Source organism: Rhodococcus shunpengi, assembly GCF_048381395.1.
GTDB lineage: Bacteria > Actinomycetota > Actinomycetes > Mycobacteriales > Mycobacteriaceae > Rhodococcus.
In genome coordinates this window covers 77,657-134,618 of the sequence record NZ_JBLWIU010000031.1, presented here as the reverse complement: position 1 = coordinate 134,618, position 56,962 = coordinate 77,657, and the positions used below count along the sequence as shown (strand labels likewise).

Genomic DNA, 56,962 nt, shown 5'->3' with positions numbered 1-56,962 from the left:
TCATCGAGGACGGCGCGATTCCCGACGATGTCACCATCCAGGTGCTGACGCAGTCCCGCCCCGAGCTGATCAAGCGCACCTTCGAGGCGTGCGCCGGGGCGCAGAACGTGATCGTGCACTTCTACAACTCGACGTCGATCCTGCAGCGTCGCGTGGTGTTCCGCGCCGACAAGGAGACCGTCAAGAAGATCGCGACCGACGCCGCCGAGCTGGTGCTCGAAGAGGCGAAGAACCACCCCGACACCAACTGGCGCTGGGAGTACTCCCCCGAGTCGTACACCGGAACCGAGCTGTCGTACGCCAAGGATGTCTGCGACGCGGTCGTCGAGACCCTGGGCGCGACCCCCGAGAACCCGGTGATCATCAACCTGCCGGCCACGGTCGAGATGGCCACCCCCAACGTCTACGCCGACTCGATCGAGTGGATGCACCGCAATCTGGCGAAGCGCGACTCGATCATCCTGTCGCTGCACCCGCACAACGACCGCGGCACGGGCGTCGCCGCTGCCGAGCTGGGCTACCAGGCCGGTGCCGACCGCATCGAGGGCTGCCTGTTCGGCAACGGTGAGCGCACCGGCAACGTCTGCCTGGTGACCCTGGGCATGAACATGTTCAGCCGTGGTGTCGACCCGCAGATCGACTTCTCGAACATCGACGAGATCCGCCGCACGGTCGAGTACTGCAACCAGCTGCCCGTCCACGAGCGCCATCCTTACGGTGGCGACCTGGTCTACACCGCCTTCTCCGGCAGCCACCAGGACGCGATCAACAAGGGCATCGACGCGATGAAGGTCGACGCGGAGGCCGCCGGTGTCGACGTCGACGACCACACCTGGGCCGTGCCCTACCTGCCGATCGACCCGAAGGACGTCGGCCGCACCTACGAGGCCGTGATCCGCGTGAACTCGCAATCCGGCAAGGGCGGCATCGCGTACATCATGAAGCACGACCACGGCCTGAACCTGCCGCGTCGCCTGCAGATCGAGTTCTCGCAGGCCGTGCAGAAGGTCACCGACGGTGAGGGTGGCGAGGTCAGCCCCAAGGAGATGTGGGACATCTTCCACGAGGAGTACCTGGCCCCGGTCTCGCCGCTCGAGCGTATCCGGCAGAAGGTCACCGCGGCCGAGACCGACGACGGTGAGGACACCATCTCCGCCGTGCTGAAGGTCGACGGCGTGGAGAAGGAGATCTCCGGCAGCGGCAACGGCCCGCTGGCGGCCTTCGTCGACGCCCTCGAGTCGCTGGGTTACCAGGTGGCCGTCCGCGGTTACGCCGAGCACGCCATGTCCGCCGGCGACGACGCCAACGCCGCGGCCTACGTCGAGGCCGACGTCACGCGTCCCGACGGCACGACCGTCCTGGTGTGGGGCGTGGGCATCGCCCCGTCGATCACCACGGCGTCGCTGCGCGCGATGGTCTCCGCGGTGAACCGCTCGCACCGCTGATCCGTCTCCGAACCGGATGCGGTGGGCCCATCAGGGTCCACCGCATTCGTCGTTTTCGGGAATTTTCACCCCGACAATTCATCTCGCAAATACCGTTTCGGGCAATTACCGCACTCTCCGGAAAGATACAGTTCCGAATGTTCGACGAGAACGAACCCGTTCACGGGTGATATCCGTCGAATTCCGCAATTCTCGTCCCGCAGAGTCGTTCTGCTCGAACCCGGAGTGTGCGTATGGAATTCATGGACATCATCTGGTACATCGTCGTCTGCTTCGCATTCATCGCGTACCTGATCATGCTGTGGATGATCATCGGCGATCTGTTCCGCAACCGCGAACAGTCCGGCTGGGTCAAAGCGATCTGGATCGTCTTCCTGTTCGTCTTCCCGTGGCTGACGGGCCTGATCTATCTGATCGTCCACGGCACCGGAATGGCCGAGCGGTCCGCGAAGGAGGCCGCGCAGTACAAGGCCGTGCAGGACGACTACATCCGCTCGGTCGCCGGCAAGTCGCCCGCCGAGCACATCGCCGACGCGAAGAAGCTGCTCGACGAGGGTGTCATCGACCAGACCGAGTTCGACGCACTGAAGGCCAAGGCACTCGCCTGATCCCGCGCGATGACCCGTTCGTTCACATCGACAGCTTCCGTGCCGCCGCGGCCCGGAAGCTGTCGAGCACTGCACCCACGGCGGGCCGGCGCGCCGCCCCCGGGCGGGTGACGAGCTCGTAGATCCGCGCCGCACGCACACCGGCCAGCGGCAGACGCACCAATGCCGGATGCAGAACCGAATACCGCGGCAACAGGGCCACCCCGTGCCCCGCCGCGACAAGTTCCTCGATGACACGGAAGTCGTTGATGCGGTGCACAACCCGCGCTCGGATGCCCGTCACCGCCGCGACGGAGAGCAACACGTCGTCGACGGGGAAGCCACCCCGCACGCTGATCCAGCCCTCCCCCACCAGTTCGTCGACCTGCACGCGGTCCTGCGCCGCGAGCCGGTGCCCGGGAGGGAGGACGACATCGATCGGTTCGCGCATGAGCGTCTCGACGTGGACACGTGGGCCGGACAGCGGCGCCGAACGCTCGTCGCGGTGGGTGAGCACCACGTCGTAGTCGGCGAGCAGGGCGGGTGCGGCCGAGGCCGGGACGTCCTCGTCGCTCACGTCCAACTCGACGCCGATCGCCCCGGCCGCCTCGAGCACGGCCGGCAGCAGGAGCGCCGCTCCGGAGGGGAACGACGCCACGCGCACCCGTCCGCGGGGCGACCGCGCATAGGCGGTCATCTCGTCGGCGGCCCGATCGAGGGCGTCGAGCACCTCGTCGGCGCGCACCACGAGCGCACGACCCGCATCGGTGAACCGCAGACGCCGGCCGTCGGGTTCGAGCAGGGGCACTCCCGCCTCCCGGGCGAGCACCTTGAGCTGCTGTGAGACGGCCGACGGTGTCATCGACAACGCTGCGGCGGTCGCGGCCACGGTTCCGCGGTCGGCGAGTTCGCGCAGTATCCGCAATCGCACGACATCCATGTAGTAAAGCTACACATTTTCTTCAGAAACATTCGCTTGTCCTGATTGTTTCCTGAGCAAAGAATTGACGGCATGTCGTTCCGGGACCGTCTGCTCGCACTCACCGTCGTGGTGCTCTGGGGATGCAACTTCCTCGCGATCAGACTGGGTCTCGACCACTTCCCGCCGTTCTTCTTCGCCGGCCTGCGCTTCGCGATCATCGCCGTCCCGGTCCTGCTGTTCGTCCCGCGACCCGCCGTTCCCCTGCGTTGGCTCCTGCTCTACGGCGCCGGGTTCGGCTTCGCCCAGTTCGCCTTCCTGTTCTGGGCGATGGAGGCCGGTCTACCCACGGGCCTCGCGTCCCTTGTACTGCAGTCGTCCGCGCCCTTCACCGTCCTGCTCGCCGCACTGTTCCTGCGCGAACGGCTCGACGGAATCCGCCTCGCCGGTCTCGTCGTCGCCGTGTCCGGCATGGTGATCGTCGCCGTGGGGCAAGGCGCCGCGGACGCGAGCCTGCTCCCCATGACCCTCGCGTTGCTGGCCGGTCTGTCGTGGGCGGTCGGCAACATCGCGACCCGCAAGGCGGGCGCCTCCGACCCCATGCGCCTGATGCTGTGGATGTGCGTCGTGCCCGTGCTCCCCTTCTTCGGGATCTCCTGGTTCGTCGAGGGCCCGCAGGCCTGGTCCACCCTCGGCAGCGCCGTCACCACCGTGGACGGAGGCCTGGCGCTGGCCGGACTCACCTACGTCGTCCTGGCGGGCACGATCGCCGGCACCGGCATCTACGCCTCGCTGCTGTCGCGCTATCCCGCCGGGACCGTCGCTCCGCTCTCCCTCATGGTGCCGGTCGTCGGGTTCACCGTCGCGTGGATCACGCTCGGCGAGCGCCCGGCACCGTCCTCCCTGATCGGCGGTGTGATCGTCATCGTCGGAGCCCTCGCCGCCCAGGGCGGACACCGCAGTGTGACGAGCAGGACGCTCCTCCGGCGACACAACGCTCCCACGCCTGTGGAACACTCGCCGACGTGGGAACCAGCACAGGAATCACCGCACGTGGACGGCTCGCACTGCGCGCAGCCCGAGCCGCCGCGTGGGCGTCCCAGAAGGCCGGACGCGGTAAGGGCTCGATGATCGGAGGGCTCGTCGCCCTGAAGATCGACCCGGCACTGATGAAGCAGCTCGGCCACGGCCGGCAGACCGTGCTCGTCACCGGGACGAACGGCAAGTCCACGACGACCCGCATGACCGCAGCCGCGCTCGAGACCATCGATGCGGTCGTCACCCAGGCCGACGGCGCGAACATGGACGCCGGGATCGTCGCCGCGCTCGCCACCGACCTCCGGGCGCCGCTCGCCGCGATCGAGGTCGACGAACTCCATACCCCGCATGTCGCCGACGCCCTCGCGCCCCGCGCGATCGTGCTGCTCAACCTCACCCGCGACCAGCTCGACCGGGTCGGCGAGATCAACATGATCGAGCGGAAGCTGCGCGAGGGCCTGAAGCGGCATCCCGACGCGGTGATCGTCGCGAACTGCGACGACGTGCTCGTCACGTCCGCCGCCTACGACAACCCGAACGTCGTGTGGGTCGCCGCCGGCGCCGGTTGGGCCAACGACTCGGTGAGCTGCCCGCGCACGGGCGAGCCCATCGTCCGCGAGGGCGACCACTGGTACAGCACGGGCTCCGACTTCGCGCGGCCGACACCGGACTGGTGGGTCGACGACGAGAGCCTGTACGGGCCGGACGGCCTCGTCCTCCCGCTGAAGCTGACCCTGCCCGGTCGCGCCAACCGGGGCAACGCCGCCCAGGCGGTCGCGGCCGCCGTTGCCCTCGGCGCCGATCCGGCGAAGGCCGTCGCGGCCGCCTCGGTCGTCGAAGAGGTCGCCGGTCGCTACAAGACCGTGCAGGTCGGGCCGCACTCGGTACACATGCTGCTCGCGAAGAACCCCGCCGGCTGGCAGGAGGCCCTGTCGATGATCGACCCGACCGTCGACGGCCTGGTGATCGCCGTCAACGGTCAGGTGCCCGACGGCGAGGACCTGTCGTGGCTGTGGGACGTGCGCTTCGAACACTTCGAAGGCGTGCAGGTGGTGGCAGCGGGCGAACGCGGCACCGATCTCGCCGTCCGCCTGACCTACGCGGGTGTCGAGCACACCCTGGTACCGGATCCGCTGAAGGCCATCGCCTCGTGCCCTCCCGGTCGTGTGGAGGTGCTCGCCAACTACACCGCGTTCCGCGATCTCAACACTGCCATCGCCAGGAGAGCTGCCCATGTCTGAGTCGACCGTCCGCATCGGACTCGTCCTGCCCGACGTGATGGGCACCTACGGCGACGGCGGCAATGCCCTGGTGCTGCGCCAGCGCCTGCGGATGCGCGGTCACGACGCCGAGATCGTCGAGATCGGACTGAACGATCCCGTCCCCGAGTCTCTCGATCTCTACACCCTCGGTGGCGCCGAGGACGCCGCGCAGCGACTGGCCACACGGCACCTGCAGCGCTATCCGGGATTGCAGCGCGCCGCCGAACGTGGAGCGCCCGTGCTGGCCATCTGCGCCGCGATCCAGGTGCTCGGCCACTGGTACGAGACGTCCTCGGGCGAACGCGTCGACGGTGTGGGCATCCTCGACGCGACCACCTCGCCGCAGCAGACCCGCGCGATCGGCGAGATCGTCATCCGCCCCACGCTGTCCGGCGTCACTCGACCACTGACCGGATTCGAGAACCACCGTGGTGGAACGACTCTCGGATCCGACGCCACCGGGCTCGGCCGCGTCGACCGCGGTGTCGGCAACGGTGTGGGCGACGGGCTCGAAGGTGCCGTGCAGGGTTCGGTGATCGGCACCTATCTGCACGGTCCCGTGCTCGCCCGCAATCCCGAGCTCGCCGATCATCTCCTGATGCGCGCTCTGGGAGTCGACTCGCTGCCGCCGCTGGATCTGCCCGAGGTCGACCTGCTGCGGCAGGAACGGTTGCGCGCCTGAGTGATCAGCCGTGCGCGGCGATGTGTTCGAGGACCAGCCGCGCGAGCTTCTCCGGCTCCTCGTCGGGAATCCAGTGGCTCGTGCCGACGAGCGTTTCCCGTCGGTACGGCCCACTGACGTAGCGGGCGGTCGCGTCGACCCCGGCGGATCCGATCGCAGTGTCCTTGTCGCTCCACACCATGAGTGCGGGCACGGTGATCTTCCCGAAGGACGACTTCGGATTCGACAGGGGCACCGCCCGATACCAGTTGATGCCGGCCCGCACCGCGGCGCGGTCCTTCAACCGCGCGACATCGCGGTCGGTGGCGGCGGACGGCTGGCCGGTGCCGTGCAGCAACTGCCGCGCGACCTTCTCCCTGCTCAGCAGGGTCTCCGGGATCCAGGGCAGCTGGAAGACGAGCATGTACCACGAGCGCAGCAGCTGACCGCTGGTGACGAACGAGCGCATGAACGCCGCCGGATGCGGAACGGACACCGCCGTCATGGTGCGGACGAGATCGGGACGCTGCTCCGCGAGCGCCCACGCGACGGCGGACCCCCAGTCGTGGCCGACGACGTGCGCGCGACCACCGGGCACCGATTCGATGAGCGCCGCGACGTCGTCGACGAGCAGGTCGAGGCTGTAGTCACGGCGGCGGGGTGGTCGGGCACCGGGCGAGTAGCCGCGCTGATCCGGGGCGAAGGTGCGATACCCCGCGGCGTGCAGGTGAGGTGCGACCGCCTCCCAGGATCGGGAGTCCTGCGGGAATCCGTGCAGAAGAACGATGGGTTCGCCGTCGATCGGCCCGTCGTCGCGGATGTCGAACCGGAGTCCGTCCCTCTCGACGGTCGTGATGCGCTCCCCCACCCCGTCCCCTTCTGTAGTCGCGGTGATCGGTACCGACCCGGGATTCGACCGCGAATCCTCCCCTGAACAGGGGTTCGGCCCGGTGATTCGCTTTACGCGTTCTCCGGGCCGGATCTCTGCTTCACGAGCTTCTCTCTGTCGTCCGCGGACGTCTTATAAGCTCGATTCGCACCTTCGATGTTAGCTACGTCACAGTGCGAACGCAAGCCTTTTCCGCGACCCGGTCAGACCGAGGCGAGGGGGAAGCCCAGAGTCGCCCAGTCGTGCAGCCCTCCGCGGTAGTAGGCGAGCGCGGACGCGGGATATCCGGCATCGATCAGCTTCCGGATCGCATCGGGCGACTGAGGGCACTGGGGACCGTTGCAGAAGACGATCGTCGTCCGGGCGGTGTCGAGCTCGCCCTTCCTCTCGACGATGTCGTCGTGCGGGATGTTCACGGCGCCGGGGAGGCTCACTCCGCTCCGGGAATCGGGCACCCGCGTGTCGACGAGCGCAGCGCCCCGGTCGAGCAGTTCGATCACCTCGAGTTCACCGACGGTCGCCACGCCCGCCGCCACCTGCAGTGGCTGCACCTCACCCCAGGTCGTCTCCACCACCATGCGGTCGGCTTCACCCTCCAGCGGGCGGGGAATGTTCTGCGGGTCGCCGTCGCGTGTGCGATCGGCACGCCTGATCTGCTGCTCGTCGCTCGTCACGAACCGGACTCTACGGGAGAACGGTCGCCCTCCGCGGGGTTGTCGGGATCCCACCCGCGCTGGGCGAGGATCGCCGTCCCCATCCATCGCCGCAGGTAGCGGCGCAGATCGTCGTCGGAGCGTGGCGGCGTTCCCGGTGAGACGAAGAACGACTGCATCGTGCGCAGCACGTATTCGACCAATTCCGCGAGGGAGTCGTCGTCGTAGCCGTGTTTCTCCCAGTCGACGTCGAACCGCTTGATCATCGCCATGCCGAACATCCACGCCTCTTCCGACGCGATCTCCTCGGGATGCGGGTTCGAGTAGGTGCTCGACAGCAGGATGCCGAGGTGCGGGGTGCGACGCACCTCCGCGAGCGTGTAGACCACGCCTTCGGTCATGGCCTCGACCGGATCGTCGAGGCCCGCGACCTGCCGGGTCAGTCGTTCCAGGAACCCTTCGACCGATGCGATGGCGGCCGCGCGCATGAGGGCGTCGGCGCTCGGGAAGTAGCGGTAGACCGTCTGGCGGATCACGCCGAGGGACTGGGCCACGTCGGCGATGCTGATCTCCGCGCCGGTCCGGTCGATCAGGTCGACGGCAGCGGCAACGATCCGCTGCGACGCCTCTTCGTCGTCGGCGGGAGGACTCCCGCCCCACCCACGTCTACGTGCCACTTCGCGCTTCCTCGAACCGTCGCCTGGAGAGGGCCCGACGGTAACACGGCCGACCTCGGTGGATGTGGTCCGAAACGGACTCCCGTGAGCGGATGGGACACCTATCATACACATGACGCATTTCGTGTATGGTCACGCCGATCGGGGCCTCCCGGCTCTTCCGAGGTCCTCCCCAACCGTGTCCCAACCAGGTCCACAACCAGCCCGGTGTCGACGAGACGAGGTACCGCCCCATGACGAACCTGCAGGTCCGCAAGATGCGCTTCGCATTCGCGGATTACGACGTGCCGTTCCTGTGGAACGAGGAGAATCCGGCCTTCTCGAGCATGGCCAACGCCGTCTCGTTCCTCGCGATCGGTTTCGAGAAGATGATCGTGAACATGATCCGTGAGATCACCCCGCGCATCACCGATCCCGAGGTCCTCGAAGAGGCCAACGCCTTCATGTACCAGGAGGGGCAGCACTCCACCGCCCACCGGCAACACGTGAAGGGTCTGATCAAGAGCTATCCGGGACTGCAGGAGACGCTCGACGACGTCATCGGCGCCTTCGACAAGCTCACCGCCGAGACCTCCGCCGAGTACCGCCTCGCGTACACCGCCGACCTCGAGGCGACCTTCACCCCCGTCTTCAAGCTCATGCTCGACAACGACTCGGCTCTCTTCCGCCCCGGCGACGACCGGGTCGCGTCGTTGTTCATCTGGCATTTCGTCGAGGAGGTCGAACACCGCAGTTCGGCGCTCATCATCTTCGACGCGGTGGTCGGCAGCGATCTGTACCGCATGCGTCAGGCCCCCTCGGTGTTCAAGCACGTGCTCGACGTCATCGCCATCGCATGCGAGGGATTCAACAAGCATGTGCCGCTGGAGGAACGGAAGATCGACGCGATGTCGATGTTCGCGTCGTACCGCCGCAAGCAGAACCTGCGGCGCCGGTTGCCGTTCCTGCGGTACGAGGACCACGGCCCGATGCCGCGCGCCTTCGACGTCCTGCCGCTCGGCGAACAGCTCGTCGCGCTGGTGGGCATCGTCCGCAGCCAGATGCCCAAGCACAATCCCGACCACGAGAAGCTGCCGGCGCTCGCCGACGTGTGGTTCCGCCGATTCGACGAAGGCTACGACGTCTCGCAGTGGTACACGGCGGAAACCGTGGGCGGGAGGAACAACTGATGTCCGATCTGTGCTCGCCCACCTTCGAGAACCTCTCGACCCGCCTCGGATTCTCGTGCGACGAAGCCGGTGGGATCTTCGAACTGCGCAGTCCGTTCGCGCTGGAGAACTGGACGCTGCCCGTCCTCGAGGCGACCATCGTGCTCGGGGCGGTGCTGATGCTCGTGTACGCGATCGTCCGGCTGCGGCGCACCGGTGACGCCACGAACCTCGTCGTCTGGCTCGGTACGCTCGCGTTCCTGTTCATCATCGAACCGCTGCTGTACTTCCCCGACGCCTTCGGCGTGGAGGACTACCTCGACACGATGTTCGCGCACAACGTGTTCACCGTCGAGTTCATGTGGGGACGTCTGCCGCTGTACATCATCGCCATCTACCCGATGATGGCGACGATCGCGTTCGAAATCGTCCGGATGCTCGGGGTGTTCCGGCAGTACGGCACCGTCGTCGGCGCCGTCTGCGTGGGCTTCGTCCACCACGCCTTCTACGAGATCTTCGATCACCTCGGACCGCAGCTGCGGTGGTGGGAGTGGTCGCTCGACAACCCGATCAACCAGCCCTTCTTCGACTCCGTTCCGCTCCCGAGCGTCGTGGTCTTCGCCGCCCTGTGGCCGATGTCGCTGGCATTCTGCGCGCAGTTCTTCGTCGGCCGGCACATCGACGCGGGGCGCACCTTCGGCGGCCTCGAACTGACCTGGCGCACGATCACCGTCGGACTTCTCGCGTCCGTGGGTGTGGTGATCCTCCCGGCGCCGGCGACCGTGATCGGCATGGGCAGCACGACGGTTCGGGCGACGATCTACGCGGCCGAACTCGTGATCCTGTCGATCGTGGCGATCTACGTGCTCTCGCGCCAGTGGTCCCGGCTGCGGAACACACCCACCGATCGGCTCTATTCGAACGACCTCGTCCGCTGGTACGCCATCGCCTATCTCGCCGTGATGGCCGTGCTGTGGATCAGCGCTCTGCCCGACTGGTTCTCCGCCGTCGACGGGGTCACCGAGGCAGGCGACCCGATCGGCAGCCTGTGGTATACCGTGGCGTGCTTCGTCGTCGCGATCGCCTCTGTCGCTGCGACCTTCACCGTCCCGCGCGAGGCCGATGCGAGTCCGGATGACACGGCATCGAAGACGCTCACCGAGGCCTGACCGCTCCCGGCACGCTCGATGTTCCGCTACGACGGAGCCGGGCCCGCGCTACCGCGCGTCGGCCCCGTCGAGCAACCACCGGTCGTCGACCCGCTTCAACGTGATGACGAAGCGGGTCGCGTCGGTGCGTCCCTCCGGTACGACGACGTTCTTCACGTCCTGATCGAGGAAGACCAGCACCGTCGCGACATCGCCGTCGAAGCTCTCGAGACCGGCATGCTCGGCACGCGCCGCCGACGTGCCCTCCCCGTTCGCGACGAGTTCTCGCAGGTCTCCGGCGACCTCCTCGTACCGGGAGGCGAATTCCTCGGTGGCGTTGGACGTCACGGCGGTGAGGTTGTCGTCGAACGAGCGGTAGTCGTAGGTGCCGAGGGCCACTGCGTACTCGCGGGCCTGCGCGATCGCGTCGTCGCACAGCGCGGCGTCCTGTTCGGCCTGCCACCAACGGAATCCGAAGAAACCGGCGGCCGCGAGCAGCACCACGACGACCGCGGCGGTGACCCACCGGCCCGCGCCGGAACGGGTGATCGCAACAGCATCGCGCGACTCCGCTGCGGATTCGGTGTCGTTCCCGGTGGGGGCATCGGTCGGTGTCATCCGCCCAGTCCTTCCAACAACTTCTTCCAGTAGTTCAACGGTTCTCCCGACGCGGCCTCACCGATCCGCCGCCGAACGACGACGAACGGGGACACGGACCGTAGTGGTCCGGTCCCCGTTCGTTCGTACGAGGAGTGCGCCGGGGATCAGCCCTGGGTAACGGCGGGGAGACCGCCGCGGAGCTCACCCTTGACGACCTTGCCGCTCGCGTTGCGCGGCAGGGCGTCGACGATCACGACCTCCTTGGGGTGCTTGTACCGCGCGAGGTGCTCGTTCAGGTACGGCTGGAGCTCGTCGAGGGTGAGGTCGTCGTTGCCGGGCTTCAGCGCGACGACGGCGACGGGCACCTCGCCCCACTTCGCGTCGGGGCGACCGATGACCGCGGCCTCGAGCACCTTGGGATGCCCGAACAGGACGTTCTCGACCTCGGCGCAGTAGATGTTCTCGCCGCCCGAGATGATCATGTCCTTCTTGCGGTCGACGACGTAGACGAAGCCCTCTTCGTCCACGCGCACGAGGTCGCCGGAGTGGAACCATCCGCCGTAGAACGCTTCGCTGGTGGCGGTGGGGTTGTTCCAGTACTCGCGCATCATGGTGGGACCGCGGTAGACGATCTCGCCGACCTCGCCAGGGGCGACGTCGTTCATCTCGTCGTCGACCACACGCGCCTGGATGGTGGGGATGACCCGGCCCACGGAGCCGAGCTTGCGGATGGCGTCGTCGCCGTCGAGCACACAGGTGATGGGCGACATCTCGGTCTGGCCGAAGACCGCCACGTTGAAGGCGTCGGGGAAGGTCTCCGCCATGGCCCGCAGGATCGTGTCGGAGCTCGGTGCCGCACCCCAGGAGATGTTGCGCAGCTTCAGCTTCCGCGGCTTGGCCTGCTGCGCGGCACACATCGCCTGCCACTGCACCGGCACGAGGAACAGGCTGGTGACGTTCTCGGCCTCGAGCACGTCGAGCAGTTCCTCCGGGTCGAAAGCGCCGACCGGGTGGATGACGGTGGGCGTGCCGAGCATCAGGCTCGGCGCGATCGAGCCGAGGGCCGCGATGTGGAACATCGGCGACGCGCAGAAACCGATGCCCGATTCGTCGAACAGGCGGAAGGCCCGGATGCAGGTGAGCGACTGCGCTTCGAGATTGGAGTGGGTGAGCACGGCGCCCTTGGGCCGGCCCGTCGTGCCCGAGGTGTACATGATGAGCGCGGGCGTGTCGTTCGGGATCTCCACCGGCGGGTGGGGTTCGCCCTCTTCGGCGACGAGTGCCTCGTAGGAGAGCGAGTCGCCTTCCGGCTCGACTCCGACCGTGATGGACAGTTCGATGCCCTCCGCCTGGCCACGCGCGGCGGCGGCGAGCGGGACGAGCGGCCCCTCCGCGACGATCGCCTTCGCGCCGGAATCACCCACGAGGAAGGCGACCTCGGGTGCGGTGAGGCGGAAGTTCACCGGCACGGCGATGGCACCGAGGGCGTTGGCCGCGAGCACGATCTCGACGTACTCCGGACGGTTGAGCATGAGGATGATGACGCGGTCGCCGAAGCCGATGCCGCGACGCGAGAGTGCATCGGCGAGCTTCTCGACACGCGTATTCAACTGCGACCAGGTGATGGTCTCGCCGCGGAATCGGAAGGCCGTGCGATCGGGAATCATCAGGGCGTGGCGCGCCACCTGATTGTTCCAGTTGTTGCTGCGGAAGCGGGTGGCGTCGGAGCCGACCGCTTCGGAAACGACAGAGGGGGGAACCATCGATGATCCTCTCGTGACGGGGCGGGAGTGCGGGCACGGCCTGTGCCGAGCCGTCGATGTGTGAGGCACATTACAGGCCCGGAACGGATTGGGCCAGAGCTTTTGTTAACGGAGATTCCGCGAATACGGACCGACTCGCTCCAGGCGTCGACGCCGAGCGAGAACGGGTGAACGAGGCAGAAAATACTGGTCGAGCGTTGGGTTCACCGGACGGGAGCGGGTGTTCCGACGGCACGTCAGTCCCTGCTCCCGTCCGGGAAGTTCCTTGTCGATCCCCCCGAGAACCATGCCCCGGGAAGGATCGTCCGGTCAGGCGAAGCGGGCGGGACGCTTCTCCAGCATCGCCATGGCACCCTCCGCGAAGTCGGCGGAGCCGAGGAGTTCGACCTGACCGTCCTTCTCCCGCGCGAGCGCCGCGTCGAGTTCGCCGAGCGTCGAGGCGTTGAGGGCCCGCTTCGTCAGTTCCAGGGCACGTCGCGGGCCGGATGCGGTCCGCGAGGCGACGGCGTCGACGTGTGCGGCGAGTTCGGCGTCGGGCAGGGTGCGGGCCACCAACCCGAACCGGTCGGCGTCCTGCGCGGACACCCGCTCACCGAGCAGTGCCATCTCGGCGGCCCGGGCCCGCCCGATCGCGGCCGGAACCAGCAGGCTCGCGCCGCCGTCGGGCATCAGTCCGATGTTGACGAAGGCGAGCAGGAAGTACGCGCTCTCGGCCGCGTAGGTGAGATCGGCCGCGAGGGCGATCGAGACGCCGACGCCCGCGGCGGGACCGTTGACCGCCGCGATGACGGGCACGGGGACGGATGCGATCGTCCGGACCAGTTCGTTGGCGGTGTCCATGACGACACCGGGGTCCTGTGGATCCGCTGCTCCCGCAGCCAGATCCGCACCCGTGCAGAACGCCGATCCCTCACCGGTGACGACGATCGTACGGACGCGTTCGTCGTCGCCGGCCGCCTTCACGGCCTCGCTCAGCGTCTTCATCGTGGTCAGGTCGATCGCGTTCATCCGGCGCGGACGCGTGATGGTCAGTCGCAGGATGCCGTCGGCGAGTTCGGACCGCAGGCCCTCGGTGGTGGTCGAGGTCATGCGCGCACCGCCCGGTCGGCACCGGCGATGTCGTTCAGGCGGCCCGTGATGATGGCCTCCGCTTCGGTGACCATGCGGTCGACCAGTTCACCGACGGTGGGGATGTCGTGGATGAGCCCCTGGCTCTGTCCGGCCGTCCAGATGCCGGCGTCGAGGTCTCCGTCCTCGAAGACCTTGCGGCCGCGCGCTCCGGCGACCAGGTGGGCGATGTCGCCGAATTCGGCTCCGCGCGATTCGATCTCGACGACCTCTTCGCTCACCGCGTTGGTGGCGACACGAGCGGTGTTGCGCAGCGTGCGGAAGATGAGCTTCGTGTCGAGTTCGGTGTTGCGGACGATCTGCTCCTTGACCTCGTGGGCCACGGGCGATTCGACCGTGCACATGAAGCGGGTGCCCATGTTGACGCCGTCGGCGCCGAGCGCGAGTGCCGCCACGAGCCCACGGGAATCGGCGATGCCACCCGAGGCGATGACGGGGATGCCGAGCTTGCTCGTCGCGGCGGGGATGAGGATCAGGCCCGGGACGTCGTCTTCACCCGGGTGCCCGGCGCACTCGAAGCCGTCGATGCTCACAGCGTCCACGCCGATGCGCTCGGCCTTGACCGCGTGCCGCACGCTCGTGCACTTGTGGATCACCTTGATGCCGGCGTCCTTGAAGTGCGGCAGGTGGTCGGCCGGGTTGAAGCCGGCGGTCTCGACGATCTTCACGCCCGAGTCGATGATCGCCTGGCGGTACTCGGCGTACGGCGGCGGATTGATCGACGGCAGGATCGTGAGGTTGACGCCGAACGGCTTGTCGGTGAGTTCGCGCGTCCGTTCGATCTCGCGGACGAGATCCTCCGGGGTGGGCTGGGTCAATGCGGTGATGAAGCCGAGCGCCCCCGCCTCCGCCACGGCGGCCACGAGTTCGGCGCGGCCGACCCACATCATGCCGCCCTGGACGATGGGATGCTCCACCCCGAAAATCTCGGTGAATCGGGTTCTCACGAGTCCTCCTCGGTCCTTCGAAAAGTGCCGCTGTCGTGACGGTTCCGTATGCGCCCAGCGGTGACGCAGCTGAAGAATTGGTGTTAACTTTGCGGTCTGGGTGCTGGTTTGTCAATACGTTCTGTCCTGCAGTTTTGGCGATTCTTACCCGAAAGTAGTGTTTCTTCGCAGGGGGTGCGACTGTTACCTTTGAGGCCGACGAACATTCACCGCGACATCGCGGCAGGAAACAGGATCCACGACGAGGAGGCAGGGTGCCCGAACAAGCGCAGGTCGGGGCACGCACAGCCGCGAAGACCGGCACCCCGACCCCCACCGTGCGGCGCCGGCCGAAGAACCGCAAGGCACAGATCGCCACGGTCGCGGCCGAGGCGTTCAGCGAACGCGGCTACCACGGCGTGAGCATCGACGAGATCGCCACTGCCGTCGGCATCTCCGGCCCCGCCCTGTACCGGCACTTCCCGAACAAGTACGCCCTGTTCCACCATGCCGTGGTCACCCTCGCCGACGCCCTCGGCTCCGCCCTCGCGGAGTTCGACGAACAGAGCGGAGCGAACGGCACCGGACTCGACGCCGCCGAGGAGCTCGAACGCAAACTCCTCGCGCTCATCCGCACCACGATCGAGAACCGCCGGACGGGCGGGTTGTACCGCTGGGAACGCCGCTACCTCACGGGTGAGGACCACAGTGAGATCCGCTCGAAGATGCGGGCACTCAACCGCCATCTCGCCCGCACGGTCGCGCGGCTGCGGCCCGATCTCACCGACGACGACTACGTGCTGCTCAGCAGCGCGATGCTCAGCGTCATCGGCTCCATCACCACTCACCGCGTCCCGCTGTCCAACCGGCGCCTGCAGCAGCTCCTGCTCGACGCGTGCACAGCGGTCGCAGCAACCGATCTGGTGCCCGACATCGACGAACCCGCACCGACTCCCGAGCCGGGTGGGCTGTCCGTGGCGAACAAGCGTGAGGTCCTCCTGCACGAGGCCGTGCTGCTCTTCGACGCCCGGGGCTATCACGAGGTGAGCATCGAGGAGATCGGTGCTGCGGCAGGTATCAACGCGTCCGGCGTCTACCGTCACTTCGCGAGCAAGGCCGATCTGCTCGCCGCCGCCTTCCACCGGGCCGGTGATCGCGTCGCGATGATCATCGGCGAAGCGCTCGCCGACTCGACGACCTCCGCGCAGGCCCTCGACGTCCTCACCGAGGCGTATGTCCGGATGTCGTTCGAGAACAGCGAACTGATGTCGGTGTACTTCGCCGAGGTCGGCAACCTGCCCGCGCATCATCGCAGCGACCTGCGGAACATCCAGCGGCTCAACATCGAGGAATGGGCCCGTCTGGTCGGGGAGCTCCGCCCCGAGCTGCCCGCCGTCGAATGCCGCTTCCTCGTGCACGCCGCGCTCAACCTCGTGCTCGACACCGGCAACCTCGTGCACTTCCTGCCCACCCCCTCCCGGCAGCGCAGGGTGCAGCAGCTGATGCTCTCGGTGCTGCTCGGCGACACCGGTTCGCCGGAGGCGGTGGGATGACCCGCACCGCGACCGCAGCGGTACTCCGCGAGTACGGTGCACCGCTGCGGCTCGAGACCGTGACCGTGCCCGAACTGCGCGACGAGGAAGTGCTCGTACAGATCCACGGGGTCGGGATCTGCCACACCGACCTCACCGCCGCCGCGGGCGGCGTTCCCGTCCCGACGCCCGTCGTACTGGGACACGAGGGTGCCGGAGTCGTCACCGAAGTGGGCTCGGCGGTCACCGCTCTCGCGGTCGGCGACCGAGTCGTCCTCGGATTCGACTCGTGCCGCACGTGCCGCAACTGCGCCCGGGGACGGCACGCCTACTGCACGCGATTCGCCCCGCTCAACTACAGCGGTGTGCGCACCGACGGCTCGGCCGTGCTCCGCGACGCCGACGGAGCACCGGTGCACGGCAACTGGTTCGGACAGTCGTCGTTCTCCTCGCTCGTCGTGGCCACCGAACGCAACGCCGTGCGTCTGCCGGCGGATGTTCCGGTGGCACTGGCGGGTCCGCTCGGGTGCGGCCTGGCGACCGGCGCCGGAACCGTTCTCGAGGTGTTGCGACCGGAACAGGGGTCGACGATCGTCGTCTTCGGTCTCGGCGCCGTCGGCACGGCCGCGGTGATGGCAGCGCGTATCGCCGGGTGCGAGAGCATCATCGGCGTCGACCCGAATCCGCGACGGCACGGCGTCGCGCGATCGCTCGGGGCCACCGAGGTCCTCTCCCCCGACGATCACGACGACCTCGGACGCCATCTGCGTCGTCTCACCGGCGGTGGTGCCGACTACGCGGTGGAGGCCGTGGGCACCGAATCCGTGATCCGGCAGGCACTGTCGTCTCTGACCAGTCCCGGTGTCTGCGCCACCCTCGGACTGCGTGCCGGCCGCAATCCCGTCTCGATCGACCAGACCCATCTGTTGTCCGGTCGCACGCTGACCGGAGTCATCGAGGGCGACGTCGATCCCCACCGGTTCCTTCCCGAGCTGGCCGCGCTGTGGCGCGACGGGCGTTTCCCCGTCGACGAACTCGTGCAGACCTTCGATTTCACGAAACTCGACGACGCTCTCGCCGCTGTCACCTCCGGCGAGGTCGTCAAAGCCGTACTCACCTTCGACATCCAGGGGAACACATGAACGTCGTCCAGCGACTCGAGGAACTGCGCGCCCGCACCGACCGGATCGATCCTCGCGAACTCGATGCCCTCTGGGAGCATCTCGCTCCGGCACGCATCGACGATCTCGTCGGATACCGGTGGAAGGGCTTCAGTTTCGACACCGGGCACCGCACCCATACGCTGCTCGGCACGTCGCGGTGGTACGGAAAGACGTTCGCGTCGGTGTCCGAGGTCCAGCCGCTCGTGTGCTACGGCGAGGACGGCGAGTTGTTCTCCGACACGAAGACCGGACGCGGCGAGGCGAGCCTGTGGGAGATCGTCTTCCGCGGTGAGGTGACGGCGACGATGGTCTACGACGGCATGCCGGTCTTCGACCACTTCAAGAAGGTCGACGACGACACCGTCGTCGGGGTGATGAACGGCAAGGGTTCGCTGGTGTTCGACGACGGCGAGCACTACTGGTTCGGTCTCGAACGCGACAGCGCCGTGTGATCGTCGGACGGGAAACGCCGAGTGGCCGGACGTACGTCCGGCCACTCGGCGTTCTCGCTGGAGAACTCAGATGACGTGTCCGTGCGCCTTCATCCGGCGGCGCATGTCGTTGAGGTAGTAGGTGGCCGACAGCTGGCGGATCGGCCTGGGCACCGCGCGGTAGATCGGCGGGACCACCTTCCAGAACAGGTCGAAGCGCCGCTGGTCGCGCGGGCTCCACGGCAGCGCGAATTCGTCGCGCATGCGTTGCGGGAGAAGGCCGATCGTCATAAAGCGCTGCAGCGGCATGAGGGCGCGAACGGGAAGCGGGGCGTCGCCGCCGGTGAGGAGATTGCGGGTGAAGGAACGCACCTTCCGGTCGACCTCGAAGGTCGCGATCATCTCGTCCCAGTACCTGTCGAATTCCTCCCGCGTCTTCGGCCACATGTCGTCCTTGACCTGCAGAGCCGTGCCGTAGACCGCGGACTGGCGGTAGATGCGTTCGATGTCGGCATCGGTGAGAGGCCCGAACATCCGCCGGTACATGTCGACACCGTTGCGGTACAGCGTTGCCGCGACCCACAACTGGAGTTCGGGATCGAAGGCGTTGTAGGTCTCCGAACGCACCGGGACGTGCGCCTTGTTGACCATCCGGACGATCTGCTTCTTCTCCTCGGGAGTACCGAGCGTGACCGCGTAGACGTAGGTCATCGTGGTGCGCAGCCGGTCGAGCGGCCGCTGCAGGGTGGAGCTGTGATCGGCGACGCCGTACCCGACACCGCGCGATGCCAGCTGCAGGAGGACCGTCGCACCGGCTCCGAGCAGAAGCATCGACTCACCGACGAAGTCGGCCAGTTCGACCGAGCCCGCCGGAAGCGGAGCGGGGATCGCCTCCGGTTCGTCGGTGGTGACGGCGGGGACGCGCTCTTCGGCGTGGGTCGTCATCGGAGGTCTCCTGATGGTGAAAGTACGGGTGCAGCACTGTCATACAAATTGTGCACACCCGTACTCAGATAGGCAAGTGCCTATCCGGAAGGCGAATCGACACCCGCTCGCTCACGGTGGGCGACCAGCCGCGCGGCCGCGTCCTCGAACTGCACCAGCGTCTGCGTGATCACTTCGCTGTGGTCCTGCGCAGCGATCGCCTCGATCAGCTTCGTGTGCGACCGGATGGCGAGCGTTCCCCACTCGGCGTCCCGCGCGTAGAGGCGGTACGGAATCGTGCGCGCGGCGGTGTTGAGGAACCACGCGAGCTTGGGGCTGTCGGCGATGCGGTTGAGCTCGCGATGGAAGTCGAACTCCGCGTCGGCGATCCGCTCGATGTCGGGTGTCACTCCCTCCGGAATGACGACGAGCATGCGCAGCCTCTCGTTGAGTTCGGCCAGACGCTCGAGGTCGGCCGGCGTGGCACGGTCGACCGCTCGGAGCGCGAGCTCGACGGCGATCTGTCCCTGCAGCCAGAAGATGTCGTCGATGTCGCCGCGCGTGAGAGGCGAGACCCGGTAGCCGCGGTTCGGGGCGGATTCGACCATCCCCTCCCCGCGCAGCGTCAGCAGCGCCTCCCGGACGGGGGTGACGCTGACGCCGAGTTCGACCGCGGTCTCGTCGAGCCGGATGAAGTCGCCCGGACGCAACGCGCCGGACATGATCGAACCGCGGAGGTGGCCGGCCACCTCGTCGGAAAGCTGCGGACGGCGCCGCACGGCCCCCTCCGAACGTCGGGATGCCGCAGCGTGATCCGCCGCTGTCCCGGGGCTACGTGTCGGTGCCGCCATCGTGTCTCCTGTAGGAATCCGGACAACTGCGCACGGGGGTTGTCCAATTGGCCCGCGAACGCCTAATGTGATGTCCACTACAGCTATCACATCAAATATATGTGATGTGGTCCACCAGGAAGTGTCGAACATGACCCAGAACCTCACCAGTCCGAAGAACGCGAAGAGCAGTTCGGACAAGGCATCCACGGCAGCGAACACCGACACCTTCGCCAGCCTCGACCCCCGGAACGGCGAGGTGATCGCCGAGTATCCGATCGCCGACGAGGCCGCCGTGGGCGCGGCCGTCGAGCGCGCCCGCGTCGCCGCTCGCTGGTGGGAGGCGCAGGGCTTCCGCGGCCGCCGCGACTGGCTCCTCGAGTTCAAGAAGGCCATCGCGTCCGACGCGACCTCGCTCGCATCGGTGGTGGCGAAGGAGACCGGCAAGCCCTTCGGCGACGCCTTCCTCGAAGTCATGCTGGCGGTCGAGCACCTCGATTGGGCGGCCAAGAACGCCAAGAAGGTGCTCAAGCCTCGCAAGGTGCCCTCGGGCGTCGCGAGCTTCAACCAGGCCGCGACCCTCGAGTACAAGCCCCTCGGTGTCATCGGCGTGATCGGCCCCTGGAACTACCCGGTGTACACCCCGATGGGTTCGATCGCCTACTCGCTGGCCGCCGGCAACGCCGTCGTCTTCAAGCCGAGCGAGCTCACTCCCGGTGTCGCGAAATGGCTCGAGGACAAGTGGAACTCGATCGCCCCCACCCAGCCGGTCTTCCAGGTGATCACCGGTCTCGGTGAGACGGGTTCGACGCTCGTGCGTTCGGGTGTCGACAAGGTCGCCTTCACCGGCTCCGGCCCCACCGCCCGCAAGGTCATGGCGGTGTGCGCCGAGTCGCTCACCCCGCTCGTCGCCGAATGCGGCGGCAAGGACGCGATGATCGTCGCGGCCGACGCGAACATCGACGAGGCCGTCGAGTTCGCCGCCTTCGGTGCGTTCGGTAACGCCGGCCAGACCTGCGCGGGTGTCGAGCGCATCTACGTCGAGGAGCCGGTCTACCGCGAGTTCCTCGACAAGCTCACCGCCACCGTCCGGCGCGCGAAGCCGGGCGGCGACGAGAACTCCACCTACGGCCCCATGACGCTTCCGCGCCAGGTCGACATCGTGCGCAGTCACATCGAGGACGCCCTGAAGTCCGGTGGCAAGGCCGTCCTCGGCGGGCTCGATTCGGTGCAGGAGCGCATCGTCGAGCCCGTCATTCTCACCGACGTGCCCGAGACCTCGGCCGCGGTGTGCGAGGAGACCTTCGGCCCGACGGTCGTCGTCAACAAGGTCCGCGATCTCGACGAGGCCGTCGAACGCGCGAACGGCACCGACTACGGTCTCGGGGCGTCGATCTTCACGCGCAACAAGAAGAAGGGCCGTCAGCTCGCCGAGCGCCTGCGCAACGGCATGGTGTCGGTCAACTCGGTGCTCGGCTTCGCCGCCATCGCCTCGTTGCCCTTCGGCGGCATCGGCGAGTCCGGCTTCGGCCGCATCCACGGCGCCGACGGCCTGCGCGAGTTCAGCCGTCCCAAGTCCGTCACGGTGGCGAAGTTCCGCTCGCCGCTCAAGCTCATGAGCCTCGAGCGTCCGGAGCGCGACCTGAAGATCTCGCAGGCGATGCTCGAGTTCATGCACGGAAGGTGAGCCGATGACGACCACTCCCCCGCGTACCCGCAGCCGGAAGGCCGCCGTCGTCGCGAAGCCCGAGGCACGTATCGAGAAGGCCGGTACGTTCCCACCCCCGAACAGGGACCCGCACCCGAAGCGTGGCCGGATGGGCTGGGTCAAGGTGATCGAGGAGCTCGACCCGGTCACGCAGCACCAGGACATCGTGCGGATCACCGCCGGTTACGAGTTCCCGTGGGACTACCAGCGGTCGCTCGAGTTCGCCCTCTTCCGCACCTACTGCGTGCCCAGCATCTCGGAGCTGCTCGCCCGCACCGGCGAGTTCGAGAAGCGGCCGCAGAAGCGGTACGACGACACGGCGCTGCTGATGGCCGAGCTGGTCGAGCACGGCTACGACGCCGAGCGGGGACGCGAGTCGCTGCGCAACATCAACCGGATGCACGGCAAGTACTCGATCGACAACGACGACATGCTGTACGTCCTGTCGACCTTCGTGTACGACCCGCTCGACTGGATCGACCGCTACGGGTGGCGTCGCCTGCACCCGAAGGAGCGCCTGGCGTCGTTCTACTTCTACCGCCAGGTGGGCATCCGGATGGGCATCAAGGACATCCCGGAGTCGTTCCAGGAGTTCCACCGGTTCAAGCTCGAATACGAGCGCGAGAAGTTCACCTACAGCGACGACAACCACGCCATCGGCACCTACACGCTGCGACTGTTCCAGTCGTGGTACCCGAAGGTGCTGAACAAGGGCATCGAGAAGGTCGTCTTCGCGCTGATCGACGACCGCATGGCGTCGGCGTTCGGTTTCCCGAAGAGCTCACCGCAGCTGACGGAGATCGTCGAGGGCGCGCTGCGGGCACGGTCGGCGTTCGTGCGGCGACTGCCGAAGAGACGCGTGTCGCTGTCGGCGGGCAACGCCACCAACCGGACGTATCCGGGTTACCCCCTCGGTTACCGTCCGAGCGATCTGGGCGTCGAACACTGACGCACCGACAGGCCTGGGGGACAGGAGGGCGGCCCCGCATTCCGGTTTCATCACCGGGGTGCGGGGCCGTAACTGTTCCGGCAGGAGCGGGCCGGGCTCAGTTCCCGACCGGCCGCAGGGCCTGCTTCGACGGGAGCGCGAAGCCCGAGACGAAGACGACCACGGCGCAGCCGGCGCACACGAGATAGGCGATCACGAAGCCCGCCGTGCCGATGCCGAGCCCGCCTGCGAGGGTGTGGGCCGCGAGCACCGAGGCGACGACAGCGCTGCAGACGGTGCTGCCCACGGTGCGGAGCAGAACGTTGACGCCGTTCGCCGCGGCGTTCTGCGACAGCGGCACCGCGCCGAGCAGGAGCACCGGCAGCGTGCAGTACACGAGCGACGTGCCGATGGCCGCGACGAAGATGGCGGCGACCACGAGCCCCAGCGGTTTTCCGGGCACCGCGTGGACGCTGTAACCGGCGAGCAGGAAGACCGCGCCGGTCATGATCGTGATCTTGGGTCCGAAACGCTCGGTAATCCGGGAGGCCACGATCGCGAAGATCATCATCGCGAAGCTCGCGGCGAGCTGACAGGCCGCGGCCTGGAGGATGGTCAGGTCGTATCCGGCTCCGTGCTCGGACGACGCCTGCAGAAGCTGCGTGGTGATGAGGGTGTTGCCGTAGAAGGCGAACCCGACGAGCAGTGCCGACAGGTGCGGCGCGAGGACGGAACGGTGGGCCGAGACACGCAGGTCGACGAGCGGGTTGCGGTTGCGCAGCTGCTGCACGCCCCAAAGCACGAACAGCAGCACCGACGCTGCGAACGAGAGCAGCACCGCGGGGCTCGTCCAGCCCCACGTGCTGCCCTGGGTGATGGGCACGAGCAGGCACACCAGGGCGGCGGACAGGCCGGCGGCGCCCACGGCGTCGAAGCGACCGCCGGTGCGGGTGTCCGATTCCGGGATGACGATCCACGCCGCGAGGGCGACACCGGCGCCGATGGCGGCGGTGATCCAGAAGAGCAGGTGCCAGTCGGCGAACTGGACGATGGCGGCCGCGAACGGGATGCCGACCGCGGTGCCGATGCCGAGGGTGGAGCTGAGCATCGCGATCGAGCGCTCCACGTGCTCACGGGGCAGGACCTCGCGGAGGATCGCCATGCCGATCGGCAGCACCGCCGCGCCGGCGCCCTGCAGGCCACGGGCGACGATGAGCAGTCCGATGTCCGAGGTCAGCGCGCAGATCAGCGAGCCGAGGGTCATGAGCGAGAACGCGATGAGGAGCATCCGCTTCTTGCCGATCATGTCGGCGAGACGGCCGAAGATGGGCGTCATCACCGCACCGACCAGCAGGGTGCTCGTCACCAGCCACGACACGGCGGTGGGTCCGGCGCCGGTGAAGCCCGGCATGCTCGGCAGGAGCGGGACCATGACGGTCTGCATGATGGCCTGGAAGACGGCACCGACCGCGAGAACCGGGAAGACGAGATGCCGCAGGTTACGCGTCTTCTTCTCCGCCGGTCCGCTCGCCTTCTTCGTTCCGGACGCCGAGCGCGTCGGCGCGGAGGCGGACCTACCCGCCACGTGCAGGCGTAGGGGGAGCGAGATCGACATCGACACCCCCTCCTCGACAAACAGGTAAATAGCCGTTCACCACATTAGGTGAACGGCTATTTACCCTCAAGAGGAGTGACCAAGGTCATTCGTGCTGCTAAGAACCGTCTCCGTCGAGCAACCGCTGGACCAGCGGCGCGTACATGGCCACGACTTCCTCGACCGTGCCGGTCGCGCGCTCCTGCATCATGCGGCGCCGCATGATCGCCAACCCCATCACCGCCGACATCGCCAGCTCGGCCCGGAGACGGGCATCCGGCCCCGGTAGCCGCGCGGCGAGCGCGTCGACCATCTGCGCGGAGTAGTTGTCGCGGAGCATGCGGTTGCTCTCCTCGCTGCCCCCGCTCATGAACAGGATGTTCATCGACAACGGCTTGTAGGGCTCGAGCGGGCGGGCGAGCATCGCGACCATCCGCTCCCCCAGGCTCTCGAGCGGTCCGTCGAACAGCACCTGCGCGCCGTACTGGAAGTCGACGAGCTCCTCGTACAACTGCTCCTTCGAGCCGAAGTACTTGATGATCAGCGGTGCGCTGACTCCCGCTTCCTCCGCGATGTCCTTGAGCGTGATGTCGCGGTAGGGGCGCGTCGCGAACGCCTTCCCCGCAGCGTCGATGATCAACTTCCTGGTCTCGTCGGAAGTCCGGCGACGCTTCTCCGGCTCACCCCGGTGCGATGCCTCCGTGCTGCGCACGGTCACATCGCCCGCCTCCCCGACAACGCCCGTCCGAGCGTCAGCTCGTCGGCGAACTCGAGATCGCCACCCATCGGCAGACCCGAGGCCAGACGGGTGACGCTCAGCCCCGGGAAGTCGCGCAGCATGCGCACCAGATAGGTGGCCGTCGCCTCGCCCTCCGTGTTGGGGTCGGTCGCGATGATCACCTCGGAGACGTCGACGCCGTCCTCCTGATTGCCGATGCGGGTGAGCAGTTCGCGGATGTGCAGCTGGTCGGGGCCGACGCCGTTGAGCGGGTCGAGCGCACCACCGAGGACGTGATAGCGCCCCCGGAACTCACGGGTGCGTTCGATCGCCTGCACGTCCTTCGGTTCCTCGACCACGCAGATCACTGTGCGGTCGCGGCGAGGATCGGAGCAGATGCGGCAACGCTGCTGGTCGGAGACCGTTCCGCAGACCTCGCAGAACTGCACGCCGTCGCGGATCCGCTGCAGCGCCGCCTGCAGGCGGTCGATCTCGGGCGGCTCGACCGAGAGCAGGTGGAACGCGATGCGCTGGGCACTCTTCGGGCCGACGCCCGGAAGTTTGCCCAGCTCGTCGATGAGGTCCTGTACCGGTCCTTCGTACAACGCCGACCTCTAGAAACCGGGCAGGCCGGGGATTCCGCCGCCGAGCCCACCCGCGAGCGGACCGAGCTTCTCGGCCGCGATCTCCTGAGCCTTCGCCGAGGCGTCGGCGATCGCACCGACCACGAGATCCTGCAGGGTCTCGACGTCCTCGGGGTCGACGACCTTCGGATCGATCTTCACGGACACGACCTCGCCCGTGCCCTTCACCGTCGCCGTCACGAGGCCACCGCCGGCCTGGCCGGTGACCTCTGCCTGCGCCATCTCGTTCTGCGCAGCGACGAGCTGCTGCTGCATCTGCTGGGCCTGAGCGAGGAGTTGCTGCATGTCGGGCATTCCACCACCGGGTTGCACGGCACGTCCTTTCTGCACGTTTGTGATGCCAGCCTAGTCGCCGCGCATCGGGGTCGGCACAGACGCCGAGGTCGACGGAACCGGGCTCAGTCGACTTCCTTCTTCAGGTTCTCGAGCACCTGCTGCTGGATCTTCTTCAGGCCGAGCGGCGCGAACGTCTTCTCGAAGAAACCCTTGACGCCACCGGCGCCCTGCCACTGCGTGAGCACCACGACCGTCGAACCCGTCCCGTTCGGCACGACGCTGTAGGTCGTCACGAGCGAGGAGTTGGCATCCGTCTCCGTGACGGTACTGCCCTTCACCGACACGGTGGCCTGCACGTCGCGCTGACGCTTCTCCGTGGCCTGGAGGATCCAGTGCACGACGGTGCCGTCGCCGCGGCCGCCGGAGATCACGCGGTAGTCGCGGTAGTGCTCGGTGAGGATGCGCGGGCGCACGGTCTCGTAGTCGGCCAGGGCGGTGAGCACCGCCTCGGGAGCTGCCGCCAACTGGATCGAACTGCTTGCGCTGACCTGTGCCATGAACGACTCCTTCTGCTTCTTCCCTGCTGATGCGGGCTCGAATGTGCCTGTGACGACAGCATCCATCCTGCCCTGCGCGTTCCGGGACGGATGCGACCGCCGGGTCTATTGTGGACGTGCCTACTGATGCGCCGCTCCGAAGGAGTCGAATGCAGATGCCGAGATCGTCAGGTGTGAAGGTCCCGTACGGGGAGGCGGTACACCGCCAGGGTGTAGATCGCCTGCTGCGCTCGTACAGCGCGATTCCGGCCGACGCGCCCGTGCGACTCGCGAAGAAGACGTCGAACCTCTTCCGAGCCCGCGCCGCGGTGAACGCGCCGGGGCTCGACGTCTCCGGTCTCGGCGGTGTCATCTCCGTCGACCCGCAGGCCCGCACCGCCGACGTCGCCGGCATGTGCACCTACGAGGACCTCGTCGACGCGACCCTGCCCTACGGCCTCGCACCGTTGGTCGTCCCGCAGCTGAAGACGATCACACTCGGCGGTGCCGTCACCGGGCTCGGCATCGAGTCCACGTCCTTCCGCAACGGTCTCCCCCACGAGTCGGTGCTCGAGATGGACATCCTCACCGGGTCCGGCGAGATCGTCACGGCCCGTCCCGAGGGTGAGCACGCCGACCTGTTCCACGGCTTCCCCAACTCGTACGGTTCGCTCGGGTACGCCACGCGCCTGCGCATCGAACTCGAACCGGTGAAGCGTTTCGTCGCGCTGCGTCACCTGCGTTTCGACACGATCGCCGATCTGCAGTCCGCTCTCGCGCGGATCGTCGACGAGCGGACCTGGGACGGCACGCCGGTCGACTACCTCGACGGCGTCGTCTTCTCCGCGACCGAGAGCTACCTGACGCTCGGCACGCAGACCGACGAGCCGGGCCCTGTCAGCGATTACACCGGGCAGGACATCTACTACCGGTCGATCCAGCACGTCTCCGTCAACCGCCCCAAGAAGGATCGGCTCACGATCCGCGACTATCTGTGGCGGTGGGACACCGACTGGTTCTGGTGCTCACGAGCTTTCGGTGCCCAGAACCCGAAGATCCGCCGGCTGTGGCCGAGGCAGTTGCTGCGCAGCAGTTTCTACTGGAAGCTCATCGCGCTCGACCACAAGTACTCGGTGGCCGACCGGATCGAGGCACGCAAGGGCAATCCGCCCCGCGAACGCGTCGTGCAGGACATCGAGGTCCCGCTCGAACGCACGCAGGAGTTCGTCGAGTGGTTCCTCGACGAGATTCCCATCGAGCCGATCTGGTTGTGCCCCTTGAAATTGCGCGACATCGAGTCGTCCCCGGACGCCGGTCGTCCGAGCACCTCGGACGCCCAGCGTCCCTGGCCGCTGTACCCGCTCGAGCCGAAGCGCGCCTATGTGAACGTCGGGTTCTGGTCGTCCGTTCCCATCGTGCCCGGCGCCGAGGAGGGCGCCGCCAACCGGTTGATCGAGAAGAAGGTCGCCGAACTCGACGGGCACAAATCGCTCTACTCGGACTCCTACTACTCGAAGGACGAGTTCGAGAAACTTTATTACGGCGGTGGTGAATACCCCGCTCTCAAGCGGAAATACGACCCTCGGTCCCGTCTACTGGACCTCTTTTCGAAGGCGGTGCAACGAAAGTGACCATATTCAAGACCGAGAACGATCGGTCCACCGAGGACAAGCTCGCACTCGCCCGGATCGTGGAGATCGTGACCGGCGGCGACATGCCGCTGCGCTTCACGGCCTACGACGGATCGGCGGCCGGTCCCGAGGATTCCCCCTACGGTCTGCATCTCGCATCGCCCAAGGGCGCGACGTACATCGCCACGGCCCCCGGCGATCTGGGCATGGCGCGGGCGTACATCTCGGGCGATCTCCAGGCGAAGGGAGTGCATCCCGGCAACCCCTACGAGTTGCTCGCCTCGCTCGGCGACCTGCACTTCGAGCGCCCCCCGGCACGTATCCTCGCGCAGATCGCCCGGTCGCTCGGCACCGAACTGCTCAAGCCGATCGCACCGCCGCCGCAGGAGCACCTGCCGCGCTGGCGCCGCATCGCCGAGGGCCTGCGGCACTCGAAGTCGCGCGACGCCGAGGTCATCCATCACCACTACGACGTGTCCAACGAGTTCTACGAGTACGTCCTCGGGCCCTCGATGACGTACACCTGCGCCGTCTTCGAATCCGAGAATCAGAGCCTCGAGGAGGCCCAGGAGAACAAGTACCGTCTGGTCTTCGAGAAGCTGCGGCTGAAGCCGGGCGACCGCCTGCTCGACATCGGTTGCGGCTGGGGCGGAATGGTGCGTTACGCCGCTCGGCGCGGTGTGAAGACCCTCGGCGTGACGCTCTCCAAGGAGCAGGCCGAGTGGGCACAGAGGGCCATCGTCGAGGAGGGCCTGAGCGACCTGGCGGAGGTCCGGCACTCCGACTACCGCGACGTGCCCGAGGAAGGATTCGACGCCATCTCGTCGATCGGCCTGACCGAGCACATCGGTGTCGCCAACTACCCGGCCTACTTCCGGTTCCTCCACAGCAAGCTGCGGGTGGGCGGTCTGCTGCTCAACCACTGCATCACCCGGCCGACCAACAACACCCGCGCCAAGGCCGGCGGGTTCATCGACCGGTACGTCTTCCCCGACGGGGAGCTCACCGGTTCGGGGCGCATCATCACCGAGGCGCAGAACGTCGGCTTCGAGGTGATGCACGAGGAGAACCTGCGCGAGCACTACGCCCTGACACTGAAGGGCTGGTGCGAGTATCTCGAGAAGCACTGGGAGGCCTGCGTCGCCGAGGTCGGTGAGGGCACGGCCCGCCTGTGGGGCCTGTACATGGCCGGCTCGCGCCTCGGCTTCGAACGCAACGTGGTGCAGCTGCACCAGGTGCTCGCGGTCAAGCTCGGCGACGACAAGAGGCCGCAGACGCCGCTGCGCCCCTGGTGGGTCGCCTAGTCACCTACGAGCCTGGTCACCTACGAACGGGAAGGGCTCCCGACGCCGTGGCGTCGGGAGCCCTTCCGTGCAACCGTCGTGTGCGTCAGCTGCGCAGCGACGCCGGCGGGTTGAAGCGCTCGCCGTACTTGGCGGCGAGTTCCTCGGCGCGCTTGACGAAGCCTTCCTTGCCACCCGGGTAGCCGACGATGTACTGAGCGACACCACCGGTCCAGGCCGGGAAGCCGATGCCGAGGATCGAGCCGATGTTGGCGTCGGCGGTGGTCTCGAGAACACCCTCGTCGAAGCACTTCTGGGTCTCGATCGCCTCGGCGAAGAGCATGCGGTCGATCAGATCCTGCAGCGGCACATCGAGCGTCGCCTCGGTCTTGTAGTGATCGCGCACGCCCTGCCAGATGCCCAGGCGCTTGCCGTTCTCGTCGTACTCGTAGAAACCGGCCTTCTCGAGGCGGCCCGGACGGCCCTGCTCGATCATCCAGTCGACGACGTCGAGTGCGGGATGCCGCGTGGTGCCGAGCTTGGTGTCGCCCTGCTTGGCGGCCTCCTCGGTCTCCTTCGCGATCTTCTGCATGAGCTTCATGTTCAGCTCGTCGGTCAGCTGCAGCGGCGGAGCCGGGTAGCCCGCCTGCGAACCGGCCTGCTCGATGGTCGCGGGCTCGATGCCCTCGCCGAGCATGGCGATGGCCTCGTTGACGAACGTGCCGATCACGCGCGAGGTGAAGAAGCCGCGACTGTCGTTGACGACGATCGGGGTCTTGCGGATCGCGAGCGTGTAGTCGAACACGCGGGCCAGAGCCTCGTCGGAGGTCTTCTCACCCTTGATGATCTCGACCAGCGGCATCTTGTCGACCGGCGAGAAGAAGTGGATACCGATGAAGTCCTCGGGACGCTTGACGCCGGTCGCGAGACCGGTGATGGGCAGCGTCGAGGTGTTCGAACCGAGCAGCGCGTCGGGATCGACGATGTCCTCGATCTCCTGGAACACCTTGTGCTTGAGCTCGGTGTTCTCGAAGACTGCCTCGATGACGAAGTCGACGCCCGCGAAGTCGGCGGCGTCGGCCGTCGGCTTGATGCGGTCGAGCAGAGCCTTCGACTTCTCCTCGGTGGTCTTGCCACGCGAGAGGGCCTTGGCCTCGATCTTCTCCGAGTAGTTCTTGCCACGCTCGGCGGCCTCGAGGGTGACGTCCTTGAGGACGACCTCGAAACCGGCCTTGGCGGAGACGTACGCGATGCCCGCGCCCATCATGCCGGCGCCGAGAACGCCGACCTTCTTGATCTCACGCTTCGGCACGTCCTTCGGACGCGAAGCGCCCGAGTTGATGGACTGCATGTCGAAGAAGAACGCCTGGATCATGTTCTTCGCGACCTGGCCGGTGGCGAGCTCGACGAAGTACCGCGACTCGATGGTCGAGGCGTTGTCGAAGTCGACCTGGGAGCCCTCGACGGCGGCGGCCATGATGGCGCGCGGAGCCGGCATCGGGGCGCCCTTGATCTGCTTGCGCAGGTTCGCGGGGAAGGCCGGGAGGTTCGCGGCGAAGGCCGGGCTGGACGGGGTGCCACCGGGGATCTTGTAGCCCTTGACATCCCACGGCTGGACGCCGCCCTCGGGGTTGGCCTTGATCCATTCCTTGGCGGCCGGGACGAGCTCCTCGACGCTGCCCACGACGTCGTGGACCAGGCCGATCTCCTTGGCCTTGACAGCGTTGTACTTGTTGCCCTGCAGCAGAACCGAGAGCAGAGCGGTCTGGATGCCGAGCAGGCGCACGGTGCGGGTGATACCACCGCCACCGGGGAGCAGGCCGAGGCTGGCCTCGGGCAAACCGATCTGGACGCCCTTGACGTCGGCGGCGATGCGGTGGTGCGTCGCGAGAGCGATCTCGAGACCGCCACCGAGAGCCGCGCCGTTGATGGCGGCGACGACGGGCTTACCGAGGGTCTCGAGGCGACGCAGGTCGGCCTTGATGCCCTGGACCTCGTCGAACGCGGCCTGCGCGTCGTCGGGGCCGATCGCGATGATGTTGCGCAGGTCGCCGCCGGCGAAGAAGGTCTTCTTCGCGGAGGTGATCACCACACCGGTGATGGAGTCCTGCTCCTCGTACAGGCGGTCGACGGTGGCCTTCATCGACGCCTTGTACAGCTCGTTCATCGTGTTGGCGCCCTGGTTGGGGTCGTCGAGGGTCAGCACGACGATGCCGTCGGCGTCCTTCTCCCAGGAAATCATGTTGTCGCTCACTGTTGTTCGAATTCCTTCCGGTGTCAGACGCGCTCGATGATGGTGGCCACACCCATGCCGCCACCGATGCACAGGGTGACGAGGGCGCGCTTGGCTCCGCGGCGCTCGAGCTCGTCGATCATGGTGCCGGTGATCATGGCGCCGGTGGCGCCGAGCGGGTGGCCCATCGCGATGGCGCCGCCGTTGACGTTGAGCTTCTCGTCCGGGATGTTCAGGTCCTTCTGGAACTTCAGGACAACGGAGGCGAAGGCCTCGTTGATCTCGAACAGGTCGATGTCGTCGACCGTCAGGCCCGCCGCGGCGAGAACCTTGTGCGCGGCCGGCGTGGGGCCGGTGAGCATGATCGTCGAGTCGGCACCGGAGGTGGCCGTGGCGACGACGCGGGCACGCGGGGTCAGACCGAGGTCCTTGCCGGCCTGCTCGGAACCGACGAGCACGAGTGCCGCGCCGTCGACGATGCCCGAGCTGTTGCCGCCGTGGTGGACGTGGTCGATCTTCTCGACGAAGTGGTACTTCTGCTGCGCCACGGCGTCGAAACCGCCCATCTCACCGATGGTCGCGAACGACGGCTGCAGCTTGGCCAGACCCTCGAGGGTGGTGTCGGGGCGCATGTGCTCGTCGTGATCGAGGATGGTCAGACCGTTCTGGTCCTTGACCGGGACGACCGACTTGGAGAAGTAACCGCCGGACCAGGCTGCCGCCGCGAGCTGCTGCGAACGCAGTGCGTAGGCGTCGACGTCCTCGCGGGTGAAGCCCTCGATGGTCGCGATGAGGTCGGCGGAGATGCCCTGGGGAACGAGGTAGCTGTCGTAGTTGGTGGCGGGATCGAGCATCCACGCGCCACCGTCGGAGCCCATGGGCACGCGGGACATCGACTCGACGCCACCGGCGAGGACGAGCTCGTCCCAGCCCGAGCGGACCTTCTGCGCAGCCATGTTGACGGCCTCGAGGCCCGACGCGCAGAAGCGGTTGATCTGGACGCCGCCGGTGGTGACCGGCAGGTTCGCGATGGTGACCGCGGTGCGGGCGATGTCGGCACCCTGGTCGCCGACGGGGCCGACGACACCGAGGATCAGGTCGGAGATGCGGTTCTCGTCGAGGTCGGGGAAGCGAACACGCAGCTCGTCGATCAGGCCCGTAACCAGGGAGATCGGCTTGACGGAGTGCAGCGACCCCGTCTTCTTGCCTCGGCCGCGTGGTGTTCGGATGGCTTCATAGATGAATGCCTCGGTGGTCACAGTGCGCAGGTTCCTTCCCGTGCTTGCGGAGCGATGGCACCCACGGCCCTGCAGAGGGCCGCCGTGCCCAACCTCCCCCACGGTAGAAGCGGACGGCCCTCGGCGGTAAGGACCGAAGCGATCGGTGTCCGTGACCGAACCGAACGTCAGGAAACCCTCTACGGAGCCACCGCTGCCCGCAGGCCGCGTCCTCTGTGCAGGACTTCTCCCAGCGCAGCGAGGGGAACGGGCGCGTCGACGAGCTCGGCCCAGGGGTGGACGGCGACCGTGCGGGTCAGGAACGCCACGGCCTCGTGCAGGTGCCGGGGTTCGTAGTTGTGCACCCCGCTGATGGTGAGCCAGCCGCGCACGATCGCCTCCGGATCGACAGGGACTGCGGCGGCGGGAGCCACCGACCCGGCGAGGACGACGCGGCCACCGATGTCCAGGCGCGGTACGAGCGAGGCGATCGCCTCCGACGACCCGGAGAAGTCGAGGGCGACGTCCACGGGACCACCGTTGTCGGCGACCGCTCCGAATCGTCCGGCACACGCGGTGCGCCGGGGATCGACGTCGAGGACCACGACCTCGGCACCGGCCTCCGCACACATGGCCACGGCCGTGACACCGAGCATTCCGGCACCGCACACCACGACCCGGCGTCCTGCGAGGTCGCCGGCCGCGTCGATCACCGCGGCGGCTGTGGCGGTCGCGCACGCGGCGGGAGCTGCGACGACGTCGGGCAGCAGGTCCGGGACGGGCACGAGTTCCGTGCCCGCGGGCAGGACGATGTACTCGGAGTACGTTCCCGACAACGGCCACGGCCCGGTGAACGGTTCGTGACCGACCTTCGTCACCGATCTGCACTTGGCCGTGCGCCCGGATCGGCAGCGGTCGCAGTCGTGGCACACGCGCGTCACGCTCCACACGACCCGCTCCCCCACGTCCGAGGTGGCATGCGGGCCGACCGCGACGATCTCCCCGACCCCTTCGTGTCCGAGAACCGACGGCGCCGGGCCGCAGCGTCGTCCGGACACGGTGTGCAGATCGCTCCCGCACACCGTGGCGAGCCGGACACGGACGAGCACGTCACCGTCACGCAGGGCCGGTACCGGTACCTCTCGCATCTCGATGTCCACTCCCGTCCACACCGCTGTGCGGCTCACACGACCTTCGAGCGGATCCATCCCGACACCCTTTCGATGACGTACACGACGGCGAACACGATGACCACGATCGCACCGGCGAATTCGAAATTCAGCGTCCGGACCGCTTCGAAGAGAAGGAATCCCACGCCTCCCGCACCGACGACACCGAGAACGGTCGAGGTGCGGATGTTGACGTCGAGCAGGTACAGCGTCGAACCGACGACGGACGGAACCACCTGGGGAATCACCGCGGCGAACAAGGTCTTCCACCATCCGCCACCGACGGCGCGGACCGCGTCGAGCGGACCGGAGTCGATCTCCTCGACGGCGTCGGCGACGAGTTTGCCGAGGAATCCGACGGATCCGACGGCGAGCGCGCATGCACCGGCGACGGGGCCGAGTCCGATAGCGGCCACGAAGATCACCGCGAGGACGAGTTCGGGGACGGCCCGCACGACGAGGATCACGGCGCGTGCGGATGCGTATACGGTGGGATGCGGCGACACGTTGCCCGCAGCCAGGATTCCGAAGGGCAGTGACAGCGCCGCGCCCACGGCGGTCGCGACCGCACCGATCGCGAGGGTCTGCAGCACCGCGTCGGCGAGATCCCATCCCACCGCGGCGAAGTCCGGCGGCACGAGACGCGTGAAGACCTCGAGGGACGGACCGATCCACGTGAACAGCTCGCGCGGGTCGATACGGAGGGTGATCAGGGCGAGTACCGTGGCTCCGACGACGGTGGCCGAGAAGACGATACGTGAGACGCGTTCGCGTCCGGGACCGTTCGCGGAGGGGGTGAGCAGGGCGCGCCGGACGAGGATGGCGACGACCTCCATCGCGGCGATGATCACCAGGATCACGCACACGATTCCGAGCGCTCGTGGATAGACCAGTCCGCGCAGTGCGTCCTGCAGCGCGAACCCGATGCCGCCGGCACCGACGAAACCGAGGACGACGGAGGTTCGGAGGTTGATGTCGATGCGGTAGACGAAGTTCGCGGTCCAGGACGGAACGACCTGCGGCAGAACCGCGTTGATCATCTCGCGGACGTACCCGACGCCGGTGCTGCGCACGGCTTCCCGCGGCCCGGCGTCGGTCTGTTCGATCGCGTCGGCGAACAACTTGCCGAGCATGCCGATCGAATGGAGCGCGAGCGCGAGAACACCGGGGAGCACGCCGATTCCGAGTGCGCGGACGAACAGGACCGCGAACAGCAGGTCGGGCATGGCGCGGCAGAACGTGATGACGGCGCGGGCGATGCGATACAGCACCGGATGCGGTGTCGTGTTGCGTGCCGCGAGGAATGCGAGCGGAATCGAGGCGACCGCCGCGAGGACGGTGCCGAGCACCGCCATGAGCAGCGTCTCGAGGGCGAGGACACCGATGCGGCCCGGATCGTCGAGCCGCGGCGGCAGCATGCGTTCGATCAGGCCGGCCGTCGAATCGAGCCCGTCGAGCAGGGTCGCGGGCGCGAAGTCGATATACGCGGCCGACGCCAGGACGGCGACCGCGACGATCGCCCACCCGGCGGTGATCGTCCGCCGGCGGCCGCGACCGGCGTCGTGGGGAGTCGGCTCGGTGCGGGGTGGGGCGAGGATGCTCATGCCGACCCGGCTCCGAGCGGGTCGGAGGCGGGCTCGACGCGCCGGTAGATCTCCATGGCCTCGTCGCGCGAGAGACCGACCGCGGGGCGATCGAGCACTTTGCGGCCGTCGCGCAGACCGACGATGCGGTGTGCCCACCCGAGTGCGAGGTCGACCTGGTGCAGAGTGCACACGACGGTGAGCTTGTCCTCCATGCACACCCGGAACAGCAGGTCCATGACCACGCCGGCGTTCTCCGGGTCGAGGGAGGCGACGGGTTCGTCGGCGAGCAGGACCGTGGGCCGCTGCATGAGGGTCCGCGCGATCGCGACGCGCTGCTGCTGGCCTCCCGAAAGCGTGTCGGCGCGCCGGTCCGCGAGGTCGGCGAGACCGACCCGGTCGAGATGCTCCCGCGCCTCGACACGCATGGCCTTCGGGTAGGTGAGTGCCCCGTAGCGGGGCAGCGACAGTCTGCCCAGTCCGCCGATGAGTACGTTCTCGAGGCAGCTGAGCCGTCCGACCAGATTGAACTGCTGGAAGACGAATCCGACGTTCCTGCGCAGCGACCGCAGTTCACGGCGCGACGCGAGATCGACCCGCGTCCCGGAGACGTCGATGCTGCCCTCGGTGACGGGGTGCAGACCGTTCAGGCACCGGAGGAAGGTCGACTTCCCCGAGCCGGACAGGCCGAGCAGCACGACCAGTTCGCTGCGGTGGACGTCGAGATCGACGCCGGACAGCGCGGTGGTGGTGCCGAATTCCTTGGTGACACCGCGGGCGGAGAGAACGAGATCGTCGCCGGCGACCTGGTGGGTGGGATCGATGTTCATCGTCAGCCCTTGCACTTCTCGGAGCCGGTGATCTCGCAGACGTGGCGTACCCCGTCGTAGTCGGCGTCGGTCGCGGGCACGACACCCCAGGCACGTTCGTCGGTGATGCGGCATTCGCCGTCGCAGTATCCCTGTGCGCGCAGGTAGTCGGCGTTGCCCTTCTCGGTGAGGATGCCGGCGAGTCGTTCGACGACCTCGGTGCCGAGGGAATTGTCGCCGACGAACAGGGATCCGGCGATCGTCTCGGATTCCCAGACCTTCTTCAGTTCGCCTTCCCGGAGGTCGCCGCTCTCGATCATGGTCTTGTCGACCATGGTGTCGAACGCGAAGCCGGCGTCGCAGTCGCCCGCTGCGATCGCCAGTGCGGAGGCGTCGTGTCCGCCGGCGTAGACGGGGGTCAGGCCGGCGACGAGATCCTGCTCGGTTCCCGATCCGACGACTCCCGCTTCGATGAGTCCTGCCGAGGGGTACAGGAATCCGGACGTCGAACCGGGATCGACGAAGCACACGTCCTTGTCCGCGAAGTCCTCGATACTGTCGATCCCGGAGTTGCCGGACTGCGTCAGACCGTAGGAGCGGTAACCGGGTTCGGCGCTCGGATCCTGCACCACGGCGCCGAGCGGGGTGGTGTCGGCGCCGTTGAGCTGTGCGACGACGTACGCGAAGGGACCGAAGAAGGCGAGATCGACGTTGTCGGCGATCATGCCTTCGACCACGCCCGCGTAATCGGAGGCCTGGACGAACTCGACGGTCGATCCGGTCTCGTCCTCGAGCATCTTCAGCAGCGGTTCGTAACTCGCCTTCAGGTCGGACGAGTTCTCGGCCGGAATCGCACCGAGCGTGAGGGTTTCCGGGAAGCCTTGTTCGGTGAGCGCGTCGGGATCCGAACCACCGCAGGCTGTCAGGGCGAGGGTGAGTCCGGCGGCGAGACCGGCACAGGCAACGGCGCGCCGGGACGACAGGGAACGCATGGGGGGATGTCCTTCGTGTCGGGGGTCAGGCGTCGGGGGTCAAGCGAGGAGCAGAGCAGGCAGATCGGCGATCGAGTCGAGAACGTGTGTGGCTCCGGCTTCGCGGAGCGTCGCCTCGTCGTGGGCGCCGGTGCGGGTTCCGGCGACGACGGAGGCGCCGGCACGCAGACCGGACAGGATGTCTCCTGCCGTGTCCCCGACGACGGCGACGTCACGGACGTCGTCGGTACCGGTGCGCAGCAGGGCGGTGAGGATCATGTCGGGGTAGGGGCGTCCGCGACCGGCGTCGGCGGGCGTGAGAGCGAGGTCGGCGAGGTCGCGCCAGCCGAGTGCATCGAGCAGCCTGTCCTGGGTGGATCGGCTGAATCCGGTGGTGAGTACGACTTTCACGCCGGCCTCACGCAGCTGCGTGATCGACTTCTCGGCGCCGGGGACGGCGGAGACGTCGCCCTGGTCGACGAATCGTTCGTAGGCGCGTTCGAAGGCGTCGTTGGCGATCCGGGCACGTTCGTCGCTGCCGAACAGTGCGCGGAATACGACGATCTTCGACTGCCCCATGGTGTCGAGGACGTATCGGCGTGCGTCGTCCCGGTCCGGGCCGCTCGCGGGAAGGCCGACGGCGGTGGCCGCCTCGTCGAATGCGCGAACGACGAGTCCGTCGTCGGCGACGGTGGTTCCGGCCATGTCGAGCACGGCGAGTCGGATGGTCATGTTCTTCTCCAAGGGTTTCGGGGCGTCCCGTTCCGGGATGTCAGAGGCCGAGAAGGTCGGCGGTCTCCTCGCCGAGATAGGGGCCGAGGGTCATACCGCGGCCACCCGGACCGGCGACGACCCACACGTCCTCGTCGGCCTTCGTGCGGTGCACGAGCGCCGTGGGGTCGATGCACTGGCTGTACACACCGGCCCAGCGCCGGACGACGCGCGGCAGTCGGCGGCCGAGGAACTCCTCCGTCACTGCGACGAGGTGGTCGTAGGGTTCTTCGTCGACGTCGAAGTCGAACGGCTCGTCGTAGGCGTGGGTGTCGCCGATGGTGAGGCCGCCGTGCAGGCGCTGGACGCACAGCAACTGCATGCGATGCCGTGCGGCGACGGGTCGTTGCTCTTCGGAGGCGGTGAGGTCGTCGAGGGCGGTACCGGCGAATCCCGGGTAGTAGCGCAGGCTGTCGCCGTCGGCGATCGACGTGGTGAGGTCTTCGCCGAGCGGTGCGGTCTGCATCATCTGCAGCCGGACCCTGCGCAACGGCAGGTCGCCGGCGAGGTCGCGGGCGAGGCCACCGAGTGTCGCGCCGGGACAGACGAGAACGAGGTCGGTCTCGTGCACGGTGCCGTGGTCGTCGCGCACCTTCACGGTCCCGTGGGGCGTGCGGGAGACGTCCCGGGCCTCGGTGGACGGCAGGAACCGGTAGCGGCCCGAGGTGGCGAGATGTTGCCGGATCGCCGGGAGCGCGATGCGGGATTCGACGGTGGCGTCGGTGCTGCAGTGCAGTGCCGCGAGGAACTTGCCGCGTAGCGCGGGGTTACGGCGGCGCGTCTCGTCCGCATCGAGCAGGGCGAATCCCCGTCGCTGCGCGTCGTCGCGTGCGATCGCTTCCTCGGCGACGGCGACCTCGGCGTCGGTGCGCAGCAGCGTCAGCGAACCGTTCGCTCGGAAACCGACGTCGGGAACGCGGGCGCCGAGGTCCTCCCACAGCTCGCGGGACCGCAGGGTGGCGTCGAGTTCGCCGCGTGTGCGGCCGGAGACCCAGACGAGTCCGAAGTTCCGCACGGTGGCGCCGCGCGCTTCCGGTTCGCGTTCGAGGTGCAGGACGTCGTGTCCGCGACGGACGACGGCGTCGGCGTGTGCGGTGCCGAGGATGCCGCCACCGATGATCAGGATTCGCATGGGGACGACAGTGGCGGATGGTCTAGACCATATGGGGATGGTTCGGCGAACGCCCGGTGAACAGTTGGTATAGACCGGAATTCGGTTACGCTGGATGTGTGGCCACCGTCGTTCGCGAAACGCGCACCCTCAAGCACCAGGTCGTGCGCCGCCAGGTCGAGTGCCTTCTCGACCAGCTCAGTGTGGGAGATCAGGTCCCCTCCGAGCGCGATCTCGCCACCCGATTCGACGTCGCCCGCGAAACCGTCCGTCAGGCATTGCGAGAACTGCTCGTCGACGGCCGCATCGAAAGGCGGGGGCGCAGCACCGTCGTCGCCGGACCCAAGATCGTCCAGCCCCTCGTCATCGGTTCCTACACCGAGGCCGCCCTGCTCGAAGGGCGCAGTGCCGGACGTGTGCTCGTCGCGTGGACCGACCTCGTCGCCGACGACGAACTGGCCTGCCGCCTCGGTCTCGAACCCGGCGATCCCGTCCTCGAACTCGAACGCGTCCTGCTCACCGACGGAGTGCATGTCGGGCTCGAACGCACGCGCCTTCCCGCACACCGCTTTCCGGATCTGCGCCGCACGCTGGATCCGTCGTCGTCGCTGTACGCCGCGATCCGTTCCTACGGAATCACCTTCGCGCGGGCGGTCGAGCGGATCGAGACCACACTGCCGGATGCGCGCGAGGCGGCGCTGCTCGACGCCGACACCCGCACACCGATGCTGCTGCTCGAGCGGATCTCCTACGACGAGAACGACGTCCCGATCGAGCATCGCCGGTCGCTCTACCGCGGCGATCGGATGTCGTTCGTCACGACCGTCACTCCCTGAGCGGCAGATCAGTCGACGCCCAGGCCTGCTTCCCGCGCACGGACGATCGCGCTCGCCCGGTCGGCCGCACCGATCTTGCCGAGGATGTTCGATACGTGGTTGCGCACCGTCTTCTGGCTGAGCACGAGCCGGCGGGAGATCGCGGCGTTGTCGAGTCCGCGGGCCACGAGGTCGAGGATCTCCCGCTCCCGTTCGGTCAGATCCGGGAAGGCCGCCGATGTGTTGCGGGAGGTCGCGACCGCTGCAAGGGCTTTCGCCGCGACCGCCGCACCGACGATCATCTCGCCGTCGGCCACGGCCCGGATCGCCCGTTCGACCCCCGACGGATCGGCCCCCTTGACGAGATAACCCGACGCACCGGCACGGATCGACGCGACGAGGATGTCCTCGTCCTCGTACATCGTGACCATCAGGATCCGGGTGCCCGGCGACTTCCGGAGGATGCTGCGGGTCGCGTCGATCCCCGACCCGTCGCCGAGTTCGATGTCCATGAGCACGACGTCGACATCGCCGGTCACGACCTCGAGCGCCTCCCCCACCGAACTCGCCTGGCACACGACGTCGATCCCCTCGAGCGTGCCGAGCAGTGCCGCCATACCGAGGCGGAAGACGGGATGGTCGTCGACGACCGCAACGCGTATCGCTCCGTTGTCGCTCATGATTCGGACCAGGGTAGCCGGGCCCGCACCACGACACCGCGCGGGTCGCCGGGTTCGATACCCACTGTTCCTCCGACCTCCCGGGCCCGTTCCCGCATGCTCTGTGTCCCCACACCGACGCGTACGTCGGCCGTCAGTCCTCGTCCGTCGTCGACGATGTCGAGGACCAGCACGTCGCCCTCCGCCGCGACCCGCACGGTGCACTCGTCGGCACCGGAATGCCGTCGTGCGTTGATGATCGCCTCGGAGGCGATGCCGTAGGCGGCCCACGCGATCGGGCCGGACATCCCGGCGGGGAGGTCGGACCGCAGGTCGACGCGGAATCCCGCGCGGGCGTGGGTGATCACGAGTTCGTCGAGTGCGGCGGTGAGGCCGAGTTCGTCGAGGACCGGGGGCAGCAGACTGCGCGACAGTTCGCGCACACCGTCGACCTGCCGGTCGAGTTCGCGGAGCAGTTCGTCGACGAGTCCGGCCGCGGCGTCCGGGTCGGTGGTGACGAGATTGCGTGCGCCCTGCAGGCCGAGCCGCACCCCGGCGAGCGACGGGCCGAGGCCGTCGTGCAGTTCGCGGCGGATGGTGCGGCGTTCCTCGAGTCTCACCTCGGTGAGGCGGCGACGTGCTTCTTCGAGGTCCTCGGCCGACCGCAGGACGACGAGCCCGGCGTCGACGACGGTCGCGAGTTCGGTGAGCGCCCGCCTGCTGCGTGTCCCGAGCGATTCGCCCGGGGGTGCGGTGACGGCGAGGGTGGCGTCGCCGTCACCGACCGGCACCTCCTCGACGGGTCCGGTCGCGGTCCCCCAGCGTGCGATCACGTCGCCGCCGCGGCGCACCTCGACCGATTCGAGGCGCAGTGCGGTACCGATGCCGGCGGCCAGTTCGCCCAACAGCAGGTCGGGCGAAGCGGCACCGGCGAAGTGCCGCCCGAGGATCCGCACGGCGCGTGCCGGATCGACGCCGTCGCCGTAGACGAGGCGGTGCACCTTCCGGTCGAGCCACATCCGCGCGGGTTGCACGGCCAGTGCGACGGCGGTGGCGGCGACCGCCTGGGCGAAGACAGATTCGTTCGGAAGCACCAGCGACACTGCGACCGTCACCGCGAGATAGCAGGTGACGAGCACGGCGGTGAGACTGCCGGCGAGCGCGGCGCGACCGACCGCGAGGTCTATGCCCCAGAGTCGTTGGCGCAGAACGACTGCGAGGATCGCGACGGGATAGAAGGCCTGCGTCGCGAGGTGGAGCAGCGGTGTGAGCATCCACGGCACGTCCGGGACCGCCAGGGGGATGTACGAGGCCGTCATCAGAGCACTGCCGAGCGCGAGCCATCCCGTCCCGGATCGTTCGCCCGCCGGGGCGTGACGGCGACGCCACTCGACGTGCCCGGCGGTCAGGAACCCCACGGCCACAACGGGTCCGACGAACCAGATGTCGGCGATGTCGGTGAAGGTGCGGGCCCAGAAGAACCAGGCGATCGTCAGGACGCCGACGCCGATCCCGGCGCGCACCACGGGATCGGCCCGACGGTCGCGGACGAGCCACGGCACCACCAGGAACAACGCGAGTGTCCCGGGGATCCAGGTGGTGTTCTGCAGCGGACCGAGGAATCCGACGGGCAGTTCGGGGCGGACGAGGGCGAGCTGGGTCCAGCTGTAGGACATCGCTGCCACACCGACGCCGATCGACGCGACGGCCAACAGGATCGGCACGGCGTGGACCCGGCGGGCGAGGACCACGCCGGCGACCGTCCCGTAGACGGCGGCTCCGACGATGTCGACGAGGAAGAACAGCTGGTCGGAATCGAGCGCGGGCCGTGCCGCGACGAACACGACGACGGCCGCGACGGCGAGCAGCCAGGAGGCGACGGCCACGACGGCGGCGGGTACCGGAGCCCCGGTACCCGCCGATCCGTTCGTCGCGACTGCGTCCTTCATGGTGCGGTGAGTATGCACCACTGTGTCCTTGATGCGGCAGGTATACGCCGCTGGGCCGCTCGCAGTGGCACTAACGTGCACGCCGGTCCGCGAGGGCGAATCCGACTCCGGCCACCAGCACCCACACCGGGCCGGTGAAGCCCGCCATGTACTGCAGGGGGGAGATGCCGAGGAGCAGTGTCAGGCCACCGAGAACGATGCTCGCCCAACCGATCCACCGGGGCGCCGCGCGGTGCCGCAGGGCCGCCACCGCGACCGCGACACCGCTCACGCCGGCACCGATCCACAGCCACGGGATGGTGCCCATCCAGTGCGAGGCGAAGACCGCCACCTCGGGCACCATCCGATCGGTGTTGCCGAGACCGAACAGCAGCTCGGTGTCGAGTCCGGTGCCCATGAGGGTCGCGACCGAGGTGAGCACGAGGCCGAAGGCCGCGACCGTCGGCACGAGGCTGAACTCCGGAGTGCCGGCGCGCAGCCGGCGCTGCAGTCCGGCAGCGAAGACGAGCAGCAGCGTCGTCGACACCATCAGCGTCAGGTGCATGACGAGCATGGCCGTGCGCTGCCCGGCGAACTCGGTCATGATCGCCATCGCGTTGCCGGCGGTGCGCTCGTTGTACGCCGCGCCCATCGCCATGCTCGCCTGGATGCCCACGACGCCGGCGAGTCCGGCGACCGCACCCGTCCACGCCCAGAGCGAACCGGGGCCACGACGGTCGGGCGCGATCGGCGCAAGGGGTTCGGTCTCGGTGCCGAGAGTGTTCATGAGGGTCCCTTCGGATCGGTGCGACGCCCTGCGCGTCGTGGAAGGAACGATCCGGTGCCCGGTGTCCCGGGTGGAAGGGACGGCTGTCCCGACCTTCCGGGATCACAGTTCGCGCTCTCCCGGACAGGCACCGTGTGCCTACCACAACCGAGGGGAGGTTGTGTGCGATTCTCCCGACGAAAACGCGCACAACCTCCCCTACGACCGGAGGATGTCGACGCGGACATTTTCCGGGCTGCCGGATCCGCGTCGCCCCGAATTCACTCAAGGATTTCGGGTGCGGCGCTCGTCCGCCGAATGAAGAGCGGCGACGGATGCGAAGGCCGCAGCCAGTACCAGTAACAACAGCACAACATTGAGTGTCATGGAATGTCCTTTCACGGGGCCGGGCGAATTTCCCCCGACTTCGAAACAGGCGCTCCCCTCTTCTATCCCATTTACGAGAAACATGCGAGTCGACGCATTTTCCACCGGCGAATTCGATACGTTCGCAATTCGAACGCCGCGGAATTCCGGGTCGAATATTCCGTCGGAGAATGCGGCGGATCAGCCCAGTGACCTGCGCCTCATGCGCGTCTGCCGACGATGAGCAGTGCCCCGTCGGTTCCTAAGGTGATACGACGTGGCGGAAGCGAGCGGAGATCATCGGGTCGTCGACCTGCCGCTGCCCACGCCCGTCCCGTTGCGGACGGCGATGCTGTCGGTTCCCCGGCAGGGACGCCGGTGGCCCGGCGCCGCGCGCGCAGCCGCCACGGTCGCGGTACCCGGTCTCGTGGGCGTCGCTCTCGGATCCGGCGCGGTCTCCGCCATCGCCACGCTCGGGGCCTTCGCCGTCGTCTACGGCGAGCAACGCCCCTATCGCGTCCGTGCCCGAGCGGTTGCCGTCATCGGGACGGTGCTCGTGACACTGGCGACGATCGGCGCCCTCGCAGGCTCGGTCGTCCACCACGAGCTGGCCACGGGCGGGTCGGCGTGGTGGTACCTGCTGGTCGTCGCGGCGATGACCGCGACCGTCGCGGGGTGCGCCTTCGTCGTCGACGCGCTGCGGATGGGTGCGCCCGGCGCCTTCCTGATGTTGTTGTCCCTCGAGATCGCGTCCGCTCTCCCCGCGCTGGGAGTGTCCGTCCCGACGGTCTCTGCCTGGACGGCGATCGGCGCGGGGACGGCCGTCGTGGTCTCCCTGTCCGGCGCCCCGTTCCGGCCGCGAACTCCGGAACGCACCGCGGTGGCCGCTGCGGTCGCCGCCGTCGACGCGGTCCTCGAGGAGAACTCACCCGGCAATCGCCGCGCCGCGGTCCACGATCTACACGCGGCCTGGCAGTGCCTGCACGACGCCGGCCTCGTCGATTCGGGGCATCCGCTGGAGCAGACGCTGCGCGCGGCGCACCTCCGATGTGCGGAGACACTGGACGAGCGCCCGCGGGACGAGGCGGTTCCCGAGGACGATCTGCGACTGCGGACCCCGCTGCGACGCCCCTCCGTGCGGTACCGCCTCGCACGCGCCGCGCACCTGCGCAGCCGGTCGGCGACGATCGCCGTGCGCCTGCTCGTCGCGGGGCCTGTCGCCGGGACGATCGCCATCGCGCTGGGCGTCGGACGCCCCGACTGGGCGGTCATCACGGCCGCGATGATCCTGCATCAGGGACCGGATCGGATCCTCGGCTCCTACCGGGCGGCGCACCGCTTCCTCGGCACCGTGCTCGGGCTCGTCCTGGTGGCCTGCCTGACGCCCTTCCATCCCGGTGGGGTCGTCCTCGTCGTGGTGCTGGCCGCGGTGATGGCCGGCACGGAGATGTTCCTGGTGCGGAACTACGGCCTGGCGATGGTCTTCATCACCCCGCTCGTCGTCGTCCTCGGCGGGTTGGGCGCCCCCGGCGATCTGGTGACGGTCGCGCGCGACCGGTTCCTCGAAACCGTCGTCGGCGTCCTCGTCGCGCTCGCGGTGCTGTGGGGCGTACTTCCCCGGGCCCACCGCCGTGTCCTCGACTTCGCCGACGGCCGCGTCCGCGACGCCGTCACGAGGATCGCCGCGTCGACGGACGCGCGCGAACTGCCCGAACTGCGCCGCGACCTCGAGTTCGACCTGCACGCCTCCACCACCGCGGCCGTCATCGCCGCGCACACCGAGCCGGCGTGGACCCGGGAACGCTGGACCGAACATCGCCGACTCCACGAACTCGGCTACCGGATCCTGACCCTGCCGGAACGACCGGGCCCCTGAAGCAGGGACCCGGTCGCTTCGTCGGAACACGCGCCGTCGTCAGAACACCAGGACTGCGAAGACGGTCGAGAGGATCAGCCCCGCCATCACCGGCAGGAAGCATTTGCGGGCGAGATCGAGCACGGGCACCCGGGCGAAACCGGCCACCGCGACCAGCGAGGACCACGCGATGATGACGCCGCCACCGGCCCAGATGTTACCCATCTGACCGATCGCCGCGAGCGTCGAGGGGTCGACGTCGACGGCTGGTCCGAGAGCACCCGACAGCGCACCGGTGAGGGGAAGCCCGCTGAATCCGGACCCGTCGAGCCCCGCGACGAGGCCGATGAGCAGGATGCCGAAGGACGTGATGAAGGCGTTCTGCGGGAGGTGCGACTGCACCGTGGTTACCAGGTCGAACAGGATCGCCGGGCCCGCGGCGTCGGCGGAGATGCCGAGGATCGGTCCCGCAAACTCCGGATTGCCGATGAAGAAGAAGCCGGCGATCGGGAGGACGCAGCCCATGGCCTTGAAGGCGAAGACCAGGCCGTCGACGAGATGGTCGGAGGTGGTCTCGAGGAAACCTCCGCGGTCGGTCGACGCTGCGGCAGCGAAGAGGATCAGCGCTGCGATCCCACCCACGATCGCGGCGGCGTCACCACCCTGCAGCGGCGGCACGACCTCGGTGAACTTGCCCAGCATCAGGTAGACGATGAATGCGAGGTAGGCGAGCGGCACAAGCATCGCGAACGCCTTCGCGGTACCGCGGCGTTCCTTCTCCGCCTCGGCGTCGGGGTCGGCGATCGGGTCGGACGGCGCCACGAGCACCACCGTGGCCGTCGCCGCCTGCTCTCCGCCGCCGCTGGGGCCACCGGCCGGTTCCGGCCGACGCGGAGGACGGGAGCCACCCCCGCCACCCGAGGAGTCGTCACCACGGGTGTCGCCGATGCCGCGGTCGGCTGCGGCCTCCCACTCGACGAGGAGGTCGGGGGACGGCGCGCGCCAGTGCCGCTTCTGCACGAGGTAGGTGATCAGCAGAGCCGTGCCGCCGACGATCAGGGACAGGACCATGGCCTTGTCCGCGACGGCGTCGGCCTCGACGCCGGCCGCCGATGCGGAGATACCGGGCGCCACCTTGATGATGTAATCCGAGGACAGTGCCATGCCCTGACCGCAGATCGCGATGACCATGCCCACCGACAGCGGGGACATGCCCGCGCGGATCGCGACGGGGATGAGCACCGCGCCGACGAGGGGCACGGCCGGGGTGGGCCAGAAGAACAGGGAGATCACGTAGGTGACCGCGGCGAGGACGAGGAAGCTGCTGGTGCCCGCACGCATGACCCGCCGGAACGGCGCGACCATCATCCGGTCGGCGCCGAGCTGGCGCAGCGCGCCGAGCATGGCCGTGACCATCGCGATGATGAGGAAGATGTTGAACAGTTCCTTCGCCGCGACGAGGCTCGCGTTGAAGATGGCCGACAGTCCCGTGACGATGCTGCCGGAGAACGTCAGTGCGGTCAGGAAGGTTGCGACGACTGCAGGAACGACGATGTTCTTCCGCAGGGCCATGGTGGCCAGGATGACGAGGATGCCGGCCAGGTAGACCCAGTGCGCGGCGGTGAGTTGTACGTCCAAGGCGATTCCTTCGACAGGGGGTGGAACGAGTCGGGCTGTGTTCGTGGACGGTGAATGGGAACTCGATGTATTGGGGGAACTTTCCGCTACGGCCCGTGCTCGGTCAACGAGAACGGTGCACAGTGCCCGCCACGCTAGTTGTGCACTGTGTTCCACTTTTGCGATTTCGTGACGACGAAGCGCTCCGGTGTGAAATATTGCTACGAACATGTGTCGCGCGCCCCGCGCCGCCCTCACGACGTCGTCGAATGTGCACCCTGCACCGGTTCCCCCGGATCCGATGTGCACCTTCACTCCGCGATGGCGATGCATCCGACGGTAGCGCAGTGCGAAAGTGGTTCGACGGCACGAACCGTGCCGCGCAGTTCCCCGAGGTTCCGGAGAGTTCGATGACCACTCGCACCGATACACCGGCAGCGCCGGCAGCCGAGACGGATACGGGCACTCCCCTGGCCCTGTCCGCACTGCTCGCCGGAACCCTCGTCGGGACATTGAGCAACAACATCATCAATGTCCCACTGCCACAGATACTTTCCGACTTCGACGCAAGCCTCGAAGACGGCGCACTCCTGGCCGTCGGATTCCTTCTCACTTTTGCTGCGACAATGCCCCTTGCAGGGTACATCGGCGACCGATACGGTCGGCGTCGCGTCTACTGCGGTGCCCTGCTCGGCACCGCTATCTGTGCTGCCGGAGCGGCGACGGCGCCGACCCTCGAGATCCTCGTGGCCTGGCGCGCCCTCGGCGGAGTCGCGGCCGCCGCATTCGCCCCCGCGGTCATGGGATTGATCGCATGGCTGTTCGGTGCGCACCGGCGCGCACGCGCGGTGAGCGCGTGGGCCACCGTCAACGGACTCGGTCAGGCCATCGGCCCCACCCTCGGCGGTTTCGTTGCGGGACATTGGGGTTGGCGATGGGTTTTCGTCCCGATGATCCCGATTGCACTGATCGGGCTCGCCGGAACGCTGCGCTGGATCCCGATCTTCCCCGGACGCAGGATGACCCTCGACGTGCCCGGTGCGATCGCACTGACGCTCGGCTCTGCCGGAGTCGTGCTGGGACTGAGCATGTTCGGGCAAGCGGGTGTTCCCACGTCCGTCGCGGGGATCGCCCTGGCGGTCTCGATCGTCGTACTGGTCGGTTTCGTCGTGCACTGCCTGCGCGCGGCCGTGCCGTTCGTCGACGTCCGGTTGCTGGTCGAGAGCAGGTTTGCACGGAGCGCGGCCGCCGCCTTCGCGCAGATGTTCTGCCTGGGCGCGGCTCTGCTGGCGGTGCCGCTGCGGTTGCACGCGACGGGTGCGTCGACTGCCACGGCCGGGGCGATCCTGTTCGCGTTGCCTGCGGTCATGGCGGCCCTCGCGCCGGTGGTCGGCCGCACCGTCGATCGCGTCGGCGGACGGCGCATGTTGCGGGCGGGACTGGTGGTGCTGCTCGTCGGTCAGATCGCGCTCGCCGTCGTCCTCTCGGCGGACGAACCGCGGCTGTGGCTCGTGGCGACCGTCCTGGCGATGACCGGTGCCGGCATCGCCGCCGTACAGACCCCCGCAGCGGCCGGCTCGACGCGGTCCCCGGCCGGCGAGCGCGGGACGGGTCTGGGGGTATTTAACCTGATCCGCTTCGGCGGCTCGGCTGTCGGGGCCGCGTGGGTGACCGTCGCGCTCGGTTCGTGGACGGTGGGACCGCTCTTCGCGGTGTGCGCCGTGGTCGTGTGCGCGGGGTTCGCCGCGTCGTTCCTGGGGGCCGACCCCGAGGAGCACGCAGCGACCGGCTCCGAGTCGACCGCCCTCAGCGGTAGTTGATCTCGTTCTCGACCGAGGTACGCAGCCGGTCGAGAAGCTCGAGGCGGACGGCGAGCCAGGCCGTGAACTGGTTCTCCGGCAGCCGGACGTCCATCCCCATCGCCCGGGAGATCCGGTCCAGCTTCGACAGCATCGTGTTGCGGTGGACCGACAACTCGCGCGCCGCCGCGTTGACGTTCCCGCCGGCCGCCAGATAGGCCAGCAGGGTGTCGTACAGGTCGGTGCCGGGCTTGAGCGACCCGAACACGTCGCCGACGAATCTGCGGCTGCGATCGGTCTCAGCGACCAACTCGAGGACGCCGTAACCCCGCAGGTCGCGGTAGGCCACCGAACCCGACATCCCGAGCCGCTGCCCGATGCCGAGCGCCACGCGGGCCTGCCGGTAGCTCTCCCGGATCTGGTCCGCGCCGACTGCCGGAGCGCCGTGGGCGACGGGCACCGGGCGCACGCGTCGGCGGGACAGGTCCTGCGACACCGCGTCGGCGTACTCGGCGATCTCGAGTTCGACGTCGCGCGGGTCGCGGTAGCGGAGCGACCGCACCACCACCAGGACGTCGCCGATCACCGTGACGTACGAGCGCACCGACGGGTGGGGCAGGACGCTGGCCGCGTACCGGGCCAACCGCAACAGTCCACCGGATTCGTCGCCGCCCGGACCGGCCGGGTTCTCCCCGTAACCGGGCGCGACGAAAACCGCGAACGACGAGGTGAGATCGATGTCGTGGTACTCGGCGCGCGCCTGCATGTCGTGCTGGCTGGTGAAACTGCCGTGCACCAGCGCCTGCACGAAATCGCCACGGGCCCGTTCCTCGGCCTCGTCGACGCTGCGTTGCCGCAGCATCTCCGAACCGATGATCGCCGTCGCCTGTTCGGTGACGACCGCGTGCTGGGCCAGCTCGTGCGGCCCGGGAGACGCACCCGAGGCGAGAACGACCACCCAGCCCTCGAACCGTTTGCCGAGCCGGATGGTGCTCGCCGTGCACGTCCAGGGTGTGCCACCGACGACCTCCTCCAGCACGCGGGTGTCGTGGTGGGCGTGACGCTCCGCGGCCGTCACCGTCGACAGCTGCTTGTGCAGGATCTCCGAGATCTCTTCCGCCCGAACAGCATCCACGCCGTGGAAGGCGACGGCTTGACCACGCGCGTCGAGCGCGATCGCCGGATGCTGGGCGAGCGCCGAGACCTCCTTGACGAGCAGGTTCAGTCCCGCGCCGCGGTGCAGCAGACCGGCGAGCGTCGAGTGCACGTGCGCGGAATAGCGCATGACGTGCACTTCCTGCATCAGCGACCGCTCGGCGAGCAACCGGTTGAGTGCCGCGAATCCGACGGGCAGGTCGAGTTCGATCACCACCAGTCCCGCCGGCCAGGACATTCCGGCGGGCACCGCGCCGTCGACGATCAGAGCCGCCGCGTCGCGGGCCGCGAGCGCGGACAGGGCGTGCGCGCTGTCCGCCAGTGCCTCCGGCCGCATGTACACGGCGACGCCGGTGAGATCGTCGAATCGGCCGACGACCTCGCCGAACGGCAGCACCCAGGTGAGCGCCCGGTCGAGATCGGCCTCCCGATCCACGACCCGGGCGCCCTCCATGAGCGGTTCGTCGAGCAGTCCTCGGACTGTCAGACGCGGGCTCGATTCCATGGGGACCTGCTTCCATCGGGAGCATCGGCGGGCCGTGAGGGGGGTGGACCCGTCGACACCGTGGCGGTGTGCACTTTCTACACCAGATACCAGAGTCATGCGTCCCAGACACATGTGCACTGTGTACACCGAATCCCGAAAACGACGGTGATCCTGACCGTCCCCATCGGCGCACGGCCCTGTTAGAAATGAGCCACGCCGGACACAACGCTCCACCGCTCCGGCACCCGCCGACACTTCAGCGACGCGGCATCGGCGGGACGCACACGGATCCCGACGCGGACCAGGAATCGTCCGACTCTCCGACCCGACTTCGAAAGTGGAGACCAATGCATCGAATCCACCGCATCACCCTCGACGACGCACTCCCCCTGCTGGCCGCCGGCCGCGCGAAGGCCGAGGAGATCGGCGTGAAGCAGACCCTCTGCGTCTGCGACGAGAGCGCGAACGTCATTGCTCTGCACCGGCTTCCCGGCGCCCGCCTCACCGGCGTCGAGATCGCCATGGCGAAGGCGTTCACCGCCGCCGGCCACGAGCGCGCCACCCACCTGTTCAACGAGGGTCCCAACGGACCCGCCCTCCCCGGCAACGAAGCGTTCGGCATCAGCCACATGCTCCCCGGGAAGTTCGCGATCTTCGTCGGCGGCTTCCCCCTCGTCTACGACGGACAGATCGTCGGCGCCGTCGGCATCAGCGGCGGCAACGGCGAGCAGGACAAGGCGGTCGGCGCCGCCATGATCGCCGAATTCGAAGCCCTGACCTCCGCGATCAACGCCTGATCGCATCCCCCGCACGACCTCCTCATCGAAAGGCATCATCATGACCGAACTGCTCGGACGCGACGAATTCCGCGCCGCACTCGAAGACGCCATCAAGGGACGCGAGGCGAAGAACGCATCGTTCAGCAAGGCGTGGGCCGAGGGCAAGCTCGAGAAGCACCACTTCGCCCGGTGGGCCGAGAACCACTACCACTACGTCGGCCCCTTCGCCGACTACCTGGCGAACATCTACTCCAACACCCCCGATCACTTCACCGACGCCAAGGACTTCACCCTCCAGAACATGTACGAGGAGGAGCTGGCCGACATCCGGCACACCGACCTGCTCATCAAGTTCGCCGAGGCGTGCGGCACCACCAAGGAGCGCGTCGAGGATCCGAACAACATGAACGCGGTCACCCGCGGACTGCAGGCCTGGTGCTACGCCGTGTCGCAGCGCGAACACTTCGTCGTCGCCACCGCCGCCCTGGTCGTGGGCCTCGAATCCCAGGTGCCGAGCATCTACAAGAAGCAGATCGTCCCGCTCCGCGAGGTGTACGGCTTCACCGAGGACGAGATCGAGTTCTTCGACCTGCACATCACCTCGGACGTGGTGCACGGTGAGCGCGGCTACCAGATCGTCCTGGACTGCGCCGACACCCCGCAGCTGCAGCAGCGCTGCCTGCAGCTCGTCCGCTGGGGAGCGGAGATGCGTTTCTCGTACACGAAGGGCCTGTACGACACGTACGTCGCCCCCGATCTGGAGCTGGCGTCCGCCTGATCCGATGCGCGGGAGCGGAAGTCGCTCGCGGCTTCCGCTCCCGCTCTCGCACACGAGCGAAGGAGAAGCATGTCCACCGAAATCATGGGCAGCGGGACCGCCGGCACCGACACCGCCGCGGAGTCCCCGACCTGGGTCGCCGTCGCCACGGTGAAAGAGGTGACCCGCCGCCGCAAACTCCGCGTGGAGGTCGACGGCCTCGCGATCGCACTGTTCCATGCGAACGACCGCATCTACGCCTTCGCCGACCTGTGCATCCATCAGGACCGTTCGCTCGTGAAGGGCACGCTCCTGCACGGCCGGGTCATCTGCCCCGGCCACCAGTGGCGCTTCGATCTCGAGACCGGATACGAAGAGGACCAGGACCTCTGCCAGCCGGTCTATCCCGTCCTCGTGCGCGACGAGACCGTCCTCGTCGACCCCACCCCGCGTCCGGCACCGGCCGCATCCGGAAAGGAGTGCACGGCATGACCGTTCGCACCGTAGTCACAGTGGGCGCCGGCCAGGTCGCCGCCGTCGCCGCACGCACCCTGCGTCGCCGCGGCTTCGACGGACGCATCGTGTTGCTCGGCGACGAGCAGCACGCCCCTTACCAGCGCCCACCCCTGTCGAAGGAATTCCTCGCGGGCCGCGAAGGAGTCGATTCCCTCGCACTACTGACCCGGAAATGGCTCGACGCCAACGACATCGACATCCGTACCGGTGTGTCGGTGCAGCGCATCGACACCGCGACCCGCACGGTCGAGTTCGACGGCGGCGAGATCGCCGCCGACGCGATCGTCCTCGCCACGGGCGGACGCCCCCGCACCCTCGCCACCACCGGTTCCCGGCCCGATCTCGTCCACTACCTGCGCACTCTCGACGACGCGACCGCCCTCGCAGCCCGTCTGACCCCGGGTTCGAGCCTCGCGATCGTCGGCGGCGGCTTCATCGGACTCGAGATCGCCGCGACCGCACGATCTCTCGGCGTGACGGTGACGGTCCTCGAACAGGCCGAGCACCTCCTCGGAGGCATCCTCGGCGAGCAGGTCGGCCGGCACTGCGCCGATCTACACCGCCGCAACGGTGTCGACCTGCGCACCGGCACGGGCGTCGCGTCGGTGACCACTTCCGATCGCGGTGTGCGGATCGAGACCACCACCGGCGGGGTCGTCGAGGCCGACGCCGTGGTCGTCGGCATCGGGATCGTCCCCAACACCGACATCGCGGCGGCGAGCGGACTCGCCGTCGACGGCGGGATCGTGGTCGACGCCACCGGGCGCACCTCGGTCGAGAACATCTACGCGGCAGGCGATGTCGCGAAGCGGTTCTCCCCCCGTGAAGGCCGGCACGTGCGCGTCGAACACTTCGACAACGCGAACCGCCAGGCCGCGGTCGTCGCCGACACGATCGTCGGACGGCAGTCGCTCTCCGACGACCCGCACTGGTTCTGGTCCGATCAGTACGACACCAACATTCAGTTCGCCGGATCGGCGTCCGGAACAACCGAACTCGTCGTCCGCGGTGACACCGACAGCGGAGAGTTCTCGGTCTTCTACCTCGCCGGCGACGTTCTGACCGCGGCCTTCGCGATGGACCGCGGCGAGGACATCATGGCGGCCCGCGAACTCGTCGGCCGCAGGGTCGACGCAGCGCTGCTCGCCGACGAGGACACCGATCTGTGGGAGATGTACGAGGAGGTCGAGCCCGCATGACGATCACCGGACTGAACCACATCGACGGCAACTGGGTACCGACCGCCTCCGGCGCGGTCTTCGAACGCCGCAACCCCGCCGACGAGACCGACCTGATCGGCACCTTCCCGGACTCCGACGCCATCGACGTCCGCAACGCCGTCGACGCGCTCGACAAGGCCGCACCCGAATGGGCCGCCACCCCGCCCGAGCGTCGCGCCGCGATCCTCGAGGCAGCCGCCGACCATCTCGCCGCACGCTCGGCCGAACTCGTCGACGAACTCATCCGCGAAGAGGGCAAGACCCGCGTCGAGGCGTCGATGGAGGTGAGCCGCACCCCCATGAACCTGCGCTTCTACGCAGGCGAGGCACTGCGCGCCACCGGTGCGACCTTCCCGGCACCGGGCTCCACGACCATCTACACCGTGCGCGAACCGATCGGGATCGTCGGTGCGATCACGCCGTGGAACTTCCCGCTCAACATCCCCTCCCGCAAGCTCGGGCCCGCGCTCGCCGCCGGCAACACGGTACTGTTCAAGCCGTCCGAGATCACCCCACTGATGGGTCAGCGACTCGTCGAGGCCCTGCTCGCCGGTGGCCTGCCCGCCGGCGCGATCGCGCTGGTCCAGGGCGACGGCAAGGCCGGTGCGGCGGTGTCCGGCGACGAGCGGATCGCCGCGGTGACCTTCACCGGGTCCACCGAGGTCGGACGCGCCATCCACCGCAGCGTCGGCCCCGACCGGCGCGTACAGCTGGAGATGGGCGGTAAGAACCCCGTCGTCGTCCTGGACGACGCCGACCTCGACGCGGCGGCCGCACTGATCGTCAAGGGCGCCTTCGGATTGTCGGGCCAGGCGTGCACCGGCACCAGCCGGGTCGTCGCCGTCGACGCGATTTACCACGAACTGCTCGAGAAGGTCGCCGAACGCACCCGCGCCCTGCGGGTCGGACCGGGTTCGGGTGCCGCCGTCGATGTCGGCCCGCTCGCGAGTCGCGGTCAGCTCGACAAGTTCCTCGAGTACGTCACCATCGGCACGGACGAAGGCGCACGGCTCGTGTGCGGCGGCGGGCGGTGCGAGGACGACGCGCTGCGAGACGGATTCTTCGTGCGGCCCACGATCTTCGCGGACACCGCCCCGGGGATGCGCCTGCTCACCGACGAGATCTTCGGCCCGGTCCTGGCCTTCCAGCGCGCCGGCTCCTTCGACGAGGCACTCGCCCTGGCGAACGACACCGCCTTCGGGCTCAGCGCCTCCGTCGTGACCCGGAGTCTCTCCGCCGCACAGCGTTTCATCGCCGGGTCGCGGACCGGGCTCGTGAAGGTCAACCAGCCCACCACGGGAATGGCCATGAACGCGCCGTTCGGCGGCTACAAGCAGTCGAGCACGCAGACCTTCAAGGAACAGGCCGGCCCCACGCTCATGCAGTTCTACCAGTCCGAGAAGACCGTCTACCTGTCCCCCGACGCCTGACCGGCGACACCGACCCTCGACAAGCCTGGAGGAAAGACCATGGAGTTCAAGCGAGTGGCCCGATCCGGGCAGGTGCCCGAAGGCATCGTCCGCCGGTTCTACGCCGAGGACTACGAGTTCGCCATCTCCCGACTGGACGGCAAAGCGTACGCGACGTCCAACTACTGCTCACACCTCGACTGCCTGCTGTCGTCCGGCAAGCTCGTCCAGGACGGCATCGGATGCTCCTGCCACGGAAGCGCATTCGACCTCGAGACCGGTGAGCCGATCTGCCCGCCGGCCACCGAGCCCATCAAGACCTATCCGTGCGAGGAACGCGACGGCGAGATCTTCGTCGGGATCGACCCCGCCGAGCCGCCGGAAGGACCCCGTCGACGTCGGATGCGGTCGGCATGACGCGGCGCGCGACACGACCGGCGACGCTCGCGACCGGAGGCATGGTCGCGTCGAGTCATCCGCTCGCGAGCCTCGCCGGGGTCCGCGTCCTCGAAGACGGCGGCAACGCCGTCGACGCGGCCCTGGCGATGGCAGCGGTCACGTGGCTGACCCTGCCCGGGCAGTGCGGCATCGGCGGCGACGCGTTCGCCGTGGTCCGCGAGCCCGACGGGTCGGTGTGGACCGTCAACGGCAGTGGTTACGGACCCGACGGCGGCACACCGGATTTCTACCGGGAACGGGGACTCGACGCGATCCCCCTCGACGGGGCGCTCGCCGTCGCCGTCCCCGGCGCGCCCGCCGCGCTGGCCGCACTGCACCGGCGGGGAGCGAGCAGGTCGCTGCCCGAACTGTGGGCACCGGCAGCCCGGATCGCCGAGAGCGGTCTGCCGTGTTCGGCGAAGACCCGGACCGACGTACAGACCGCCCTGCATGCGATCCGCGGCGACACCGGACTCGCCTCGGTGTACACACCGGGCGACCGGGTCCCGCGCCTCGGCGACGTGCTTCCCCAGCCCGACCTGGCCCGCACGATCCGTGCCCTGGCCGAGGATCCGGGATCGTTCTACACCGGCACGCTCGCCGAACGCTGCGTGGCTGCGCTGCAGGGGGGCGGAGCACCGTTCAGCGGTGACGAATGGCAGGCCGGGGCGTCGGTGGACGCGGAGGCGGCGCTCACCGGCAGCTATGCGGGGCACGTCCTGCACCAGACCCCCCTCCCCACACCGGGATGGATGGTGCTGCACCAGGCCGCCCTGTGCGACGACGCACTCGGGACCCACCCCGTGCTCGGTGCGGCGTCGATCGACCGCATGGCCCGCGCGGCCACCGCCGCCTTCGAAGACAGGCTCCGCTGGTGCTCGTCGGACAACGACGGGGTCGCACGGGTGCTCGATCCCGCGAACATCGCAGCGGGTCGCGCACGGATCGACGGGCGTGCACCGGCCGAGGCGTTCACCGTCTCCGCCGGGGACACGACGTCGTTCGTCGCCGTGGACGTCGAGGGGCGGGCGGTGTCGTTCATCCATTCGCTGGCGTTCACCTTCGGAGCGAAGCTCACGGTGCCCGGGACGGGCATCGTGCTCAACAACCGGCTCGGTCGCGGTGCCTACCTGATCGACGGCCATCCGAACGAGGTGGCGCCGCGCCGCAAGCCCCTGCACACGCTCAACGCGTGGATCGTCACCGATTCGGCGGGCGAGCTGCGGCATGTGGGCAACACACCCGGCGGCGACGGGCAGGTGCAGTGGAACATGCAGCTGCTGTCGCACCTGCTCGACCACGGTCTCGACCCCCAGGAAGCGGTCTCGGCGCCGCGCTTCACCGTCTTCCCGGGATCGGACGCCGATGTGCTCGGCGAACCGACCGCGTTGCGGATCGAAGGCGACGTCGCCGACGGCGTGTGCGACGAACTGCGCGAACTCGGCCACCAGGTGGAAGTCCTCGAACCGCTGGGTGCCGAGGGCAGCGCG

The 56,962-nt window shown here is 68.2% G+C and carries 52 protein-coding genes (2 of these 52 cut by a window edge); 24 read left to right on the top strand and 28 right to left on the bottom strand.

Annotated features, from left to right (window positions below):
* Both leuA and ACNJ7K_RS18195 read left to right on the top strand, forming a co-directional pair.
* Positions 1–1,445, top strand: partial view of a 2-isopropylmalate synthase gene (gene leuA, locus ACNJ7K_RS18200; RefSeq protein ID WP_120281202.1) — the 3' portion only. It extends 367 nt beyond the left edge of the window; 1,445 of the gene's 1,812 nt are visible here — the last part of the coding sequence; its start codon lies beyond the left edge, outside the window; the stop codon is at positions 1,443–1,445.
* A gap of 233 nt (positions 1,446–1,678) precedes the next feature.
* The gene (locus ACNJ7K_RS18195) at positions 1,679–2,053 is read left to right on the top strand and encodes an SHOCT domain-containing protein (RefSeq protein WP_159416891.1); all 375 of its coding nucleotides are present in this window, start codon (positions 1,679–1,681) and stop codon (positions 2,051–2,053) included.
* 22 nt (positions 2,054–2,075) lie between these two features.
* Here ACNJ7K_RS18195 and ACNJ7K_RS18190 read toward each other — a convergent pair whose 3' ends face one another.
* Positions 2,076–2,972, bottom strand: coding sequence for a LysR family transcriptional regulator (locus ACNJ7K_RS18190; protein WP_060653877.1), 897 nt, complete (start codon positions 2,970–2,972; stop codon positions 2,076–2,078).
* 72 nt (positions 2,973–3,044) lie between these two features.
* On the opposite strand from ACNJ7K_RS18190, the gene ACNJ7K_RS18185 reads away from it, so the two are divergent.
* The 3 genes from ACNJ7K_RS18185 to ACNJ7K_RS18175 are packed head-to-tail and all read left to right on the top strand — an operon-like array spanning position 3,045 to position 5,933.
* Positions 3,045–4,082, top strand: a complete 1,038-nt coding sequence (locus ACNJ7K_RS18185) for an EamA family transporter (protein WP_159416893.1) — start codon at positions 3,045–3,047, stop codon at positions 4,080–4,082.
* Positions 3,977–5,230, top strand: a complete 1,254-nt coding sequence (locus tag ACNJ7K_RS18180; protein ID WP_159416894.1) for a Mur ligase family protein — start codon at positions 3,977–3,979, stop codon at positions 5,228–5,230. The genes ACNJ7K_RS18185 and ACNJ7K_RS18180 overlap by 106 nt, the downstream gene beginning before the upstream one ends.
* The gene (locus tag ACNJ7K_RS18175; RefSeq protein WP_159416895.1) at positions 5,223–5,933 is read left to right on the top strand and encodes a type 1 glutamine amidotransferase; all 711 of its coding nucleotides are present in this window, start codon (positions 5,223–5,225) and stop codon (positions 5,931–5,933) included. Before ACNJ7K_RS18180 ends, ACNJ7K_RS18175 begins: the two co-directional genes overlap by 8 nt.
* 4 nt (positions 5,934–5,937) lie before the next feature.
* On the opposite strand, the gene ACNJ7K_RS18170 is transcribed toward ACNJ7K_RS18175, so the two are convergent.
* From ACNJ7K_RS18170 to ACNJ7K_RS18160, 3 genes are all read right to left on the bottom strand, one after another.
* On the bottom strand, positions 5,938–6,780 hold the full coding sequence (locus tag ACNJ7K_RS18170; RefSeq protein WP_159416896.1) for an alpha/beta fold hydrolase: 843 nt from the start codon (positions 6,778–6,780) through the stop codon (positions 5,938–5,940).
* 224 nt (positions 6,781–7,004) lie between these two features.
* On the bottom strand, positions 7,005–7,475 hold the full coding sequence (locus tag ACNJ7K_RS18165) for a rhodanese-like domain-containing protein (protein WP_120281195.1): 471 nt from the start codon (positions 7,473–7,475) through the stop codon (positions 7,005–7,007).
* Positions 7,472–8,131: a TetR/AcrR family transcriptional regulator gene (locus ACNJ7K_RS18160; RefSeq protein WP_060653889.1), complete on the bottom strand. Its 660-nt coding sequence runs from the start codon at positions 8,129–8,131 to the stop codon at positions 7,472–7,474. Before ACNJ7K_RS18160 ends, ACNJ7K_RS18165 begins: the two co-directional genes overlap by 4 nt.
* A 233-nt stretch (positions 8,132–8,364) precedes the next feature.
* Here ACNJ7K_RS18160 and ACNJ7K_RS18155 point away from each other — a divergent pair, with 233 nt between their 5' ends.
* Positions 8,365–9,300 carry a metal-dependent hydrolase gene (locus ACNJ7K_RS18155; protein ID WP_159416897.1) on the top strand — a complete coding sequence of 312 codons (936 nt, stop codon included), beginning with the start codon at positions 8,365–8,367 and terminating at the stop codon, positions 9,298–9,300.
* Positions 9,300–10,448: a DUF7802 domain-containing protein gene (locus ACNJ7K_RS18150; protein ID WP_159416898.1), complete on the top strand. Its 1,149-nt coding sequence runs from the start codon at positions 9,300–9,302 to the stop codon at positions 10,446–10,448. Before ACNJ7K_RS18155 ends, ACNJ7K_RS18150 begins: the two co-directional genes overlap by 1 nt.
* A 48-nt stretch (positions 10,449–10,496) precedes the next feature.
* Here ACNJ7K_RS18150 and ACNJ7K_RS18145 read toward each other — a convergent pair whose 3' ends face one another.
* The 4 genes from ACNJ7K_RS18145 to ACNJ7K_RS18130 form a co-directional block, all read right to left on the bottom strand.
* The gene (locus ACNJ7K_RS18145; RefSeq protein WP_159416899.1) at positions 10,497–11,045 is read right to left on the bottom strand and encodes a hypothetical protein; all 549 of its coding nucleotides are present in this window, start codon (positions 11,043–11,045) and stop codon (positions 10,497–10,499) included.
* A gap of 146 nt (positions 11,046–11,191) precedes the next feature.
* Positions 11,192–12,790 (bottom strand): fatty-acid--CoA ligase FadD5, encoded by a 1,599-nt coding sequence (gene fadD5, locus ACNJ7K_RS18140; protein ID WP_159416900.1) that lies wholly within the window; start codon positions 12,788–12,790, stop codon positions 11,192–11,194.
* 309 nt (positions 12,791–13,099) lie between these two features.
* Positions 13,100–13,879 (bottom strand): enoyl-CoA hydratase, encoded by a 780-nt coding sequence (locus ACNJ7K_RS18135; protein ID WP_159416901.1) that lies wholly within the window; start codon positions 13,877–13,879, stop codon positions 13,100–13,102.
* Positions 13,876–14,865, bottom strand: coding sequence for an NAD(P)H-dependent flavin oxidoreductase (locus ACNJ7K_RS18130; protein WP_120281189.1), 990 nt, complete (start codon positions 14,863–14,865; stop codon positions 13,876–13,878). The genes ACNJ7K_RS18135 and ACNJ7K_RS18130 overlap by 4 nt, the downstream gene beginning before the upstream one ends.
* A 254-nt stretch (positions 14,866–15,119) precedes the next feature.
* Here ACNJ7K_RS18130 and ACNJ7K_RS18125 point away from each other — a divergent pair, with 254 nt between their 5' ends.
* From ACNJ7K_RS18125 to ACNJ7K_RS18115, 3 genes are read left to right on the top strand one after another with little or no spacing between them, the layout of a single operon-like run.
* Positions 15,120–16,397, top strand: coding sequence for a TetR/AcrR family transcriptional regulator (locus tag ACNJ7K_RS18125; protein ID WP_159416902.1), 1,278 nt, complete (start codon positions 15,120–15,122; stop codon positions 16,395–16,397).
* Positions 16,394–17,518 carry an NAD(P)-dependent alcohol dehydrogenase gene (locus ACNJ7K_RS18120; RefSeq protein WP_159416903.1) on the top strand — a complete coding sequence of 375 codons (1,125 nt, stop codon included), beginning with the start codon at positions 16,394–16,396 and terminating at the stop codon, positions 17,516–17,518. The genes ACNJ7K_RS18125 and ACNJ7K_RS18120 overlap by 4 nt, the downstream gene beginning before the upstream one ends.
* The gene (locus ACNJ7K_RS18115) at positions 17,515–17,991 is read left to right on the top strand and encodes a DUF4334 domain-containing protein (RefSeq protein ID WP_120281186.1); all 477 of its coding nucleotides are present in this window, start codon (positions 17,515–17,517) and stop codon (positions 17,989–17,991) included. The genes ACNJ7K_RS18120 and ACNJ7K_RS18115 overlap by 4 nt, the downstream gene beginning before the upstream one ends.
* Positions 17,992–18,057: 66 nt before the next feature.
* Here ACNJ7K_RS18115 and ACNJ7K_RS18110 read toward each other — a convergent pair whose 3' ends face one another.
* On the bottom strand, positions 18,058–18,915 hold the full coding sequence (locus ACNJ7K_RS18110) for an oxygenase MpaB family protein (RefSeq protein WP_159416904.1): 858 nt from the start codon (positions 18,913–18,915) through the stop codon (positions 18,058–18,060).
* A gap of 80 nt (positions 18,916–18,995) precedes the next feature.
* A complete protein-coding gene (locus tag ACNJ7K_RS18105; RefSeq protein WP_225623698.1) occupies positions 18,996–19,745 on the bottom strand; it encodes a GntR family transcriptional regulator in 750 nt (249 codons plus the stop codon).
* 130 nt (positions 19,746–19,875) lie between these two features.
* Here ACNJ7K_RS18105 and ACNJ7K_RS18100 point away from each other — a divergent pair, with 130 nt between their 5' ends.
* Both ACNJ7K_RS18100 and ACNJ7K_RS18095 read left to right on the top strand, forming a co-directional pair.
* Entirely contained in the window at positions 19,876–21,411 is a 1,536-nt protein-coding gene (locus ACNJ7K_RS18100) for an aldehyde dehydrogenase family protein (RefSeq protein WP_159416905.1), read from the top strand.
* A gap of 4 nt (positions 21,412–21,415) precedes the next feature.
* Positions 21,416–22,381, top strand: a complete 966-nt coding sequence (locus ACNJ7K_RS18095; RefSeq protein WP_159416906.1) for an oxygenase MpaB family protein — start codon at positions 21,416–21,418, stop codon at positions 22,379–22,381.
* A 97-nt stretch (positions 22,382–22,478) separates the two neighbouring features.
* Here ACNJ7K_RS18095 and ACNJ7K_RS18090 read toward each other — a convergent pair whose 3' ends face one another.
* From ACNJ7K_RS18090 to ACNJ7K_RS18070, 5 genes are all read right to left on the bottom strand, one after another.
* The gene (locus tag ACNJ7K_RS18090) at positions 22,479–23,975 is read right to left on the bottom strand and encodes an MFS transporter (protein ID WP_225623697.1); all 1,497 of its coding nucleotides are present in this window, start codon (positions 23,973–23,975) and stop codon (positions 22,479–22,481) included.
* Between the two features lie 97 nt (positions 23,976–24,072).
* Positions 24,073–24,672, bottom strand: coding sequence for a TetR/AcrR family transcriptional regulator (locus tag ACNJ7K_RS18085; protein WP_060653917.1), 600 nt, complete (start codon positions 24,670–24,672; stop codon positions 24,073–24,075).
* Positions 24,669–25,277: a recombination mediator RecR gene (gene recR / locus ACNJ7K_RS18080; protein WP_016693177.1), complete on the bottom strand. Its 609-nt coding sequence runs from the start codon at positions 25,275–25,277 to the stop codon at positions 24,669–24,671. Before recR ends, ACNJ7K_RS18085 begins: the two co-directional genes overlap by 4 nt.
* 9 nt (positions 25,278–25,286) lie before the next feature.
* Positions 25,287–25,610: a YbaB/EbfC family nucleoid-associated protein gene (locus tag ACNJ7K_RS18075; RefSeq protein ID WP_019290262.1), complete on the bottom strand. Its 324-nt coding sequence runs from the start codon at positions 25,608–25,610 to the stop codon at positions 25,287–25,289.
* Positions 25,611–25,714: 104 nt separating this feature from the next.
* Positions 25,715–26,149 (bottom strand): SRPBCC family protein, encoded by a 435-nt coding sequence (locus ACNJ7K_RS18070; RefSeq protein WP_120283886.1) that lies wholly within the window; start codon positions 26,147–26,149, stop codon positions 25,715–25,717.
* Positions 26,150–26,298: 149 nt separating this feature from the next.
* Between ACNJ7K_RS18070 and ACNJ7K_RS18065 the strand changes: the two genes are divergently transcribed.
* Together ACNJ7K_RS18065 and ACNJ7K_RS18060 are read left to right on the top strand one after the other, a co-directional pair.
* The gene (locus tag ACNJ7K_RS18065) at positions 26,299–27,759 is read left to right on the top strand and encodes an FAD-binding oxidoreductase (protein ID WP_230792113.1); all 1,461 of its coding nucleotides are present in this window, start codon (positions 26,299–26,301) and stop codon (positions 27,757–27,759) included.
* Positions 27,756–29,063: a class I SAM-dependent methyltransferase gene (locus tag ACNJ7K_RS18060; protein WP_159416909.1), complete on the top strand. Its 1,308-nt coding sequence runs from the start codon at positions 27,756–27,758 to the stop codon at positions 29,061–29,063. The genes ACNJ7K_RS18065 and ACNJ7K_RS18060 overlap by 4 nt, the downstream gene beginning before the upstream one ends.
* Before the next feature lie 85 nt (positions 29,064–29,148).
* Here the strand turns inward: ACNJ7K_RS18060 and ACNJ7K_RS18055 are convergent, their stop codons facing one another.
* From ACNJ7K_RS18055 to ACNJ7K_RS18020, 8 genes are all read right to left on the bottom strand, one after another.
* The gene (locus tag ACNJ7K_RS18055) at positions 29,149–31,296 is read right to left on the bottom strand and encodes a 3-hydroxyacyl-CoA dehydrogenase NAD-binding domain-containing protein (protein ID WP_159416910.1); all 2,148 of its coding nucleotides are present in this window, start codon (positions 31,294–31,296) and stop codon (positions 29,149–29,151) included.
* A gap of 23 nt (positions 31,297–31,319) precedes the next feature.
* Complete coding sequence (locus tag ACNJ7K_RS18050) at positions 31,320–32,534, bottom strand: acetyl-CoA C-acetyltransferase (RefSeq protein WP_120281177.1); 1,215 nt, start codon at positions 32,532–32,534, stop codon at positions 31,320–31,322.
* A 158-nt stretch (positions 32,535–32,692) separates the two neighbouring features.
* Positions 32,693–33,700, bottom strand: a complete 1,008-nt coding sequence (locus ACNJ7K_RS18045; protein WP_487042026.1) for a zinc-binding dehydrogenase — start codon at positions 33,698–33,700, stop codon at positions 32,693–32,695.
* Positions 33,676–35,265, bottom strand: coding sequence for a phosphonate ABC transporter, permease protein PhnE (gene phnE, locus ACNJ7K_RS18040; protein ID WP_159416912.1), 1,590 nt, complete (start codon positions 35,263–35,265; stop codon positions 33,676–33,678). The genes ACNJ7K_RS18045 and phnE overlap by 25 nt, the downstream gene beginning before the upstream one ends.
* Entirely contained in the window at positions 35,262–36,074 is an 813-nt protein-coding gene (phnC, locus tag ACNJ7K_RS18035; RefSeq protein WP_120281174.1) for a phosphonate ABC transporter ATP-binding protein, read from the bottom strand. The genes phnE and phnC overlap by 4 nt, the downstream gene beginning before the upstream one ends.
* 2 nt (positions 36,075–36,076) lie before the next feature.
* Positions 36,077–37,045: a phosphate/phosphite/phosphonate ABC transporter substrate-binding protein gene (locus ACNJ7K_RS18030; RefSeq protein ID WP_159416913.1), complete on the bottom strand. Its 969-nt coding sequence runs from the start codon at positions 37,043–37,045 to the stop codon at positions 36,077–36,079.
* 39 nt (positions 37,046–37,084) lie between these two features.
* The gene (locus ACNJ7K_RS18025; protein ID WP_230792110.1) at positions 37,085–37,756 is read right to left on the bottom strand and encodes a phosphonatase-like hydrolase; all 672 of its coding nucleotides are present in this window, start codon (positions 37,754–37,756) and stop codon (positions 37,085–37,087) included.
* Positions 37,757–37,796: 40 nt separating this feature from the next.
* On the bottom strand, positions 37,797–38,927 hold the full coding sequence (locus ACNJ7K_RS18020) for a TIGR03364 family FAD-dependent oxidoreductase (RefSeq protein WP_230792109.1): 1,131 nt from the start codon (positions 38,925–38,927) through the stop codon (positions 37,797–37,799).
* Between the two features lie 98 nt (positions 38,928–39,025).
* Between ACNJ7K_RS18020 and ACNJ7K_RS18015 the strand changes: the two genes are divergently transcribed.
* Positions 39,026–39,742, top strand: a complete 717-nt coding sequence (locus ACNJ7K_RS18015) for a GntR family transcriptional regulator (protein WP_230792108.1) — start codon at positions 39,026–39,028, stop codon at positions 39,740–39,742.
* An 8-nt stretch (positions 39,743–39,750) separates the two neighbouring features.
* On the opposite strand, the gene ACNJ7K_RS18010 is transcribed toward ACNJ7K_RS18015, so the two are convergent.
* The 3 genes from ACNJ7K_RS18010 to ACNJ7K_RS18000 form a co-directional block, all read right to left on the bottom strand.
* On the bottom strand, positions 39,751–40,401 hold the full coding sequence (locus ACNJ7K_RS18010) for a response regulator (RefSeq protein WP_487042025.1): 651 nt from the start codon (positions 40,399–40,401) through the stop codon (positions 39,751–39,753).
* Positions 40,398–42,329 (bottom strand): sensor histidine kinase, encoded by a 1,932-nt coding sequence (locus ACNJ7K_RS18005; protein WP_487042024.1) that lies wholly within the window; start codon positions 42,327–42,329, stop codon positions 40,398–40,400. Before ACNJ7K_RS18005 ends, ACNJ7K_RS18010 begins: the two co-directional genes overlap by 4 nt.
* 70 nt (positions 42,330–42,399) lie before the next feature.
* Positions 42,400–43,095, bottom strand: coding sequence for a hypothetical protein (locus tag ACNJ7K_RS18000; protein ID WP_455409436.1), 696 nt, complete (start codon positions 43,093–43,095; stop codon positions 42,400–42,402).
* A gap of 622 nt (positions 43,096–43,717) precedes the next feature.
* Here ACNJ7K_RS18000 and ACNJ7K_RS17995 point away from each other — a divergent pair.
* Positions 43,718–45,316: an FUSC family protein gene (locus ACNJ7K_RS17995; protein WP_258260795.1), complete on the top strand. Its 1,599-nt coding sequence runs from the start codon at positions 43,718–43,720 to the stop codon at positions 45,314–45,316.
* Between the two features lie 39 nt (positions 45,317–45,355).
* Here the strand turns inward: ACNJ7K_RS17995 and ACNJ7K_RS17990 are convergent, their stop codons facing one another.
* Complete coding sequence (locus ACNJ7K_RS17990) at positions 45,356–46,933, bottom strand: hypothetical protein (protein ID WP_487042023.1); 1,578 nt, start codon at positions 46,931–46,933, stop codon at positions 45,356–45,358.
* Between the two features lie 326 nt (positions 46,934–47,259).
* Here ACNJ7K_RS17990 and ACNJ7K_RS17985 point away from each other — a divergent pair, with 326 nt between their 5' ends.
* Positions 47,260–48,732 carry an MFS transporter gene (locus tag ACNJ7K_RS17985; protein WP_487042022.1) on the top strand — a complete coding sequence of 491 codons (1,473 nt, stop codon included), beginning with the start codon at positions 47,260–47,262 and terminating at the stop codon, positions 48,730–48,732.
* Here the strand turns inward: ACNJ7K_RS17985 and ACNJ7K_RS17980 are convergent.
* Entirely contained in the window at positions 48,719–50,371 is a 1,653-nt protein-coding gene (locus ACNJ7K_RS17980; protein ID WP_487042021.1) for a PucR family transcriptional regulator, read from the bottom strand. The two genes, ACNJ7K_RS17985 and ACNJ7K_RS17980, sit on opposite strands and share 14 nt — an antisense overlap.
* 329 nt (positions 50,372–50,700) lie before the next feature.
* Between ACNJ7K_RS17980 and ACNJ7K_RS17975 the strand changes: the two genes are divergently transcribed.
* The 7 genes from ACNJ7K_RS17975 to ACNJ7K_RS17945 all read left to right on the top strand — a co-directional run.
* Positions 50,701–51,150, top strand: a complete 450-nt coding sequence (locus ACNJ7K_RS17975; RefSeq protein ID WP_006552488.1) for a GlcG/HbpS family heme-binding protein — start codon at positions 50,701–50,703, stop codon at positions 51,148–51,150.
* 40 nt (positions 51,151–51,190) lie between these two features.
* A complete protein-coding gene (locus tag ACNJ7K_RS17970; RefSeq protein WP_006552489.1) occupies positions 51,191–51,910 on the top strand; it encodes an iron-containing redox enzyme family protein in 720 nt (239 codons plus the stop codon).
* Between the two features lie 84 nt (positions 51,911–51,994).
* Positions 51,995–52,381 (top strand): Rieske (2Fe-2S) protein, encoded by a 387-nt coding sequence (locus tag ACNJ7K_RS17965; RefSeq protein WP_050993526.1) that lies wholly within the window; start codon positions 51,995–51,997, stop codon positions 52,379–52,381.
* A complete protein-coding gene (locus tag ACNJ7K_RS17960; protein WP_487042020.1) occupies positions 52,378–53,604 on the top strand; it encodes an NAD(P)/FAD-dependent oxidoreductase in 1,227 nt (408 codons plus the stop codon). The genes ACNJ7K_RS17965 and ACNJ7K_RS17960 overlap by 4 nt, the downstream gene beginning before the upstream one ends.
* Entirely contained in the window at positions 53,601–55,055 is a 1,455-nt protein-coding gene (locus ACNJ7K_RS17955; RefSeq protein WP_487042019.1) for an aldehyde dehydrogenase family protein, read from the top strand. The genes ACNJ7K_RS17960 and ACNJ7K_RS17955 overlap by 4 nt, the downstream gene beginning before the upstream one ends.
* A 39-nt stretch (positions 55,056–55,094) precedes the next feature.
* Entirely contained in the window at positions 55,095–55,451 is a 357-nt protein-coding gene (locus ACNJ7K_RS17950) for a Rieske (2Fe-2S) protein (protein WP_006552493.1), read from the top strand.
* Positions 55,448–56,962, top strand: the 5' portion of a protein-coding gene (locus ACNJ7K_RS17945; protein ID WP_487042018.1) for a gamma-glutamyltransferase family protein. It continues 84 nt past the right edge of the window; the window shows 1,515 of its 1,599 coding nt (coding positions 1–1,515); it begins with the start codon at positions 55,448–55,450; its stop codon lies off the right edge, out of view. Before ACNJ7K_RS17950 ends, ACNJ7K_RS17945 begins: the two co-directional genes overlap by 4 nt.

What these genes read in the sequence shown, in the direction of transcription:
- ACNJ7K_RS18075 (WP_019290262.1), bottom strand. Translation starts at nt 25,610, where the DNA reads ATGCCCGACATGCAGCAACTCCTCGCTCAGGCCCAGCAGATGCAGCAG.
- ACNJ7K_RS18005 (WP_487042024.1), bottom strand. Translation starts at nt 42,329, where the DNA reads ATGAAGGACGCAGTCGCGACGAACGGATCGGCGGGTACCGGGGCTCCG.
- ACNJ7K_RS18135 (WP_159416901.1), bottom strand. Translation starts at nt 13,879, where the DNA reads ATGACCTCGACCACCACCGAGGGCCTGCGGTCCGAACTCGCCGACGGC.
- ACNJ7K_RS18190 (WP_060653877.1), bottom strand. Translation starts at nt 2,972, where the DNA reads ATGGATGTCGTGCGATTGCGGATACTGCGCGAACTCGCCGACCGCGGA.
- fadD5 (WP_159416900.1), bottom strand. Translation starts at nt 12,790, where the DNA reads ATGGTTCCCCCCTCTGTCGTTTCCGAAGCGGTCGGCTCCGACGCCACC.
- ACNJ7K_RS18000 (WP_455409436.1), bottom strand. Translation starts at nt 43,095, where the DNA reads ATGAACACTCTCGGCACCGAGACCGAACCCCTTGCGCCGATCGCGCCC.
- ACNJ7K_RS18025 (WP_230792110.1), bottom strand. Translation starts at nt 37,756, where the DNA reads ATGACCATCCGACTCGCCGTGCTCGACATGGCCGGAACCACCGTCGCC.
- ACNJ7K_RS18065 (WP_230792113.1), top strand. Translation starts at nt 26,299, where the DNA reads ATGCAGATGCCGAGATCGTCAGGTGTGAAGGTCCCGTACGGGGAGGCG.
- ACNJ7K_RS18185 (WP_159416893.1), top strand. Translation starts at nt 3,045, where the DNA reads ATGTCGTTCCGGGACCGTCTGCTCGCACTCACCGTCGTGGTGCTCTGG.
- ACNJ7K_RS18115 (WP_120281186.1), top strand. Translation starts at nt 17,515, where the DNA reads ATGAACGTCGTCCAGCGACTCGAGGAACTGCGCGCCCGCACCGACCGG.
- ACNJ7K_RS18120 (WP_159416903.1), top strand. Translation starts at nt 16,394, where the DNA reads ATGACCCGCACCGCGACCGCAGCGGTACTCCGCGAGTACGGTGCACCG.
- phnE (WP_159416912.1), bottom strand. Translation starts at nt 35,265, where the DNA reads ATGAGCATCCTCGCCCCACCCCGCACCGAGCCGACTCCCCACGACGCC.
- ACNJ7K_RS17970 (WP_006552489.1), top strand. Translation starts at nt 51,191, where the DNA reads ATGACCGAACTGCTCGGACGCGACGAATTCCGCGCCGCACTCGAAGAC.
- ACNJ7K_RS18090 (WP_225623697.1), bottom strand. Translation starts at nt 23,975, where the DNA reads ATGTCGATCTCGCTCCCCCTACGCCTGCACGTGGCGGGTAGGTCCGCC.
- ACNJ7K_RS17980 (WP_487042021.1), bottom strand. Translation starts at nt 50,371, where the DNA reads ATGGAATCGAGCCCGCGTCTGACAGTCCGAGGACTGCTCGACGAACCG.
- phnC (WP_120281174.1), bottom strand. Translation starts at nt 36,074, where the DNA reads ATGAACATCGATCCCACCCACCAGGTCGCCGGCGACGATCTCGTTCTC.
- ACNJ7K_RS18020 (WP_230792109.1), bottom strand. Translation starts at nt 38,927, where the DNA reads ATGCGAATCCTGATCATCGGTGGCGGCATCCTCGGCACCGCACACGCC.
- ACNJ7K_RS17955 (WP_487042019.1), top strand. Translation starts at nt 53,601, where the DNA reads ATGACGATCACCGGACTGAACCACATCGACGGCAACTGGGTACCGACC.
- ACNJ7K_RS18010 (WP_487042025.1), bottom strand. Translation starts at nt 40,401, where the DNA reads ATGAGCGACAACGGAGCGATACGCGTTGCGGTCGTCGACGACCATCCC.
- ACNJ7K_RS18155 (WP_159416897.1), top strand. Translation starts at nt 8,365, where the DNA reads ATGACGAACCTGCAGGTCCGCAAGATGCGCTTCGCATTCGCGGATTAC.
- ACNJ7K_RS18175 (WP_159416895.1), top strand. Translation starts at nt 5,223, where the DNA reads ATGTCTGAGTCGACCGTCCGCATCGGACTCGTCCTGCCCGACGTGATG.
- ACNJ7K_RS18070 (WP_120283886.1), bottom strand. Translation starts at nt 26,149, where the DNA reads ATGGCACAGGTCAGCGCAAGCAGTTCGATCCAGTTGGCGGCAGCTCCC.
- ACNJ7K_RS18095 (WP_159416906.1), top strand. Translation starts at nt 21,416, where the DNA reads ATGACGACCACTCCCCCGCGTACCCGCAGCCGGAAGGCCGCCGTCGTC.
- ACNJ7K_RS18030 (WP_159416913.1), bottom strand. Translation starts at nt 37,045, where the DNA reads ATGCGTTCCCTGTCGTCCCGGCGCGCCGTTGCCTGTGCCGGTCTCGCC.
- ACNJ7K_RS18195 (WP_159416891.1), top strand. Translation starts at nt 1,679, where the DNA reads ATGGAATTCATGGACATCATCTGGTACATCGTCGTCTGCTTCGCATTC.
- ACNJ7K_RS18150 (WP_159416898.1), top strand. Translation starts at nt 9,300, where the DNA reads ATGTCCGATCTGTGCTCGCCCACCTTCGAGAACCTCTCGACCCGCCTC.
- ACNJ7K_RS17960 (WP_487042020.1), top strand. Translation starts at nt 52,378, where the DNA reads ATGACCGTTCGCACCGTAGTCACAGTGGGCGCCGGCCAGGTCGCCGCC.
- ACNJ7K_RS17950 (WP_006552493.1), top strand. Translation starts at nt 55,095, where the DNA reads ATGGAGTTCAAGCGAGTGGCCCGATCCGGGCAGGTGCCCGAAGGCATC.
- ACNJ7K_RS18100 (WP_159416905.1), top strand. Translation starts at nt 19,876, where the DNA reads ATGACCCAGAACCTCACCAGTCCGAAGAACGCGAAGAGCAGTTCGGAC.
- ACNJ7K_RS17975 (WP_006552488.1), top strand. Translation starts at nt 50,701, where the DNA reads ATGCATCGAATCCACCGCATCACCCTCGACGACGCACTCCCCCTGCTG.
- ACNJ7K_RS18105 (WP_225623698.1), bottom strand. Translation starts at nt 19,745, where the DNA reads ATGGCGGCACCGACACGTAGCCCCGGGACAGCGGCGGATCACGCTGCG.
- ACNJ7K_RS18045 (WP_487042026.1), bottom strand. Translation starts at nt 33,700, where the DNA reads ATGGATCCGCTCGAAGGTCGTGTGAGCCGCACAGCGGTGTGGACGGGA.
- ACNJ7K_RS17965 (WP_050993526.1), top strand. Translation starts at nt 51,995, where the DNA reads ATGGGCAGCGGGACCGCCGGCACCGACACCGCCGCGGAGTCCCCGACC.
- ACNJ7K_RS18110 (WP_159416904.1), bottom strand. Translation starts at nt 18,915, where the DNA reads ATGACGACCCACGCCGAAGAGCGCGTCCCCGCCGTCACCACCGACGAA.
- ACNJ7K_RS18145 (WP_159416899.1), bottom strand. Translation starts at nt 11,045, where the DNA reads ATGACACCGACCGATGCCCCCACCGGGAACGACACCGAATCCGCAGCG.